Annotated in this window: 44 protein-coding genes and 1 CRISPR repeat array (1 of these 45 running past the window's edge); of the genes, 30 read left to right on the top strand and 14 right to left on the bottom strand. The window is 41.3% G+C overall.

The window, feature by feature from the left end; all coding sequences use genetic code 11:
• From QX565_RS17735 to QX565_RS17685, 11 genes are all read left to right on the top strand, one after another.
• Positions 1 to 136: the end of an O-antigen polymerase gene (locus QX565_RS17735; RefSeq protein ID WP_289293764.1), read on the top strand. The gene continues 1,226 nt to the left of window position 1, outside the view; only the last 136 of its 1,362 coding nucleotides appear in the window; the start codon falls outside the window, past its left edge; it ends in the stop codon at positions 134 to 136.
• 20 nt (positions 137 to 156) lie between these two features.
• Positions 157 to 1,227, top strand: coding sequence for a glycosyltransferase (locus tag QX565_RS17730; protein WP_289293763.1), 1,071 nt, complete (start codon positions 157 to 159; stop codon positions 1,225 to 1,227).
• A gap of 2 nt (positions 1,228 to 1,229) precedes the next feature.
• Positions 1,230 to 2,339 carry an acyltransferase family protein gene (locus QX565_RS17725; protein ID WP_289293762.1) on the top strand — a complete coding sequence of 370 codons (1,110 nt, stop codon included), beginning with the start codon at positions 1,230 to 1,232 and terminating at the stop codon, positions 2,337 to 2,339.
• A gap of 14 nt (positions 2,340 to 2,353) precedes the next feature.
• Positions 2,354 to 3,448 (top strand): glycosyltransferase family 4 protein, encoded by a 1,095-nt coding sequence (locus QX565_RS17720; RefSeq protein WP_289293761.1) that lies wholly within the window; start codon positions 2,354 to 2,356, stop codon positions 3,446 to 3,448.
• A complete protein-coding gene (locus QX565_RS17715; RefSeq protein WP_289293759.1) occupies positions 3,445 to 4,677 on the top strand; it encodes a glycosyltransferase family 4 protein in 1,233 nt (410 codons plus the stop codon). The genes QX565_RS17720 and QX565_RS17715 overlap by 4 nt, the downstream gene beginning before the upstream one ends.
• Entirely contained in the window at positions 4,643 to 5,248 is a 606-nt protein-coding gene (locus QX565_RS17710; RefSeq protein WP_289293757.1) for a GNAT family N-acetyltransferase, read from the top strand. The genes QX565_RS17715 and QX565_RS17710 overlap by 35 nt, the downstream gene beginning before the upstream one ends.
• Positions 5,249 to 5,279: 31 nt before the next feature.
• Positions 5,280 to 6,503 carry a DegT/DnrJ/EryC1/StrS family aminotransferase gene (locus QX565_RS17705; protein WP_122200711.1) on the top strand — a complete coding sequence of 408 codons (1,224 nt, stop codon included), beginning with the start codon at positions 5,280 to 5,282 and terminating at the stop codon, positions 6,501 to 6,503.
• Between the two features lie 31 nt (positions 6,504 to 6,534).
• Positions 6,535 to 7,122 carry a sugar transferase gene (locus QX565_RS17700; RefSeq protein ID WP_025867195.1) on the top strand — a complete coding sequence of 196 codons (588 nt, stop codon included), beginning with the start codon at positions 6,535 to 6,537 and terminating at the stop codon, positions 7,120 to 7,122.
• A 437-nt stretch (positions 7,123 to 7,559) separates the two neighbouring features.
• Positions 7,560 to 8,447, top strand: coding sequence for a histidine decarboxylase, pyruvoyl type (locus QX565_RS17695; protein WP_007486556.1), 888 nt, complete (start codon positions 7,560 to 7,562; stop codon positions 8,445 to 8,447).
• Between the two features lie 45 nt (positions 8,448 to 8,492).
• Positions 8,493 to 9,122, top strand: a complete 630-nt coding sequence (locus QX565_RS17690) for a pyruvoyl-dependent arginine decarboxylase (RefSeq protein WP_007486558.1) — start codon at positions 8,493 to 8,495, stop codon at positions 9,120 to 9,122.
• Between the two features lie 2 nt (positions 9,123 to 9,124).
• Positions 9,125 to 10,558: a basic amino acid/polyamine antiporter gene (locus tag QX565_RS17685; RefSeq protein ID WP_289293755.1), complete on the top strand. Its 1,434-nt coding sequence runs from the start codon at positions 9,125 to 9,127 to the stop codon at positions 10,556 to 10,558.
• Positions 10,559 to 10,686: 128 nt separating this feature from the next.
• Here QX565_RS17685 and nudC read toward each other — a convergent pair whose 3' ends face one another.
• The 3 genes from nudC to abc-f are packed head-to-tail and all read right to left on the bottom strand — an operon-like array spanning position 10,687 to position 13,957.
• Positions 10,687 to 11,466, bottom strand: coding sequence for an NAD(+) diphosphatase (nudC, locus tag QX565_RS17680; protein ID WP_289293753.1), 780 nt, complete (start codon positions 11,464 to 11,466; stop codon positions 10,687 to 10,689).
• Entirely contained in the window at positions 11,463 to 12,308 is an 846-nt protein-coding gene (locus QX565_RS17675; RefSeq protein ID WP_221650409.1) for a hypothetical protein, read from the bottom strand. Before QX565_RS17675 ends, nudC begins: the two co-directional genes overlap by 4 nt.
• A 59-nt stretch (positions 12,309 to 12,367) precedes the next feature.
• Positions 12,368 to 13,957 (bottom strand): ribosomal protection-like ABC-F family protein, encoded by a 1,590-nt coding sequence (gene abc-f, locus QX565_RS17670; RefSeq protein WP_289293750.1) that lies wholly within the window; start codon positions 13,955 to 13,957, stop codon positions 12,368 to 12,370.
• A gap of 702 nt (positions 13,958 to 14,659) precedes the next feature.
• Here abc-f and cas9 point away from each other — a divergent pair.
• From cas9 to QX565_RS17650, 4 genes are all read left to right on the top strand, one after another.
• Positions 14,660 to 19,195, top strand: a complete 4,536-nt coding sequence (gene cas9, locus QX565_RS17665) for a type II CRISPR RNA-guided endonuclease Cas9 (RefSeq protein ID WP_289293748.1) — start codon at positions 14,660 to 14,662, stop codon at positions 19,193 to 19,195.
• A 35-nt stretch (positions 19,196 to 19,230) separates the two neighbouring features.
• A complete protein-coding gene (gene cas1, locus QX565_RS17660) occupies positions 19,231 to 20,163 on the top strand; it encodes a type II CRISPR-associated endonuclease Cas1 (RefSeq protein ID WP_221651400.1) in 933 nt (310 codons plus the stop codon).
• A complete protein-coding gene (gene cas2, locus QX565_RS17655) occupies positions 20,163 to 20,495 on the top strand; it encodes a CRISPR-associated endonuclease Cas2 (RefSeq protein ID WP_221651401.1) in 333 nt (110 codons plus the stop codon). Before cas1 ends, cas2 begins: the two co-directional genes overlap by 1 nt.
• Before the next feature lie 108 nt (positions 20,496 to 20,603).
• A CRISPR array of direct repeats spans positions 20,604 to 21,186; the repeat unit is 47 nt; unit sequence GCTGTTTCCAATGGTTCAAAGATACTAATTTGAAAGCCAATCACAAC.
• A 215-nt stretch (positions 21,187 to 21,401) separates the two neighbouring features.
• The gene (locus QX565_RS17650; protein WP_221651402.1) at positions 21,402 to 21,629 is read left to right on the top strand and encodes a hypothetical protein; all 228 of its coding nucleotides are present in this window, start codon (positions 21,402 to 21,404) and stop codon (positions 21,627 to 21,629) included.
• Positions 21,630 to 21,829: 200 nt separating this feature from the next.
• Here QX565_RS17650 and QX565_RS17645 read toward each other — a convergent pair whose 3' ends face one another.
• From QX565_RS17645 to cdd, 5 genes are all read right to left on the bottom strand, one after another.
• Positions 21,830 to 22,366: a GNAT family N-acetyltransferase gene (locus QX565_RS17645; RefSeq protein ID WP_251236852.1), complete on the bottom strand. Its 537-nt coding sequence runs from the start codon at positions 22,364 to 22,366 to the stop codon at positions 21,830 to 21,832.
• A 143-nt stretch (positions 22,367 to 22,509) separates the two neighbouring features.
• Complete coding sequence (locus QX565_RS17640) at positions 22,510 to 23,886, bottom strand: FAD-dependent oxidoreductase (protein ID WP_289293746.1); 1,377 nt, start codon at positions 23,884 to 23,886, stop codon at positions 22,510 to 22,512.
• 65 nt (positions 23,887 to 23,951) lie between these two features.
• The gene (locus QX565_RS17635; protein WP_289293744.1) at positions 23,952 to 24,539 is read right to left on the bottom strand and encodes a DUF417 family protein; all 588 of its coding nucleotides are present in this window, start codon (positions 24,537 to 24,539) and stop codon (positions 23,952 to 23,954) included.
• Between the two features lie 88 nt (positions 24,540 to 24,627).
• Entirely contained in the window at positions 24,628 to 25,467 is an 840-nt protein-coding gene (locus QX565_RS17630; RefSeq protein ID WP_289293742.1) for an AraC family transcriptional regulator, read from the bottom strand.
• Positions 25,467 to 25,949 carry a cytidine deaminase gene (gene cdd, locus QX565_RS17625; protein WP_122200811.1) on the bottom strand — a complete coding sequence of 161 codons (483 nt, stop codon included), beginning with the start codon at positions 25,947 to 25,949 and terminating at the stop codon, positions 25,467 to 25,469. Before cdd ends, QX565_RS17630 begins: the two co-directional genes overlap by 1 nt.
• 335 nt (positions 25,950 to 26,284) lie before the next feature.
• Between cdd and QX565_RS17620 the strand changes: the two genes are divergently transcribed.
• The 4 genes from QX565_RS17620 (at position 26,285) to QX565_RS17605 (ending at position 33,401) form a co-directional block, all read left to right on the top strand.
• Positions 26,285 to 27,145 carry a glucosaminidase domain-containing protein gene (locus QX565_RS17620; RefSeq protein WP_221651407.1) on the top strand — a complete coding sequence of 287 codons (861 nt, stop codon included), beginning with the start codon at positions 26,285 to 26,287 and terminating at the stop codon, positions 27,143 to 27,145.
• Positions 27,146 to 27,303: 158 nt separating this feature from the next.
• Positions 27,304 to 28,551 (top strand): efflux RND transporter periplasmic adaptor subunit, encoded by a 1,248-nt coding sequence (locus QX565_RS17615; RefSeq protein ID WP_221651408.1) that lies wholly within the window; start codon positions 27,304 to 27,306, stop codon positions 28,549 to 28,551.
• A 270-nt stretch (positions 28,552 to 28,821) separates the two neighbouring features.
• The gene (locus QX565_RS17610) at positions 28,822 to 31,881 is read left to right on the top strand and encodes a SusC/RagA family TonB-linked outer membrane protein (protein ID WP_289293740.1); all 3,060 of its coding nucleotides are present in this window, start codon (positions 28,822 to 28,824) and stop codon (positions 31,879 to 31,881) included.
• A 32-nt stretch (positions 31,882 to 31,913) separates the two neighbouring features.
• On the top strand, positions 31,914 to 33,401 hold the full coding sequence (locus QX565_RS17605) for a RagB/SusD family nutrient uptake outer membrane protein (protein WP_221651410.1): 1,488 nt from the start codon (positions 31,914 to 31,916) through the stop codon (positions 33,399 to 33,401).
• Between the two features lie 201 nt (positions 33,402 to 33,602).
• Here QX565_RS17605 and QX565_RS17600 read toward each other — a convergent pair whose 3' ends face one another.
• The 4 genes from QX565_RS17600 to araJ all read right to left on the bottom strand — a co-directional run bounded on the left by QX565_RS17600 (position 33,603) and on the right by araJ (position 39,180).
• Complete coding sequence (locus QX565_RS17600; protein WP_221651411.1) at positions 33,603 to 33,995, bottom strand: hypothetical protein; 393 nt, start codon at positions 33,993 to 33,995, stop codon at positions 33,603 to 33,605.
• A gap of 57 nt (positions 33,996 to 34,052) precedes the next feature.
• Positions 34,053 to 35,795, bottom strand: coding sequence for a T9SS type A sorting domain-containing protein (locus QX565_RS17590; protein ID WP_354003826.1), 1,743 nt, complete (start codon positions 35,793 to 35,795; stop codon positions 34,053 to 34,055).
• 104 nt (positions 35,796 to 35,899) lie between these two features.
• Positions 35,900 to 37,714 (bottom strand): T9SS type A sorting domain-containing protein, encoded by a 1,815-nt coding sequence (locus QX565_RS17585; RefSeq protein WP_289293737.1) that lies wholly within the window; start codon positions 37,712 to 37,714, stop codon positions 35,900 to 35,902.
• A 320-nt stretch (positions 37,715 to 38,034) separates the two neighbouring features.
• Positions 38,035 to 39,180 carry an MFS transporter AraJ gene (gene araJ, locus QX565_RS17580; protein WP_221651413.1) on the bottom strand — a complete coding sequence of 382 codons (1,146 nt, stop codon included), beginning with the start codon at positions 39,178 to 39,180 and terminating at the stop codon, positions 38,035 to 38,037.
• Positions 39,181 to 39,482: 302 nt separating this feature from the next.
• On the opposite strand from araJ, the gene QX565_RS17575 reads away from it, so the two are divergent.
• The 11 genes from QX565_RS17575 to QX565_RS17525 all read left to right on the top strand — a co-directional run bounded on the left by QX565_RS17575 (position 39,483) and on the right by QX565_RS17525 (position 53,633).
• Positions 39,483 to 40,148 carry an ABC transporter ATP-binding protein gene (locus QX565_RS17575; protein ID WP_256142695.1) on the top strand — a complete coding sequence of 222 codons (666 nt, stop codon included), beginning with the start codon at positions 39,483 to 39,485 and terminating at the stop codon, positions 40,146 to 40,148.
• 77 nt (positions 40,149 to 40,225) lie between these two features.
• Entirely contained in the window at positions 40,226 to 40,834 is a 609-nt protein-coding gene (locus QX565_RS17570) for a GIN domain-containing protein (protein WP_289293735.1), read from the top strand.
• A 55-nt stretch (positions 40,835 to 40,889) separates the two neighbouring features.
• Positions 40,890 to 42,179: an ABC transporter permease gene (locus tag QX565_RS17565; RefSeq protein WP_289293733.1), complete on the top strand. Its 1,290-nt coding sequence runs from the start codon at positions 40,890 to 40,892 to the stop codon at positions 42,177 to 42,179.
• 12 nt (positions 42,180 to 42,191) lie between these two features.
• Complete coding sequence (locus tag QX565_RS17560; protein ID WP_221651425.1) at positions 42,192 to 43,433, top strand: ABC transporter permease; 1,242 nt, start codon at positions 42,192 to 42,194, stop codon at positions 43,431 to 43,433.
• A gap of 136 nt (positions 43,434 to 43,569) precedes the next feature.
• Positions 43,570 to 44,859 carry an ABC transporter permease gene (locus QX565_RS17555; protein WP_289293732.1) on the top strand — a complete coding sequence of 430 codons (1,290 nt, stop codon included), beginning with the start codon at positions 43,570 to 43,572 and terminating at the stop codon, positions 44,857 to 44,859.
• A gap of 5 nt (positions 44,860 to 44,864) precedes the next feature.
• Positions 44,865 to 46,115 carry an ABC transporter permease gene (locus QX565_RS17550; protein WP_289293730.1) on the top strand — a complete coding sequence of 417 codons (1,251 nt, stop codon included), beginning with the start codon at positions 44,865 to 44,867 and terminating at the stop codon, positions 46,113 to 46,115.
• 85 nt (positions 46,116 to 46,200) lie between these two features.
• Positions 46,201 to 48,804, top strand: a complete 2,604-nt coding sequence (locus QX565_RS17545; protein WP_289293729.1) for a sensor histidine kinase — start codon at positions 46,201 to 46,203, stop codon at positions 48,802 to 48,804.
• 138 nt (positions 48,805 to 48,942) lie between these two features.
• On the top strand, positions 48,943 to 50,421 hold the full coding sequence (locus QX565_RS17540; protein ID WP_289293727.1) for a TolC family protein: 1,479 nt from the start codon (positions 48,943 to 48,945) through the stop codon (positions 50,419 to 50,421).
• Positions 50,422 to 50,596: 175 nt separating this feature from the next.
• Positions 50,597 to 50,794: a hypothetical protein gene (locus QX565_RS17535; RefSeq protein ID WP_289293725.1), complete on the top strand. Its 198-nt coding sequence runs from the start codon at positions 50,597 to 50,599 to the stop codon at positions 50,792 to 50,794.
• Between the two features lie 73 nt (positions 50,795 to 50,867).
• Positions 50,868 to 52,214 carry a sigma-54-dependent transcriptional regulator gene (locus QX565_RS17530; RefSeq protein WP_289293724.1) on the top strand — a complete coding sequence of 449 codons (1,347 nt, stop codon included), beginning with the start codon at positions 50,868 to 50,870 and terminating at the stop codon, positions 52,212 to 52,214.
• Between the two features lie 126 nt (positions 52,215 to 52,340).
• Positions 52,341 to 53,633: a sensor histidine kinase gene (locus QX565_RS17525; RefSeq protein WP_289293723.1), complete on the top strand. Its 1,293-nt coding sequence runs from the start codon at positions 52,341 to 52,343 to the stop codon at positions 53,631 to 53,633.
• 132 nt (positions 53,634 to 53,765) lie between these two features.
• On the opposite strand, the gene aspD is transcribed toward QX565_RS17525, so the two are convergent.
• Together aspD and aspT are read right to left on the bottom strand one after the other, a co-directional pair.
• Positions 53,766 to 55,406: an aspartate 4-decarboxylase gene (gene aspD, locus QX565_RS17520; RefSeq protein ID WP_221651422.1), complete on the bottom strand. Its 1,641-nt coding sequence runs from the start codon at positions 55,404 to 55,406 to the stop codon at positions 53,766 to 53,768.
• Positions 55,407 to 55,564: 158 nt separating this feature from the next.
• Positions 55,565 to 57,259, bottom strand: coding sequence for an aspartate-alanine antiporter (aspT, locus tag QX565_RS17515; RefSeq protein WP_221651423.1), 1,695 nt, complete (start codon positions 57,257 to 57,259; stop codon positions 55,565 to 55,567).
• Positions 57,260 to 57,671 lie beyond the last annotated feature (412 nt).

Genomic DNA, 57,671 nt, shown 5'->3' with positions numbered 1-57,671 from the left:
ATACACTGTTTTATTTTCTTTATCAGTTTATATGGTTCGTAGTGAATTTTTTTATGGACTGAATATATGGCTATGGGGATTTTGTATTATTAATATCCATATGCATTATCATAGAAATAATACCACTTTGATTTAAAAATCATTTGATCTCTCAATATGGATTTATATATATTTATTCTGAATATAACACGTCCTGGAGGAACAGAACGTGCAGTTAGCAATTTAGCTAATATGTTGTCTGGTCATTATCATGTATCGGTAGTAAGTCTTTGTTCTACGGAAAAAAATGATTTGTATTTCTATTTAGAGGATTCTGTAGATGTTTTACATTTGGGTATGCCTGAATTAGATACGAATATTTATTCTAAAGTAAAATGGTTTTATTCGGTATATAAGAAAGTTGATCAATTAAAACTGAATAATTCTATATTAATAGGCACAGGGCATAATATAAATCTACTATTACCTTTTTGGAAAAGGAAAAATGTTAAAGTTGTTGGATGTGAGCATATACAATTTGATAGTATATCATGGTTTTATCGTTTAATAATATTGCCTTTTTATCTTCTTTTGAATGCTATTGTGGTGCTATCTCACAGTGCTGAAAAAAAGCTTAAACAGCATATGACAGCATTGAAAAATATATTTGTTATACCAAATTCTTTGTCATTTATTCCATTGAAAACCTCGGACTTAACGATAAAAAGGATTATTATGGTTGGGCGTTTAAGTCCAGAAAAAGGATATGAAAGGGTTGTGAGAATTGCGTCTTTTATGCAAAGAAAGTTTCCTGATTGGAACATTGTAATATTTGGTGATGGATTATTAAAAGAAAAATTGAATTCATTATTTATTAATATGCACTTGTCTAATATAGAGATTTGTCATTCTGTTCCTGATATTATGAAAGAATACATTAATAGTTCAATTTTCATGATGACATCTTATTCTGAGGCTATGCCTATGGTTATTTTAGAGGCTAATGTTTGTGGTCTGCCTGTTGTTGCTTTTGAATGTGAAGGAACCAAAGAACTTATTAAGGACGGGGGGAATGGCTTTTTAATAAAGAATGATGATTATATTGATTTTGAAGAAAAAATATCATTATTAATGAGTGATTATGATACTCGCAAGTATATGTCTGAAGAAGCTTTAAGATATTCTTATAATTTTCAACCAGAACGAATTGTAAAAGCATGGATGTCTTTAATTGATATGATGAATTGATAATGGAAGATCGAAAATATAAAGATTTACTGCTTTCTAAAACGATTGATAATCTTAGATTTCCTCTTATTATAGGAGTCTTATTTATTCATAGTCATAGTTCCATAATGATTACTTCGGAAGAAGTGATAAACTGTGTATCTAATATTTCTGTTTACAATTTTTTTAGTACACTGTTTTCTCAGATAATAGGTCGCGTATCCGTACCCTTGTTTTTTTTTATTTCTGGTTATTTATTTTTCTTTCATCCTCAATATTTTGGTGTGAGGGTGTATCGAACTAAATTGAAGAGTCGGCTTAATTCTTTATTGATTCCTTATTTGTTTTGGAATATTTTGTTTTTATTTATTTACTATATTATATCTTGTTTACCCACTCTGCGACAGTGGTTTGATGGAACCGAGTATAATTTGAATTATATTTTGTCAAATTTGTGGGGAAGAAGTACCACAACAGATGAAATGACTTATCCGGGAGTTTATCAATTTTGGTTTATTCGTGATTTAATGTTTGTGTCTGTTTTATCTCCGCTTATTTATTGGATTGTCACGAAAACGCAGTTGTTTGGAGTTCTTTTAATAGGTTTGGCGTGGTATTTAGGGTATTCTATACCATACATTGGTGTGAGAGGATTGAGCACTGTTTCTGTTTTTTATTTTTTATTTGGTGCTTGGTTTAGTATAAACCGAAAAAATTTATTGGTAGAGTTTGGAAAGTTGCGGAGTATTCCCTTTTTCTGTTATCCTTTATTGGTTATGATTGATTTATATACAAAGAATAATGATTGTAACATATATATACATAAAATTGGAATTATAATAGGGATCGTTTTTTGGTTTGGTATTATTAGTCATTTGTTAGAAAGGAGAAAGGTTAAAATATATCCTTTTTTGTCATCTGCCAGTTTTTTTGTATTTGCAATTCATGAACCTTGGTTGCTTTCACAAGTGAAAAAAATCTTATTTGCATTATTACATCCTGAAAATGATTTCTTATTAACGTTTCTTTATTTTTTTATTGTTGGTATTGTTTTAATTGTTTCTCTTTCTTTATACTACCTGCTCAAATCTATTTCTCCTCGTTTTTTAGCTTTTATTGCAGGTGGAAGATAAATCATGTTTATCATATGAAAATATTGTTAGATAATATAATATTCTCTTTGCAACGTTCAGGAGGTATATCTGTTGTTTGGTATGAGTTTTTAAAGCGTATTCTTTCCACAAAACATAAAGTAGATTTATTTTTCCTCGAATTTGTAGAACATGAGAATATTTTCCGAATACAATTGGATATTCCAAAAGAAAATATTTTTCGAAAAAAAAAGTCTTTTTTGTTTTATGAACGATATTTCCCCTTACAACTCTCATTTGGAGATTCGAGTTCATGTTTTATATTTCATTCTTCTTATTTTAGGGTTTGTTCTAACCCAAATGCGATAAATATCACTACTGTTCATGATTTTACTTATGAATATTTTTATCGTGGTTTACATAAGTGGATTCATTGCTGGCAGAAATATTATGCTATACGCCACTCTCAATATATAGTCTGCATTTCGAACAATACCAAACAAGATCTTTTGAAGTTTTTGCCTGATGTTGATGAAAAAAAGATTAGAGTAATCTATAATGGAGTATCAGATGAATATTATCCTTTATTGAATATAAATAACTATAAACTGCCTTATCCTGTAAATTCATATTTACTTTTTGTTGGTGAGCGTAAAGCATATAAGAATTTTGACTTAGTGGTGAAAAGTTTAAAATATTTAACTTATAAGTTAGTGATTGTTGGCGCAGAATTAGAAAAGGAAGAACAAAAATTATTGGATAAAAATCTTTCCAGTGATAATTACTGTCATGTTGGTCGTATCTCTAATTATGATTTGAATATATTGTATAATGGGGCTGTTGCATTGATATATCCATCCAGTTATGAGGGATTTGGACTACCAGTAATTGAAGCTCAAAAAGCGGGTTGCCCGGTTATTGCTTATAATTCTTCTTCTATATCTGAAATAATAGGAGAAACACCGTTATTGTTGCATCGTTTGGATTTGCAAGAACTGTTGAAAAAGGTGAATATGTTATCTGATTTAGAACTTAGGAAAGATGTTATTGAGAAAGGAATACAAAACGCAAAGAGGTTCAGTTGGGATGATATGTATCGAAAACTTATTGATTTATATTTAGAAGCTTATGATAATAATAAAAAAGCATGAAAGCAATTCTGATTATATCAGCCGTTTTTCCTCCTGAACCTGTTGTTTCTTCTAAGTTATCTTTTGAGATAGTTACTGAATTGTCAAAAGATTGTAGAGTTGTGGTACTTCACCCTGAAGCAACACGTCCTTTGGGATTTGACTTTGGAAATATTTGTATCTTGAATAGTGGTTTTGAAAATGTTACACTTCCTTCTTATGTTTGTCCTCAATCTACGATAATGGGACGATTCCGTGAAAGCTATAGTTTTGGAGTTCAATGCCTGAAATATATAAAAAAAAATTATACTGAACTTGCTTGCATTTACGTAAATTCATGGCCGTTGTTTTCTCAGTTTTTGATTGTAAAAGCTGCCAAGAAATATGGCATACCTTGTCTTATACATGTGCAAGACATCTATCCGGAATCTTTTATTAATAGGATAAAAATAAAAACTTTAAAACAATTATTATATAGAACTTTATTACCTGTTGATAGATATATTCTAACCCATGCTACTCATGTATTGGCAATATCTGCTAATATGAAATTGTGTCTTGCAGAAACTCGAAAAATAGACAGTGGCAAGATTACGATTGTTGAGAACTGGCAAGATGAACGAAGCTTTATTGCGTATCACAAGAAATCAGGTCATAAAGAAAGAATAGAGAATAGATTGACCTTTATGTATTTAGGGAATAATGGACCGGTAGCAGGAGTTGAATTTCTCATTACTTGTTTTGCGAAAGCTCGTTTGCTTAATTCCCGATTAGTTATTGCAGGAAGCGGATCAAGAAAGGAGGCTTGTAGAGAATTGGCTTCGAACTATCCTGAGGTTTGTATTGAATTTTGGGATGTTCCGGATGGAAAAGTGCCTGAAGTACAAGCTCAAGCGGATGTGATGCTATTGCCTGTAAAGAAAGGTGCAGCGATGAGTTCTATTCCATCTAAATTGCCAGCCTATATGTTTTCTCAAAAAGTAATTATCGGGTCATTGGACATGGAAAGTGATACAGCTAAAGCTATTATAGAATCAAATAGCGGTTTAGTAGTAGAACCGGAGGATGTGCAACAGTTGATTGAGGCTTTTCAAGAAGTATCGGAATGGGATGTGCAAATATTGGAACAAAAAGGGAGGAATGGCTTTGATTATGCAATAAAACGCTTTTCTCGTAAACAGAATCTCCCTTTAATTACTGACTTAATACGAAACTATGCCACAGATAATACATCCTGTAGGAAAGCATGAGATAGATGCTCTGGTTGTTATTCACACAAGTGCTTTTCCTGATTTTTTCCTAACACAGTTAGGGACACGTTTTTTGAGGCTTTATTACTCTTCTGTGCTATCACATCCCGAAGGAATTTTATTGGGGTGCTATGAAGAAGGTCGTTTAACAGGCTTCTGTGCGGCAACAATCAACTCCAATGGATTTAATAGACGTTTAATCAAGTTTCATTTTTTTGCTTTTGCAGTCGAAGCTTTTCTTTTATTACTTACCAATATAAAGGCATTAAAAAGGTTGTATTTAAATTTGTCGAAAATTGACAATCCGGATACAGATAAAGGCGAATATGCCGAATTGCTTTCTATTGGAGTAGATAGGGGATATCAAAGAAGAGGTATAGGTAAACAATTATTGGTGGCATTGGAGGCGGAGGTGAGATATAGGGGAGGTAGGAAACTATCATTAACAACGGACTATCATAATAATGAACAGGCGGTAGGTTTTTATCGTTCAATGGGCTATCGAGTGTTTTATGATTTTATAGCTTATCCGGATAGAGAAATGTATCGTTTGATAAAATCGCTATGTTGAACATTTTTATTTTGAATAATATAAAGAACTCATGAAAATACCCTTTTCACCACCTTATATTGACGAGGCGGTCATCAACGAAGTCGTTGATTCGTTACGTTCCGGTTGGATCACATCCGGTCCGAAAGTAAAGGCTTTGGAGGAAGAAATAAAATCTTTCTCGGGAGCAAAAGAAGTACTTTGTGTCAATTCCTGGACATCAGGAGCTATTATGATGTTGCGTTGGCTGGGAGTGAAGGAGGGCGATGAAGTGATCGTTCCTGCCTATACTTATAGTGCAACGGCGTTGGCGGTGCTTCATGCCGGAGCTAAACCTGTAATGGTGGATTCTGGAACGGATTTTAATATTTCGGTGGAGGCTGTTCGTAAAGCTATTACTTCTAAAACAAAGGCAATTATTCCGGTAGATATTGCTGGCTTTCCTTGCGATTATGAAAAGATCATGGCACTGGTGCAGGAATCTGAAATGATAAAATTGTTCCGTGCGGAATCTTCCGTGCAAGAAAAATTGGGACGTATCTTGGTGATGAATGATGCAGCCCACTCTTTGGGAGCACGCTACAGTAGTCGTCAGCGTACCGGTTGTGAAACTGATATAGCTATCTTTTCACTCCATGCCGTGAAAAATGTGACTACTGCTGAAGGTGGAGCCATTTGTTTGAACTTGCCCAATCCGTTTGATAATGCAGAATTATATAAAGAACTACGGATGATGAGCCTAAACTGCCAGACTAAGGATGCTTTTTCAAAATCAAAAGCCGGAGGATGGCGTTATGATATTGTTGGTTTCGGAATGAAAATCAATATGGCTGATGTGAATGCTGCCATCGGACTGGCGCAAATACGGGAATATTCGGAGTTACTAAAAGAGAGAAAACGGGTCTTCGATACTTACAATAATGCTTTTTCGGCTTGTGACTGGGCTATTGTTCCACCTTCTGTGGATGGAGAAAAAGAAAGTTCTTATCATATTTATGCTTTACGCGTTAAAGGTTTTACCGAAGAACAACGCGACCGGATGATTGATGAGATCGCTAAAAGTGAAGTGGCTGTGAATGTACACTTTATACCGATGCCGATGTTGTCGTTCTTTAAATCGATGGGATATGATATTAAGGATTATCCACAGGCTTATCAGAACTTTAAGAGTGAGATATCGTTGCCGATATATCCCCAATTGGATAGTGAAAAATTAAAATTCATTATTGATACTGTAAAGGCGGCCTATACGACCGTGATTGCAAAAAACAGATAGTATATTTACAAACACTAAACAGATAAGCTTCTTGATTCGTTTTTTTGATATCGTTTTTTCCCTTTTGGGAATTTTATTACTTTCTCCTGTCTTTCTTCTTCTTTATATAGCCATTTGTCTCGAAAGTAAAGGAGGCGGTTTCTATAAACAGCTCCGTGTGGGACAATACGGGCGGGATTTTTATGTCTATAAATTCCGTTCAATGCGTATGGGGGCTGATAAGAAGGGGTTGATAACGGTAGGGGGGAGAGATCCCAGAATAACCCGTACCGGATACTTTATTCGGAAGTATAAATTGGATGAATTGCCTCAATTGTTTAATGTACTGAAAGGTGATATGAGTTTGGTGGGACCGCGTCCTGAGGTTCGTAAATATGTGGATTTATATTCCGATGAACAGAAGAAGGTATTGAGTGTACGTCCGGGAATTACGGATTATGCTTCTATTGAATATGTAGATGAAAATACGATTCTTGGAGGGGCTTCAGATCCCGACAAAGCATATATAGAACAGATTATGCCCGATAAAATACGGTATAATATGAAATATATATGTAATCGTTCGGTGAAGGAGTATTTTAAAATTATATTTCAGACATTTTGGAGCATCATACGTTAAATATATTGGGGGTAAAAATAAAAGAGATTATTCTAATTTTGTTTGTCCCTTATTATGTGAGAAGGGGAAAGAAGTAATTCTTCTTGGAGGCAGAGTGTGAAAATAGCCGGGGTCATCTTTAAAGGTGATTTCGGCTATTTTTTTGTTAATTTAGTACAGGTGAAATCATGAATAATTTTATCCAACCAGTATACAAAATTTTGAAAAAAAGATGGAAGATTACTTTTATATAATACTACTTTTATCAGATACAATACCTTGAACGGAGGAATTGATATGTTGGTGAAAACTGATCGGTATATTTCTTTTTTTCCATCGCTTGGCGAACCTTCCCGTGCGGGAAGTACGTTTCGTTTTTTTTTGATTCTTTAGACTATTGGGGCTAATCATTCTGTGTTAAACGTTGTTCTATGAGCAACATCTAAACCAATAGTAATATGAAAGATTTAGTAGCTGACATCAAGTATGATGCCTCAAAAGTGATTAATCAGGCCGTGGGGCCAAGTAAAGAATTTTGCATGGGGTATATGAATCCCGGTGCTGGTGAGGGATACATCTCTACCATGAAGCTCTCCGTCGGTACAGTCGATGTGAAAGACCTCGATGCAGTAACCGAGAACATTGTTTCTTATGACCGTTGCGAGAAGAATGATGCTTATATCGGCCAGATCAACATGCTTACTGTTTCTTCTTTTTGTGGACTGAATGGTGCGGTCTGGGGTTTTGACCTTGCTAAACATGACGACATTGCAAGTGGAGCAGAGAAGCCGATGTACATGCAATCTCAACCCGATGGACCTGATATTCCTGTTTACAATGTTCGTCCGCTACTCGAAGCTACCGAGCGCTTGTTCGGTAAAGAGCAACAACGCCGTTTTCCGCCTATGCCCGGTTCACACATTATCTGTGCTAATAAAGATGTCACTGCCCGTGGTCCGCTATGGGTATGGTCTGCCATTGGTATCGCCATTCTGAAAGACCGTAGCAAAGGTTCTTCTCTTTTTATTGAAGATGCCAATACCTACGGCAATGATTCTACTACAGAGTCTGAGATGATTGGCTATCTTGAAGGTACTCTTCGTAAAGTGACCAATAGTATCGCCTTGTGCGGACAAGATCAGGGAGTGGAATACGAACGTATCTATGTAGGTTACAAATACACATTCGTAGAACCTCATCAGGTAGGTTGTGCTCTTACCTGTGCCCCTTATATTAACCTCGCTCAGAATGCAATTCCTGAGGGTATGCAAGCTTCCGACCTGCGTCAACTCACTATCAGTGAGTGGGAAAAGAAATTGAAACTTGAAGAGTTGACTATCTGGTAATGGAGCCTTCCCTTCTGATTATTAACCATTAAAACCAAAAGAATTATGGATGAAAAAAGAGGAACCCGCTATCCGGTTTTCGGATTTGTAACCGGTGGAACCGGAGCGTTTAATGATGGCATACCACCTCAGCCGTACGAAACATTTGCATATGACCTTGCTTTGCATCAGGCTGGAATTGAAAACTTCAATGTGATACCTTATACTTCTGTGATGCCTCCCGAAATGAGGGGGAATCTGGTGTCTATCACTCCTGAGATGAATGATAAATTTCCTTATTTACCTTTCCGTCCCGACTTGAAAGATCAATTCCATCATGGGGCAATACTCGAAGTAATCATAGCCGGTCATGGTGCCAACTATGCCGAGCATAAGGCTATTGCTACAGGAGTTGGTATTGTGTGGGCAAAGAAGAATGGTAAGTTTATAGGTGGCTTTGCCGCAGAATATGTACAGTTCTACGACTCAAAGATTGATGATGAGATTGCTGGAGCAGAAGCCCGGATGTGGCTAACCAAATCGTTGAATCATGAACTTTCAATGCGTGGATTAGAACAGGATGGCGATAAGGAGCTGTTTCACAACTTCATTAACATTCCGAGTGATAATCCGTTTGCTTACTGCCTTACGGCTATTGGTTTCCTCAACTTCGGATATGCACCTTTAGTTAAATAATCATGGCTGATGGTTCAAAGAAATTAGGATTGGGCGGGCTGGTTGCCATTGTCTTTGGGTCTATGATCGGTGGAGGTATTTTCAATATTTCACAGAACATGGCTCAGGGGGCAGGGCTAGGGGCTACTCTCATCTCCTGGGTTATCTCAGGGGTAGGAGTGTTGTTCCTTGTGCTCAACTTCAAGATACTGGCTGATGCCCGTCCTGATCTCAATGCAGGAATTTATCAGTATGCGAAAGAAGGTTTTGGTAACTATGTAGGTTTCAATGTAGCCTGGGGCTATTGGCTCTGTGCCGCGATGGGAAATGTAGCTTTTGCTGTGATGCTCAATGATTCGTTCGGAGAGTTCTTCCCTGTATTGCTAAAGCATGGCTGGCAGACAGTAGTTTTCGGTTCTTTCTTCATTTGGGCAATGTACCTCATTGTGGCGCGTGGCGTAAAAGCAGCGGCGGCAATGAATACCGTTGTTACTATCGTGAAGTTTGCTGCACTGATTCTTATTGTTGTCATTCTCTTTATCTTTTTTAAGGTAGGAGCGCTGAGTTATGACTTTTGGGGGCATGTTTCTGATTTGGGTTCTCTCGGTACACAAATCAAGAGTACAATGCTTGTAACATTGTGGTGTTTCATTGGTGTAGAAGGTGCAGTTGTAATGTCTGCCCGCGCCCGGAACAGTCAGGATGTGGGTAAAGCCGGTGTCATCGGTTTTTTGCTGGCATTGGTGCTTTATGCGCTTATCAGTATTTTATCCTACGGTATCATGAAGCAACCCGAACTGGCTAAGTTAGATGATCCTTCAGTGGCTTACGTATTGAAAGCTGCGGTGGGAGAATGGGCATACACCTTTGTAGTCCTTAGTGTGATTGTCTCCGTTATCGGAGGATGGATTGCATGGACACTGTTGTGTGCACAAGTACCTTATACAGCGGCACAGGTGAAAATCCTTCCGAAGTCGTTTCTGCGTGAGAACAAACAAGAGACACCGATTCATGCATTGCTCATATCGAGCATTATCATGCAGGTGTTTATGATACTGGTAGCTATGGCCAAGTCGGTTTACGATGCGGCAATAGATATTACCGGCGTAATGATCCTTCCTGCTTACCTTTTCTGCGGCCTTTATCTGGTGAAGGCGAGCTTTACAAAAGGGGAGTTGAAGACTACCGATGCAAAGAAGATTATGCAATACCGGATTATCGGTATCATATCTTCCGTTTTTTGCCTGTGGTTATTGTATGCAGGCAGTCTGTTGTTATTGCTCATTACTTCCATTTTCTATCTGGCGGGATTCTATTTCTATGTAGTGGCTCGCAAGCAGAATATGGAAAAGGGTGAAAAGGTATTCTCCCGTCCCGAATGCTGGTTGGCTATAGCTATTGCGGTTTGTTCTGTAATAGCTGTGGTGCTCATGGCTGAGGGAAAGGCAGGATTATAGAAAGAGAAAATACAGGTTGCGAGGGCACACGGGTTTATTGATACTTTTGAGAGAGGAACGGAGTGTTCGTTTCATTCATAAGTTGTTCGTTTGTAGTTTGTAAGTGCTTCGTAACCTGTATCTCTTTTTTAATTGTTTTTTATCCACCAATCGATCATTTTACGTGCCAGGCTGAGTTTACGTGGCAGTTCCGGTAGGTTCTCACGTGTGTAGAAAGCCCCTGAACTCAACTCTTCGTCTTGTAAACTGATTTCTCCACCGGCATAATCGGCAATGAATCCTACCATTAGTCCGCTGGGATAGGGCCACGGCTCGTTACCAAAATAAGTGATGTTTTTAATATCAAGTCCTGTTTCCTCTTTTACTTCGCGCATTACACATTCTTCCAGTGTTTCTCCGGTTTCCAGAAACCCTGCTACCAGGCTATAGAAAGTTCCTTTAAAATTTCGTGCATGTACCAATAGTAACGAATCTTCTTTACGTACCAACACCAGTATGGCTGCCGAAATAGAAGGATACATTTCGTTTCCGCATGCCGGACACCTTTTCATGATGGCATCTTTCATTTCCGTTTTTGTGCCACATACCGGGCAGAAGCGGCTATGCTGATCCCAATGTAGTATTTCGAAAGCTTTTCCTGCTGTATGGTATTGTTTCAACGGGATAAAATCATAAGAAGCACGTAGCCCGGTCATACAATATTCGTCGGATTCTTCTATGGGATGGTTGATGACGAAGGCTTTGCAGGGGTGCCCCTCCAGAATACATATTTCGTGTACATGGGTATCTGCCGGGATAGGTATAGGAGGTTGTTCGTTACAAGGGATTGTCAACTTATTATTCTGCTTTTTAAGTAGTAGCTGGTCTTTGTAGAATACAATCCACCAGGTAGTAGTTAATTTGCTCATTTCTTTAATAACTTTTTTATATCCGATTCATTAATCCATTGCTGTTGTGACGGGCGTCCGCATCCAATAGTAGTTCCCGTTTCCGGCATTCTCACCTGTCTCATTTGTGCCTTTTCGCAAGCTGTTTGCATGGCTTGCATGGGATCTTTCCGACGGGGTTTGATACTGGAATATTCTTTTGGAAAATCAAGTCCTAATTCTTCCATTAATAATTTTAGCTGCCGGCGTGGTTCTTTAGCATTCGGGTGTTCTTTGATGAGGTACATCAGTTTTCGGCGCTTGTCAAAAGGTTCCTGATATTCCCGCAGCATTTCTTTGTTTACAAAAGTGATGTAAGTAACCGTTCCGTTTCCGGCGTGGTCTATTACACTTAGTCCTTCGTTGTGTGCCAGGTATTTTGTATTGCGATGCCCACACATGACGGTATCTTTCAGAAGAGACAGATAGATGAATCTGATTATGTCATGTTCGTCATTATACCGGATACCTTTGGGCTTCAGATACCTGCTGTTGAGCCTCTTCATATAGTGGGGCGTCACCCGGCTACACCTGTATTCGTCGATGAGGTAGATGCCTCTTTCACCATATTCGTTGGTATAGAAGGTATAAAAGGCGTAATGAATGACCTTTGGATCTTCAAGCATGATCATAATATTCCATACTATTCCTGTGCGGGGAGAGGTGACACTTACATGACTCTCTACCGGAAACGACAGGGAATACTTCATTCCCCGTCCGGTTCTTGCCAGTAGCCCGATATATTCTTCGGATAAAAAATCCCACTCTTTATTCAGTTCTCCTTCTATCTGTATAGGTAGTAGCTTGTTGCTTAATTCTTTCATTCTCTTTATGCTCTCATCAGGAACACCTCTGATTTAATAGAGTTACAAAGATATGAATTTTAAAGGATGATTTTTCTTTCCACTCCTATTTCATTTATAAAATATTTATCATGTGATACTACCAGCACTGTGCCTGTATAATCTCTGATAGTCGATGTGATGATTTCTATACTTTGAATATCCAGGTTGTTGGTCGGTTCATCCAGAATAAACATATCGGGCGTATTGTTGCTGATCATCAGACAACAGAAGGCAAGCCGCATCTTTTCTCCGCCACTTAGTTTCTTACAAGGTTTATCCCATACTGTGGAGGGAAACAGATAGCGGTTGAGCCTGATTTTCACCTCATGTTCGGGTAGATTGCGAATGTTGAAAGCTTCCGCTTGCTGAAGAACACTCCGATCATTCTGAATGATAGAGTATTCTTGATTGAGGTAGACATGCTTGAAATCGGCACGGATTAATGTCCCTTCCTTGGGCATGATATCTCCGGTGATGAGTTTAAGCAAAGTGGTTTTACCACATCCATTTGAACCTTCAATGCAAAGACGGTCACCACTTTTCAATTGAAAGTTGAGTGGAGCTTTCCATAACAGTTCGTCTCCATAGCCAAAATTAATATCGGTTGCCGTAATCAGAATTTTCCCGGTGCGTAATCCTGAAGTATCAAAATCGGTTTTTAATACTGCCGCATCAGAAAGGGAACTTCTGATTTGAGTCATTTCACCGGTTAACTTTTCCGCTTTCTCTGCATGTATATCATTAAGTTTGGTGGTACTCTTTTCTGCTCTGTCTTTCAATACATTCATCATAATGCGGGGAATGCCTTTCCTGGCATTTACTTTCTCGCCACGCACATTCTGTTTTTCTTTTCGTTCGGCCACTTCGCGGGCTATCTTTCTGGCTAATCGTAGTTCTTTCTCTTTTTCTTCGAGTTGTTGTTGCAGGGCATTTAGCATGATACCTTTTTGTTCTTTATAAAACTCATAGTTGCCTCCATAAGTGGTGATGTTGTTTTTTGTAAGTTCACAGGTAGTGTTCAGCAGATTGAGCAGTGTCCGGTCATGGCTGACAACAATAAGTGTGGAAGCTGCTTTCTTTACGAAATCATAAAGCCGTTTTCTTCCCTGAACATCCAGATGGTTGGTCGGTTCATCCAGCAGAATTACGGAGGGAGAATGTATTTCCATACCAGCCAGGAATACTCGGGTTTTCTCACCACCACTGAGTTGGCACAGGGGGAGTGATACTGGTTTATTTCCTAATCCCCAGGACTCTAAAGCTGCTTGTATTCTTTCTTCAATATTCCAATCTTCATCAAGAGTATTAAAGTTTTCTACAGACACATCACCGTTCAGTATGGCGTGTAGCGCTTCTATTTTTTTGTCTACTCGTAAAGCTTGTGCAATGGTCTGTCCGTCATATTGCCCGAAATGTTGGGGAATATAATAGATATCGTCCGGGCGGATCACCGTTCCTGATGAAGGCGACAGCCATCCGGCTATAATCTGTAACAGGGTCGATTTGCCCGAACCATTATTTCCGATTAATGCAATCTTTTGTCCCTTGTTTACAGAGAGGTTAAGGTCTTTAAACAGAATTTCTTTATCTGCATGTATATACGTGATTTGTTGAATGGATATACTCATACTAACTACTGGGTTTGAATGTTAAATACTTGGGATAATTAAAAAAAAGGAGGGGAGGGACAAACACAATAGTGGCTAAACATACACGTTTGTGATGCTTAGCGTCAATAGAAAGATAGCATATAAAAAGTGATGTTTACCGAAATGTGTTGTCTTACTTGGATATTCTCATCGGGGTAGTTTAAATTGATTCGGCGGCAAAGATAGAACAAAAATCGGAATAGACAAAGTAAAGGCTCATTTGATAAATGTGTAGTTGTTAAAAAAGCAATTATAAAAATCCTTTAAGAGAGAATATAAGGTAGAATATAAATACTCACTCTGATGTAATCTGCTGATTGATAATGAATATAAACCTCCAGTTTAAAGATAGGCAAGAGTGTACAATTATGCGAGTGTTAATTGTACACCTTTGTCATACTAAAATGTACACTTATGATATGCTAAAATGTACATTCTTATAAAGCAAAATCAGGGTATTAAAAAATGAATTAACATTATTAACGAACTATGCATTTGTAGGATGAATCAAAATAAAAGCCCCCGTAGAAGGACGAGGGCAACCTAAATGTTTTCACAACGGAATAATCCTTATTGTGATTTGCTTTCAAATTAGTGTGGCAAATATAATGAAAAAATTAATATAAAACTCTTTTTACAATAAATAATTATATATTTGTATATATTTAAATTTAATGCAGTATGAAAAAGATATTAGGACTGGACTTAGGAACAAATAGTATAGGGTGGGCTGTAATAAATAGTGTAGCAGATGAATCAGTTGAAAAGAGAAATATAGAATTGGCCGGGAGTAGGATTATTCCTATGGATGCTGCTGTATTAGGAAATTTTGATAGTGGAGTTACAAAATCTCAGACAGCGGAGCGGACTTCTTATCGAAGTATTCGCCGGTTGCGTGAGCGTCAATTATTGCGTCGTGAACGGTTGCATAAAGTATTACAGATATTAGGCTTTCTTCCCGAACATTATGTCAATGATATAGATTTTGAAAATCATCCTGGTAAAATTAAGAAAAATACAGAGCCGAAGTTACCTTGGAGGAAAAACTCTATGGGACAATTTGAATTTATATTTCAGGATTCGTTTGAAGCTATGTTAGTTGATTTTGCTACTCATCAGCCTGTATTTGTTTCCGAAGGTAAAAAGGTGCCTTATGACTGGACTCTCTATTATCTTCGCAAAAAGGCGTTGACAGAAATGATATCTAAAGAAGAGCTTGCATGGATTATTTTAAATTTTAATCAAAAGCGTGGATACTATCAGTTACGTGGAGAAGAAGAGGAAGAACAATCCAATAAGCTTGTGGAGTTTTATGCTTTGAGGGTTGTTAAGGTGGAGGCTACTGATGACAAGAAAGGAAAAGACACCTGGTATAATGTTCATTTGGAGAACGGGTGGATTTATCGTAGAACCAGTAACATCCCTTTGGATTGGGAAGGGAAAGTGAAAGAATTCATTGTGACAACAGATCTTAATGAAGATGGGACGCCCAAACTGGATAAATATGGAGAGGTGAAGCGTTCTTTCCGTGCACCGAAAGAAGATGACTGGACGTTGATAAAGAAAAAGACGGAGTCTGATATTGCAAATAGCCATAAAACGGTGGGATGTTATATCTATGATGCCTTGTTACAAAATCCGCATCAAAAAATAAAAGGTAGACTGGTGCGGACGGTCGAACGTAAATTTTATAAGGAAGAGTTGCGTTTGATTTTAGAAAAGCAGCTATCCTTCCATCCGGAGTTACAGGACCGGGATTTATACAGAGCATGTATCGACGCCTTATATGTCAGTAATGAGGCACATAAGAATAATATCTCCGGTAGAGATTTTGTTTATTTATTCATAGATGATATTATCTTTTATCAACGTCCTCTGAAAACTAAAAAGTCATTGATAGATAATTGTCCTTATGAGGAGAATCAGTATATGGATCGGGAAACAGGAGAGGTGAAGCAAGCACCCATTAAATGTATTGCAAAATCCCATCCTCTTTTTCAGGAGTTTCGTTTGTGGCAGTTTATCTCTAATATACGGATTTATCAGAGAGAAAGGGTTATGGATGATGGCAAGTTGGAAATGGATGTGGATGTGACGCCTGATTTTTTTAAAACAGAAGACGATTATACTACTTTATTTGAATGGCTCAATGATCGGAAAGAGGTAGACCAGAAAGCTTTTCTGAAAAATCCGCAATTCGGTTTGAAAAAGACTTTTACTGAATATCGCTGGAATTACGTAGAAGATAAATCATATCCGTGCAATGAAACAAGAAATGCTATATTGAATGGTTTGCAAAAAGTGGGTGTTGCTGCTGATTTCTTATCCCGGGAGGTGGAAGAAGCTTTGTGGCATATACTCTATTCGGTAGAAGATAAAATTGAGATTGAAAGTGCTTTACGGAAGTTTGCTTCTAAACATAATTTGGATGATCGTTTTGCGGATGTATTTAAGAAACTGCTTCCTTTCAAAAAAGAATATGGTGCATACTCTGCTAAAGCAATCAAGAAGCTTTTGCCACTGATGAGGATGGGGAAGTATTGGGAACTATCGAATATCGATGATAAAACGAAGGAACGGATTGATAAGATTATTACAGGTGAATGGGATGAGAATATCCATGACAGAGTGAGGGAAAAAGCTATAAAACTGTCGGATATAACAGATTTTAAGGGACTTCCGTTGTGGTTGTCTTGTTATGTTGTGTATAACAGGCATTCTGAAGCCAGGGCTATTGCTAAGTGGGAGAGTCCTGAGGATATTGACTCATATCTCCGGTTGTTCAGACAACATTCATTGCGAAACCCTATTGTAGAGCAGGTTATTACAGAAACATTGCGTACTGTCCGTGATATTTGGAAACGTGTAGGGCAGATTGATGAAATACATGTTGAACTGGGGCGTGAGATAAAGAATCCGGTTGATAAGCGGGCAAAGATGACTGCTCAAATAGTAGAAAATGAAAACACCAATTTACGTATTAAAGCTTTATTAGCGGAGTTTATCAACTCTGAGTACGAAATAGAGAACGTACGTCCATATTCGCCGGGTCAGCAGGAAATACTTAGAATCTATGAGGATACGGTGCTCAATAGTGTTGAAGAAATTCCGGAGGATATTAGTGCTGTTTTAAAGAAGTTTAGAGAGAGTGATTTAAAGAAACGTCCCACGAAATCGGAGTTTCTGCGTTATAAATTATGGCTGGAACAGAAATATCGTTCTCCTTATACTGGTGACATTATTCCATTAGGGAAGCTCTTTACGTCGGCCTATGAGATAGAGCATATTATCCCCCAATCCCGTTATTTTGATGATTCTTTTAGTAACAAGGTTATTTGCGAGGCTGAAGTGAATAAGCTGAAGAGTAATGAGCTTGGATATGAGTTTATTAAGAATCATCATGGACAATATGTAGAGATAGGTTTTGGTAAAGTAGTCCAGATTTTTTCTATAGAAGCTTATGAAAAATTTGTGAAGGCCAATTATTCTGGTATAGGCAGTAAAATGAAGAGATTATTAATGGATGATATACCAGAGACGTTTATAGAACGCCAACTGAATGATAGTCGTTACATTAGTAAGGTAGTGAAAAGCTTGTTATCAAATATTGTACGTGAGAAGGACTCGAACGGAGAGTATGAGCCGGAAGCTATTTCTAAGAACGTAATAGTATGTACAGGCAGCGTTACAGATCGGCTAAAGAGGGATTGGGGAGTAAATGATGTTTGGAATTCGATTATCTATCCCCGGTTTGAACGACTAAATGAATTAACCGGAAGTCAACAATTCGGGTGTTGGGAAAATAAGGAAGGAAAGCGTGTTTTTCAAACGGCAGTACCTCTTGAAATGCAGAAAGGGTTCAGTAAAAAGCGTATTGATCATCGGCATCATGCAATGGATGCAATTGTAATTGCGTGTGCTACACGGAATCATATTAACTATTTGAGTAATGAGTCTGCAAGTAAGAAAGCAAAAATATCTCGTACTGATTTGCAACGTTTGCTGTGTATCAAATGTCGGACTGATGATAATGGCAATTATAAGTGGATTGTAAAAAAGCCCTGGCCGGCATTTACTCAGGATATACGAAGAGCATTGGAGAATATCACTGTAAGTTTTAAGCAGAATTTGAGAGTGATAAATAAAACCACTAATTATTATGTACATTTTGATGAAAGTGGGAAGAAGGTATTGGAGAAACAGATAAATGGCGATAGTTGGGCTATACGTAAGCCGATGCATAAAGATACGGTCTTTGGCAAAGTGAATCTTCAGAAGGTGAAAGAAGTCAGGCTTAGCCTTGCTTTGGATACTCCGAAAATGATTGTTGATAAAAAATTAAAGGAAAAAGTACTTCAGCTGTATTCATATAAATATGATAAGAAAAGAATAGATAAGTACTTCAAGGAAAACGCATCTCTTTGGAAGGATTTGAACTTGTCAAAAGTGGCTGTTTATTATTTTACGAATGATTCTACTGAACCTTTAGTAGCGGTTCGCAAACCATTGGATACAAGTTTTAATGCGAAGAAGATAAAGGAGTCTGTTACGGATACGGGTATACAAAAGATACTTCTTAATCATTTGAGTAATAATCAGGATGATCCTAACCTGGCATTTTCGCCCGATGGTATAGATGAGATGAACAAGAATCTTACTACTTTAAATGATGGTAAATATCATCAACCTATATATAAGGTACGCGTATGTGAGCCACAAGGAAACAAATTTAGTGTTGGGACATCAGGAAATAAGACTTCTAAATATGTTGAAGCTGCCAAAGGTACAAATTTGTTCTTTGCTGTTTATCAAACAGAAGATGGTAAACGGAACTATGAGACTATCCCGTTGAATGTTGTTATTGAAAGAGAGAAGTTGGGGTGGACTCCTGTTCCCGAAAATAATAATAACGGTGATAAGTTATTGTTTTGGTTGTCACCTAATGACTTGGTTTATGTGCCTACTGCAGATGAATTGAATAATGGTATGAAGTTGGATAATATAGATAAGGGTAGAATCTATAAGATGATTTCCTGTTCCGGGCCCCAGTGTTTCTTCATTCCTCAGAATGTGTCTAATGCTATAATTCCTGTTATTGAATTGGGAGCAAATAATAAGGCGGAGAAATCATGGAATAATGAGATGATTAAGGCTGTTTGTGTACCGATTAGGGTTGATAGGTTGGGTTGTATAACAGAAATAAACAATCAAAAATAAGAAAAAGATAATGTTGGATTATAATAGATTGAGTTATGATTAAAAAAACATTATATTTTGGGAATCCTGTTTATCTTTCATTACGCAATGCCCAGCTTGTAATTAAACTTCCTGAGATTGTTAAAAATGAATCCTTACCGGACACTTTTAAGCAACAATCGGAGATAATGAAGCCTATTGAAGATATTGGAGTTGTAGTGTTGGATAATAAACAAATAACTATAACATCCGGAGTTTTGGAGGCGTTGCTTGAAAATAATAGTGCTGTGATAACGTGCGATAGTAGAAGTATGCCTGTTGGTTTGATGCTTCCATTGTATGGCAACACTACTCAGAATGAACGCTTTCGCTATCAATTGGATACTTCGGTTCCGTTGAAAAAACAACTTTGGCAACAAACCATAAAAATGAAGATTAATAATCAAGCTTCAGTATTGCAGGCATGTAAAAGTGTAGAGGTAAAGTGTATGCATGTGTGGGCAGATAATGTGAAAAGTGGAGATCCAGAGAATCTTGAAGCACGTGCTGCAGCATACTATTGGAAAGGTATGTTTGCAGATATTGATGGTTTTACAAGAGAGCGTGAAGGAGTCCCACCTAATAATTTACTGAATTATGGTTATGCTATTCTGCGGGCAGTTGTTGCACGTGCATTGGTTATAAGTGGGCTTTTACCAACTTTAGGCATTCATCATCATAATCGTTATAATGCCTATTGTTTGGCCGATGATATAATGGAGCCTTATCGTCCTTATGTGGATGAGTTGGTTTTTGGTATTGTACATAATGGAGCTAATTATGGTGAGTTAAGTAAAGAATTGAAGGTTCAGTTGTTGGAAATTCCAACGTTGGAGGTAAAAATAGGTGGTAAAAGAAGCCCGTTAATGGTAGCTGTTTCGCAGACTACTGCCTCACTTTATAAATGTTTTAGTGGGGAGCTTCGCCATATCATCTATCCGGAGAGGTAATGGATCGTTTTAGTGAATATCGCATTATGTGGGTACTGGTACTTTTTGATTTACCGACTGAAACAAAGAAAGATAAAAGGGCCTATGCGGATTTCAGAAAAAATCTGCAAAAGGACGGGTTTACTATGTTTCAGTTTTCTATTTATGTGCGTCATTGTGCCAGTAGTGAAAATGCTGATGTTCACATAAAAAGGGTTAAGTCTTTTCTTCCGGAACATGGTCAGGTGGGAATATTATGTATAACCGATAAACAATTTGGAAATATAGAACTGTTTTATGGAAAGAAGATACAGGGAGTTAATACTCCCGGACAGCAGTTGGAACTATTTTAAAATAAAAAATCCCATAGAAATATGGGATTTTCTTTTGGAAACAGTCTCTTTTTTTATTTTCTGTGATCAGATGTAACTAATTGGTATTCAGTGAATAGTAGAGATTGTGCTGTTTCCAATGGTTCAAAGATACTAATTTGAAAGCCAATCACAACTTGTTATCGCCCAATGTGTTTTTTCCGATGCTGTTTCCAATGGTTCAAAGATACTAATTTGAAAGCCAATCACAACGTTAAAATCCTAACATAGCAGCCGGAGGTAGCTGTTTCCAATGGTTCAAAGATACTAATTTGAAAGCCAATCACAACCAATCAATGCAGCAAAGGTTTTATTATCTTGCTGTTTCCAATGGTTCAAAGATACTAATTTGAAAGCCAATCACAACTTCATAAGAAGTAGGATTGAAAGTATCAAGCTGTTTCCAATGGTTCAAAGATACTAATTTGAAAGCCAATCACAACAAACATCTGTGAATCGTTTAAAGAACGTATGCTGTTTCCAATGGTTCAAAGATACTAATTTGAAAGCCAATCACAACCTGGTACGATAAATACTCCTGGAATGTTAGCTGTTTCCAATGGTTCAAAGATACTAATTTGAAAGCCAATCACAACCGACTCAAAGCGTTAGATTCAAATGCTTTTGCTGTTTCCAATGGTTCAAAGATGCTAATTTGAAAGCCAATCACAACCATATATATCAACTCGTCCAACATTCCGCAGCTGTTTCCAATGCTTCAAAGATACTAATTAAAAATAAACCTATGGCCGAATGGTATATTATTGATTGTTTTTTGTAGTGATAATGTTAATATTGATTGAGTTTACAATGATAGATCAATTATACCTCTATTAATTTCTATTATTCCTATTATCATGTTATATTTGTAAATCAAATAAGAAACGCATGCTAATACCTATCATTATAATTTTTATTGCTGTTGCCATTATTTATCCATTTGTAAGATGGAATCATAAGTATGGTGGTTCTTCAGATTGTGCACCTTATCAGTTGGTGGACGAAGAGGAAGACGTAAAAATTACTATTAATGGGACTATTACTTTTAAAATAGAAGAGAAACCTTTAACGCCCTCACAGAAAAAGAAGAGAAGAATGAACTCTTCAAAGAAGTAGTTTTTACTCTTAGCCTTTAGAATATCAGCTAATTATATCTATTATTATGAAGAGTATGGATAGCACAAATAATGCAGCTAACATCTTGTAAATCAATGCTTATAAAAGTACGTACTTTTAGAGTATAAGAGTACGTATTTAAGTCGCTGTTAATTACCTATTTAACTCATATTTAAATACGTACTTTTGCGAGGTAAGGATTATAAGAGCTTTTCGTATGCCATCCTAACTCCCCTGCCATATATTATTTCCCCACAATATACAAAGCCAAGCCGTTCTAACATCTTATGCATGTAGAAGTTATCAAAATTGGTATCTACCTTGAAACTATAGATTCCTTTCCCGCGACTAAATTCTTCTACTTTTTGCATGAACAGAGTAGCTATGCCCTTTTGCTTCATTTCATTGGCCACAGCCAGGCGATGAACTACTACATAAGGCTGTTCACTTAACCATTTACCTTCGATGGCTTCATAGGCCGGTTCGCCATCAAAAGAGACTGCACCATAGGCTATTATGACACCCTCGTTACATAATACGCAGGCATAACCGTTCCGAATGTCACTGGCTATATTTTCGGGTAGGGGATAGGTTTCGTCCCATTGTTGCTTTTGTTGCCGAAGCATTTGTTCTTTGGCTTGCAGGATGATTTCCCATATTCTGGCTGCATCATCGGTGGTGGCTTTTCGAAAAGTAAATGGCATAATCTTTGATTGATAAGTTTGATTTTCTTTCATTTTGAGTTTTACTCTTTATGGGCAATGTTGTTACAAAAGTAAGAAAAATATAGCACTCCCCTGGTTGTTAAGATAAAAATAACGCCTGTTTTACTTTAATTTCTAACAGGCGTTACTTGAAATAAAAATCAGAACTATCTATTTCAATCAAATGTGAATAACTGGTTTAATACTTCACTCATACTTGGGTGTGTGAAAATAAAGTCTCGTAAGAAGCTGTAATGCTGTCCGGTTTTCATTGCCATATTGACAATGTTTATAATTTCTGATGCTTCGGCACAGAACAGGGTACATCCCATGATTCTTCCGGTATGTGTATCAATAATAGCTTTCAGCATGCCGTCTGTTTGTTGCAAAGTACGGGCACGTGCTACAGCTGTGGCCGGTAAGCGGGATACTTTGAAGGAATATCCTCTCTTGATAGCTTCATCTTCCGTCAAACCGACATGGGCAAGTGGCGGGTCAATAAATACGGAGTAAGCTATCGGATCACGGTCTTCGGTGGTACGCTCTTTATCACCAAACAGTTTATTGCGGATAATCCTGAAATCATCCAGAGATACATAAGTAAACTGCGGTCCTCCCTTTACATCGCCCATTGCCCAGATGTGTGGAGTAGTAGTGTGCAGGTGTACATCCGTAATAATAGCACCGTGTGCATCTACTTTTACGCCTGCTGCTTGTAAGTTCAGGCCCTCTATCATTGGTTTTCGGCCTGTAGCCAGTAGGATAGCATCGCCTTCAACAAAGCAAGGGACGTCATCAGCGGTGTTTGTATATGTCAGAGTCACCCCATCTGCTGTATCATGTATGGACTGTGCACGGGCATTCAGACGAATTTCTACTCCCTTCTTTTCAAGCACCTTACGTACACTGTCTGCTATATCACGGTCTTCACGCGGAATGAACGCACTTCCTCCTTCAAGTATGGTTACCTTACTTCCGAACTCTGCATACATGGAAGCAAATTCCAGTCCGATGTATCCGCCGCCTACAATAATAAGGTGGCGTGGGAGTATGTCCAGATCCAGTAGGTTGGTACTGGTATACACGTGCTTGCTTTCTTTAACTCCATCGATGGCAGGGATAATGCTTGTAGCTCCGGTGTTAATGAAAATTTCTTTACCCTGAAGTTCTATCTCTTCGTCGGGAAGAACAACTTTCACCGTGTTGGGTGAAGTGAATGAAGCCATTCCCGTATAGATTGTAACATTGGGCCGACCATCCAGATCGCTGAAGTTCTTTTCTCGGAGAAAAGAGGTCAGTTCATTTTTACGGGCAATAGCCTGTTTATAAAAGTTACTTTGTTGCTTATAGTCTTCCTTGTACATCAGTCCGGATATCCCGGCCTCATGTACCAATGCTTTGGTAGGGATACAGGCAATGTTGATACATGTACCTCCATACATCTTATCAGACCGTTCGATGAGGGCGACTTTCCAGCCACGATTGGATAATTCGGCAGCCAATGTTTTTCCACCTTTGCCGAAACCTATGATAATAGCATCATATTGTTTCATATCTATATTCTTTTAAAGGGTTATTCTGTAGGTTTATAACATCCGAAGCGGGAGATTTGTTTCAGTTACCGGGTAGTAGCTGTCAAAGATTTCAATACCCGTTGTGAGGAGTCGGAAAGTAATACTACTGCGCCTGCCAGGATTACGATGTCTTTAATAACCAGTCTTCCGGCACCCGAGAGCAAGGGGAACCCATATTCGCCACTTCCCAAGTTGGGTACCCATACTTCGGGGGTAGTGACAAGAAAAGATAATGTGCCGAGTGTCATGATGATGGCGAGTGCATCTCCTATGATACCAACTTTAGGGAAGAAGATACCGAGAAAAACCAGGATACCGATACTCATAATGAGCGCACCCAGTCCGTAAGAGAATGTGTATGTATTATTGGCTTCGTGCCATTCGCGGTTTTCGGGAACATATGCACCTTCGGCATTTTTATGTTCCTTGTATTCCGGAGCTCCCTTAGCGTAGAAGAAACTCATAAACGGACTGTTTGCCACGAAAGGTACGATGCCATCTGCCTCGTAGTAAAAATATTTCAATCCGCCAATCCAGACGAATACAACCAAAATGGCTACACGGATAAATTTGATACCGAAACTTTTAAGACCGGAGGTGAAGGTCAGAAGAGTGATTAATTTTTCTTTCATTGCTATAACTTTTTATGGGTTTAACTTATAGACGCAAAGGTCGGGGTTTTCCCATTTGCCGGAAATAGCAATTTAGCTTTATCGCTTGTCAATTTTTCCCTTCGGATGAATTTCGGAATTGTACAGTACTTTGTCCGGTCATGTTCTTGAAAAAACGGCTGAAAGAGGACTGGTCTTCAAATCCCAACAGGTCGGCTATTTCTTTAGAACTTTTATTGCTGTATAGTAATAATCGCTTGGCTTCGGCTTCCACACGCTCATGAATGACGCGCAATGGGGAGGGGAGTTTGCAGGCTGAAAAAATATTTGATAATGTTTTAGGAGATTTATGCAGCATATCGGCATAGTCCTGTACTTGTTTTTTCTCCCGGTAATGTGTATCTACCAGAATAAAGAACTGACGAATAATTTCAAAACTGTATTCCTTTTCCTGTGTGATGTTCAGGCGCCGGCGTGCGATACGGGTAGACTGGATTATGAAGCGTTTGAGCTGGATGCGGAGCATCTCTTCCTGTAAATTGTCCGATACGGAGAATTCTTTGCTGAGTGTATCGGCAATGTCGTTCAACAGTTTCTGTTCGGCATCATCCAATACGAACCGGATCACATGTGATGAACCATTGAAGAGGAAACCGCTGCACGATACTTCGTGGTCGTTGCCATAAATACAATAGAAATTACTATTGAACAGTAGTGTCAGGTAGTCTCCGTCAATGGATTTGAATTCCAGATGTTGCAGGTTGGACAGAGAGATAACTTCATTCGGCACAAGTATTACCTCCTGATGATCTATTTCCAGCGTAATACTGCCATTTCGTACCCAGATAAATTTATAAAGGCTCTTTTCCTTTAGCAAGGCTTTGTCTGTATGGTAAGAATCGGTAAGGACGAGCTTTCCTTTTAGTTTGGTATTATATTGTTGTATCATTATTCTTTCATGGCTGAGGCGTCAAATGAGAGCGGTAACAGATCGCAAATACTTTTCACCTCATAAATTTCTTTCTTTCCGTAGAGCAGAATGCGGATGGGCTGTTTGTAGCGTTTCTCCGTTTCGAGTATTACCTGGCGACAAGCACCGCAAGGGGGAATAGGGAGATCGATGAAGTCCTTTTCCGTACGGGCAGCGATGGCAAGGGTCAGCACCGGTTGATCGGGATACTGAGAGTTGGCATAGAACAAGGTAGTGCGTTCTGCACATAAACCAGACGGATAAGCGGCATTTTCCTGATTGGTTCCGGTTACCACAATTCCGTTGGCAAGCAAGGCGGCAGCTCCTACTGAGAATTTCGAATAGGGAGCGTAACTACGCGTAGTTGCCTCCATTGCACTTGTCATCAGATCCTGGTCCGTTTTATTAAGTTCATCAAATGTGTATACTTTGATAATGCTGGTAATCGTCAGGTCTTTCATCTTTATCAAGGGTTTTTGTTCTACAATTAATGTTACAAAGTTAGGAAAGAGATTGATAATCCCAATTATTTTTATGATTTTTGTGGCATTTAACTCACATTTGGACAATAATGAATCAAACTCACCACAGAGTACCACTGAGTCTCACAGAGCTTTCTTTATCAGATGAAACGCGGATAAACGCAGATAAACGCAGATTAAAATACTGTTGTTCTTTATCTTATCCTTGTTTTTCTTTGCGAAAATCTGCGTTCATCTGCGTTTCAATTAATCATCTCTTGGTGCACCTCCCTGTGCGGGAAACACTTAGACTTGTCGTAATAACCCTTGCACTTATGCTTTCTGTGGGTGCACAGGCTCAGCGCAAAAATTCCCGTTATGTAGATTATATTGATAAGTATAAAGATCTTGCTATAGAGCAGATGAAAGAGCATAAGATTCCCGCCAGTATTACGCTGGCACAAGGATTGCTTGAAAGTGGTGCCGGAATGAGTGAACTGGCCCGTAAGAGTAACAATCATTTTGGTATCAAGTGCGGGGGAAGCTGGAAGGGACGTACGGTGCGGCATGATGATGATGCCCGTCAGGAGTGTTTCCGGGCTTATAAAAATCCAAGAGACTCTTATGAGGATCATTCTACGTTTCTGACTCGTGGGGCACGCTATGCTTTTCTGTTCAAGCTCAATATTACCGATTATAAAGGATGGGCACGCGGTTTGAAAAAGGCAGGGTATGCCACAGATCCTTCCTATGCCAACCGTTTGATTACTATTATAGAGGATTATGATTTGTATAAGTACGATTCCAAAGGTATTTATTCGGAACGTAAGTTGCGTAAACATCCGTGGTTGTTGAACCCGCATCCGGTGTATATAGCCAATGACATTGCTTATGTGGTTGCCCGTAACGGAGATACTTTCAAAGAACTGGGTGATGAGTTCGATATCAGTTGGAAGAAGTTGGTGAAGTATAATGACCTGCAACGCGACTATACACTGACGCAGGGTGACATCATCTATCTGAAAGCAAAGAAGAAGAAAGCTCCCAAACAATATAACGTGTATATTGTGAAAGATGGTGATTCTATGCATACCATTTCTCAGAAATATGGTATCCGACTGAAGAATCTTTATAAGATGAACCGTAAAGACGGTGATTATATCCCGGAAGTGGGAGATCGTTTACGGTTGAGATAATCTGAGTGTTTGTAACATTTCATTTGCTAAATTCGTACAGGGTGTTCGTTTTCGGACACCCTTCTTTTTTGTCTTGTTCCTTGTTTTCAGCACTTTAGTACTTTGGCACAGATTTAGTATCTCCAATCGTAAATCGCTAAATCGTAAATAGAAATAAGATGGACAGAGAAATTCCGAAAGAAGTACGTAACAAAGAACGTAATAAAAAGATTATTCGCTATTCAGCCATTGGGGTTACGGCCGTTGTGGTTATCAGTGTACTTGTTTCCCTGATGCGTACAGGGGTTCAGAAAAAGGATCTTGTACTTTCTACTGTTGACAAAGGTACAATTGAGGTCAGCGTCAGTGCATCGGGAAAGGTGGCACCGGCTTTTGAAGAAATTATAACTTCTCCTATCAATAGTCGCATTGTAGAGGTTTATCGCCGGGGGGGAGACAGTGTGGATGTCGGTACTCCTATTTTGAAACTGGACCTTCAAAGTACTGAGACGGAATACAAGAAATTGCTCGACGAAGAGCAAATGCGCCGTTACAAACTGGATCAGCTTCGTGTGAACAACCAGACCAAACTTTCTGACATGGCCATGCAGATAAAGGTGTCGGCTATGAAGCTGAACCGTATGAAGGTGGAGCTTCGCAACGAACATTACCTGGATAGCCTTGGTGCAGGTACTACCGATAAAGTACGCCAGGCGGAACTGAGCTATAATGTAGCCCAGTTAGAGTATGAACAACTCAAACAACAATATAATAATGAGAAACAGGTTGCTGCTGCCGAACTACAGGTACAGGAGCTCGATTTCAACATTTTCCGTAAGAACCTTGCCGAGATGAAGCGTACATTGGACGATGCACAGATTCGTTCTCCGCGCAAGGCTATTCTTACTTATATTAATAATCAGGTGGGTGCGCAGGTACCGCAAGGCGGGCAATTGGCTATTATTTCCGATTTGAGTCACTTCAAAGTGGAAGGTGAAATTGCCGATACTTACGGTGACCGTGTTGCCGCCGGCGGAAAAGCAATTGTGAAGATTGGTACGGAAAAGCTGGAAGGAGTGGTTAGCAGTGTGACACCGCTGTCAAAGAACGGGGTTATCTCTTTCTCCGTACAATTGGTGGATGATAACAACCGTCGTTTGCGTTCAGGTCTGAAAACAGATGTGTATGTGATGAATGCTGTGAAAGAAGATGTGATGCGGATTGCCAATGCTTCTTATTATGTGGGGCGTGGCGAGTATGAATTATTTGTAATGACTGCAGAGGATGAGATTGTGAAACGGAAAGTACAGTTGGGCGATTCCAACTTTGAATATGCAGAAGTAATAAGTGGTTTGCAACCGGGCGACAGGGTAGTGGTGAGCGATATGAGCCAATATAAGAACAAAACAAAACTAAAACTAAAATAGTGCTTCCCGCACGGGGAAGTACGGCAGGCGATGTTCGCTATCTTTAGATAGTATTGAATTATTAGCCTTTTGCAGAACAGGCTGTAGAATTATTCCACAAATATGTGGACCAATTCTACAGCCCTTTTTTCATTTCTTAGCTTTCCTTGGATAATTAATGTTTTTATTTACTGCTGTTTAGAATTAATTTGTTTCCTCGGCATCTTTAAGGTACAGTTATTGGGGTATATAAGTACAAATAGGTATTTGTAGATTTAAAATAATTAACCAATGAGAAACTTTAAAGTAGTATTGTTTGTGTTGGGTTGCCTGTGTGCAATACATGTTCAGGCACAGCAATTGGAAATAAAAGGTGTAGTGACATCATCAGACGACAAACAGCCACTTATCGGAGCTACCGTTTCTGTAAAAGGAGCACCGGGCCGGGGAGTAGTGACAGATATGGATGGTCGTTATACCTTGCATGTGGAGGCATCGGATAAATTCCTGGTTGTTTCCTATGTCGGGATGAAAACGGTTGAGGTGAAAGTGCCGAAGAACGGCGTTTTAAATGTGATGTTGCGCCCCGAATCACTGAGCTTGGATGAGGTAGTAGTGACCGGATACGGAAACTTTTCAAAGTCATCCTTTACCGGATCGGCCAATACGCTTCGGGCCGATATGCTGAAAAACGTGCCGGTACTCTCTGTTGAACAGAAGTTGCAGGGTATGACAACGGGGGTGAACATCACTTCCGGTTCCGGTCAGCCAGGAGCCAACCAGAGTATCCGTATCCGTGGTATGGGTTCGTTCAATGCATCCAATGAACCTCTTTTTGTCATTGATGGCGTACCGGTTACTTCCGGTAGTATGGGAGCCGGTACGGGTGCCGACGCTGCTTATATGAACAATGCTAAAACCAATGTGATGAGTACGCTTAATCCTGCTGATATTGAGAATATCACAGTGATAAAAGATGCCGCCGCCGCTTCTCTTTATGGTTCGCGTGCTGCCAATGGAGTAATCCTGATTACTACCAAGAAAGGGGCAGTAGGACGTACTAAAGTTACTTTGAGTGCCAGCGGAGGTTTTTCGAATGCAACTGTCAACTTCCGTCCTACATTGAACGGGGATCAGCGCCGCGAAATGATTTACGAAGGTCTGTACAACTCTGCCGTAGACAAAGGACTGGAATCTCCCGTGGAGTATGCCAACGCCAATATTGATACGTATGCAGGGATACCGGAACTGGAATATACCGACTGGCGGAAAGAACTGATGCGTACCGCTCATAATCAGAATTATGAAGTATCTGCTTCGGGAGGTAACGAGCGTACTACTTTCTACGCTTCCCTCGGTTTTAACCGTCAGGAAGGATTGGTAGAGAACTCCAGCCTGGACCGTTATTCTGCCCGTCTGAACATGACACAGAAAATAGGTAGCCGTGCCGAAATAGGGGGGAATATGATGTTCACCCAGATGAGTCAGGAGATGAATGAAGAACGTGGTTCTAACATTAATCCATTTCTTTGTGTGGCTGTGTCTGCCACGCCTTCTATGCCGGTGCGCGATGCTTCGGGCAATTATGTGGGCTCTTATGCCGGCACCAATGTGAATCCGCTTCGCGACATCCGTACCGATTATAACCGTAGCCGTATGACGCGTATGTTCTCTACCGGATATGCTTCCGTAGATATTATCAAGGGATTGAAGCTGAAAGAGACGCTGAGTTATGATTATACCGTGCAGAAAGATTCACGTTATCTGAATCCTCTTAGCGGAGCAGGCCCCAAGAGCGGAAGCGATGCCCAGACTTCAAAGGGATTTACCGAATATGGTAAGCTATTGTCATCTACTTCGCTCAACTATGCCCGTACATTTGCCGCCAAGCACCATCTTGATGTATTGGTAGCTTATGAACTGGAAAGTTATCAGAGTGATAAGGCGATGGGAGAGAAAGCCAAGCTCCCTTCGGATGTGTTGCTCGAACCGGATAATGCGGCTGTGCTGAAAAGTTTCGCTTCTTCTACGCAGGCATACAGGATGATTTCTTACCTTTCCCGTCTGAATTATGATTATGACGACCGTTACTACATTGCAGGCAGTTACCGTCGTGACGGTAGTTCCCGTCTTGCTCCCGAAAGCCGGTGGGGTGATTTCTGGTCTGTTTCCGGTATGTGGCATCTGAGCAACGAGTCTTTTATGGACGCTGTGAAGCCGGTATTGAATGATGTGAAAATCCGTGCTTCCTATGGTGTCAACGGTAATCAGCCGGGAGCTTTTTACGGATATATGGGGTTGTACAGTTACGGACAGAACTATATGGGAGCCGCAGGTTCGTATGAATCTGCTCAGGCCAATCCCGGTTTGAAGTGGGAAAAGAATTACAATCTCAATATCGGTCTCGACTTAGCTTTTATCAACCGTATCTTTGTGAGCCTCGAATATTACAACCGCGATACCAAAGATCTGCTTTACAATCGACCTATCAGTGCTACTACCGGTTTCCTGAATTACCTGGCAAATATCGGGCAGCTCAACAACAAGGGAGTGGAATTTGAACTGCGTACCATCAACTTTGCCAGTCCGGACTTTAACTGGACGTCGGTGTTGAACCTGACGCACAACCGTAATAAGATTGTAACGCTGGATGGAGATATGACGCAGTCTATCGAAGGTTCCTGGTTTATCCATAAGATCGGCCTTCCTTACAATAGTTTCTACGTGAAAGAGTTTGCCGGAGTAGATCCGATGACCGGAAAAGCCCTCTACTATCTCAATACGCAGGATGAACAGGGGATTTACAGTAAAGAAAAGACCGATGATGCTTCTAAGGCACAAGCCATTCCGTATAAGTCTGCCGATCCGAAGATTTCGGGAGGTTTTACTAACATCATCTCTTACAAATGGTTCGACCTGGGACTTACCTTTACCTATTCATTAGGTGGTTATTCCTTTGACAAAGCAGGTACGATGATAGAGACTGACGGTAGCAAAGAAAAGTCATACAATCTGCCTGTATATGCCTTAGACCGCTGGCAGAAACCGGGAGATGTAACCGACGTACCCCGTTTTGTATTGGAACAAGGTGCCGGTCCGCAAAACTCTTCCCGCTATATTCACAGTACCGATCATATCCGCCTCAAGAACCTGACAATCGGTTTCACACTACCGGGACAGTGGACACAGAAAGCGCTGATAGAGAATGCACGTATCTACTTCTCGGGCAGCAACCTGCTGACGTGGGCCAAATGGAAACAATATGATCCGGAAGTACCGGTCAACGGTGAGGTGTTCTGTGAAGCTCCCGCCATGCGTACCTTCAATTTTGGGGTTGAGATAACTTTTTGATTTTACTCATTTATATTATAATACTCAGATATATGAAACGTACATTGATATATATATTTGCTGCCACATCGCTTCTTTGTTCTTCCTGCTCAGGTGACTGGCTGAACCTGAATCCGTCTACTTCTGTGACTACTCCGGAGGCTATCCGTACACTCGAAGAGGCACAAATAGCCCTGAACGGTATCTATCGTATTGCTGCTTCGCACAGTTACTATGGTGATAATTACCTCTATTATGCCGATTGTCGTGGCGAAGATGTTCAGGCACGTATCAGCAAAGGAGCCGGAAAGCGTGTATCGCCTTATTATGAATTTAACGTTACGGCAGATGATGCCTTGAACATCACGCGTGTATGGAATCAGCCTTACAGTGTGATTCACCAGGTAAATAGTCTGTTGGAAAGAATTGAATCCGGTGCAGTGGCGACGGATGATGTTACTGCCCTCAACTGTATCAAAGCCGAGGCGCTTGCCTTGCGCGGACTGGCTTTGTTCGATCTTACCCGCCTGTTTGCTATGCCCTATACATTGGACAACGGTGCTTCTTTAGGAGTACCTATCGAGATTAAAACGACACTGCCTACCCATCAGCCTGCCCGCAACACCGTAGCCGAGTGCTATCAGCAGGTGATAGACGATATGACGGGGGCACTGGATCTTTCGGCCCTCTCTACTGACAAGAAGGACGGGTATCTCAATGTGTGGAGTGTCAAAGCATTGCTTTCGCGCGTGTATCTTTATATGAATAATAATGAGCAGGCACTCGCACTGGCCAAAGAAGTGATAGATAACGGAGGGCTTTATAAACTGTTCACACACGAAGAATATCCCACCGTGTGGGGAAAAGACTTCAGTTCTGAGTCGCTGTTTGAGTTTTACTATACCCTTTCCGAACCGGATGGCGGAACGGGAGGTGAGGGTGCTCCGATGGTGTATGCCGATAATGTGAAGGATTGGAATAACCTTGTACTCACCAAAGCCTTCCTCGATCTGTTGGGAGAAGACCCGGATGATGTGCGCCACGTGTTGAATCGCTTGCCCGAAAAACCGGCGGAAGATATACTGCCCGAAGGTTCTGCCGGCTATCCTAAGTATCTGAATAAGTATCCCGGCAAGACGGGGGATAATCCGCAGGACAATGACATCTGCATTGTCCGTCTCTCCGAAGTGTATCTGAATGCTGCCGAAGCTGCCTTTAAGCTGGGTGGGGCAGAAAACCTGAAATTCTCTTTGGATTGCCTCAATGCCATTGTGAGCCGTGCCAATCCGGTGAAGTCGGTGAAAGAATCAGAACTTAGCCTGGAACGTATCCTGAAAGAGCGTCGCAAGGAATTGGTAGGAGAGGGGCATGCTTTCTTTGATGCCATGCGAAATGGTTTGCCGGTGAATCGTACCGGTGGCTGGCATTTACCTTCCGTATCCGGGGCTGCGGTTATTACTCCGTCTGATCTGCGGGTGGCATTGCCTATTCCGCAAGCAGAGATAGATGCCAATCCGAATATGGTACAGAACCCACGTTAAGTGCTTTCTGCATGGGGAGGTAGATGGTTATGGAGTTAGATGGTTATAGAGTTGTAAGGTTATAAAGTGGTGGGGGAGAAGGTTATCTGGTGGAAGTAAAAAGAGAAAGATAGAGATGAAGACTTTTTGGAAGCAAAAGGATAGGAATATCTGAAATCGGCTAACTAAACTTTTTGTTGAAACCCTCCATCTGAGAATACTTTACATGAAAACGCTGCATGAATATGCAGATAAATGGGCTTTTCCGGTAGAATATACGCATATTCTTACCGGAAAAGCCTGCTTTTGTTGGTGAGAAATGATCTGTCCGGCACCGGGGAGCAGTGTGCGCGGCTCCGGGGAGCAACATGTTCGGCTCCGGGGAGTGATTTGCCCGGCTCCGGGGAGGGCTTCGGAAGCTCCTTTGATGTGCTTATTTGACTTATTAGGCAGCTGGAAATGACCGTGGAGAAAATAGCATAATGAACTATTCTTTATCTGCTTTTGATCATAAGGATCGTTGCGGAGAAGATTGTGTTTTGTGCTGATGCAAAAAATAATCAAATGCAAACTCTTTGCATTCTCCTGATGCGCCTGTAATGTCTTTAATTCCACCAACCGGGAGTTGGTTCCGCTATGGCGTTATAAAAAGGGTATAGAAAATACAATTTGTCAATCTGTCAGAATCAGAATCTTCTTCACGCTTGTAGTATGGGCAGTTGCCGTCCGGACAATGTAATTTCCCGAAGGCAGACTGAATGACGTTTCCGCAGTATTTACCGCTATTTGGCGGATCTTTACACCGCTATATGTATATACTTCTATACTGCTCTTTCCTGAAAGTCCGTTTACAATTACAGTATTGCCCGATGCATATACTGTAATTGCATCTTCAGACTCCTTTCCGATACCGGTTCCACTTCCATCAGAGTTTTGCTTCTCTGTGATATCGGCTACAAGGCTGTTGAGGTATACCTCCAAATTGGTGTATCCTTCCTGACTCAAAGTCGTTGCTTTTCCGTCGGTGGCATTGTTCGGGTTGAGACCGTTGGCTATCTCCCATACATCGGGGATACCGTCACCATCCGTATCTTTCAGTTGGTCGGTGGTAACTCCCCCCTTACTTAGCTCCGGCCAGGGACTGGAAGCTCCTGTGGGCATTACATCGGTGGGCAGATCGATAAGACCGGGCTTTTTGGCAGCATCATCGGATACGCTGCCTTGATAAGTCGCCGTTCCGGTTTCTGTTTCTTTCACGATGCGTTCGTCTATAATATCTCTTTCTTTGGAGCAACCGGCATAGAGCAATACTTGTTTGAATGCCTGTCCGGCGGTATGGGTAGTGATGACATCGGTTTCAAGCGGAGTATCCAGTTTCATTTCGGCCTTTACCTGATCATTGAAGGTGTTGTCGCACTCTTTATTATTGATCTGTTCATAGATACCTTTTGTCCAGTTGTCGGCAGTGACGGCCGCATTGCCCTCTATCACATTGCCGTCTACGTAGAACTGTCCCCATACATGTTCCATTGGCTTCCATGCATTAGGAGTGCCGTCGGCATTGGTACAGTATGCCGTAGTTCTTACGCCGATCTTGGCAATACGGTAACGTACTGCACTCTGAGGGGTTGCGGGACCTGGTTTGTAGTAGTTGTTTACGATGTTTACTTTCATACCTTCGCCACCATAACATCCATTGCCTGCCCAGTTGTAGAATACATTGTTGCGCAGGTCCATATACTCCCGTTCCTGTGTTCCCGGACGCGGGCCAAGGCGGGGTACGCGGCTTTCGTGGTGAGCCATCAGGTTGTGATGATAAGATGCATGGGCACCTCCCCAGTTACCGCCATACCCGTGTTTCCCTTTGCTGTGTCCGGAAGTGCGCAGGCTTTCGGAGATAAGACACCATTGTACCGTTGTGTTTTCAGAACCATATACGGACAGGCATTCGTCAATAGACCAGCTGACCGAACAGTGGTCTACAATGATATTCTTTTTATCCATACCTCCCAGACCATCCGGTTCTCCACCGGTAGCTATGCTTGCTGTTCCTACCCGGAAACGCAGGTAACGGAGAATGACATCGTTGGCCGAGATGATAACCGGATAATCCGCCAGGCAGATTCCTTGTCCCGGAGCACTCTGTCCGGCAATGGTAATATTGTCATTGGAGATTTTCAGATCACTCTTCAGGTAGATGGTTCCGGCTACATCGAAGACAATGGTGCGTGCCCCTTTCTGCTTTACAGCGTAGCGCAAGGTACCTTTGGCCTCACTGTCCTCAAGAGTGGTTACATGATAGACGTTTCCTCCCCGTCCGCCTGTTGTGTAGCGGCCATGCCCTTCGGCACCGGGAAAAGCAGGAAGCTGTTGTGCAACCAGCCGGGTAGAGACTGGCAGGCATGTTAACAGCATCAGAAGATAGATTACTTTACAGGTTTTCATTTTAATATCTATTGAGTAAGCAAGAGTCTGTTTCAACTTTAGTCCATAATAAAGTTGAAACAGGCTCTTAGGCGTTAGTTTGTAACTATGATTTTCTCGTTTTCTCTGTTTCCGTCGGCCAGGATATAAGTGATAATGTATACACCTGGTTGTAATGCCGGCAGATTGATTTCATTTTTCTTAGCCTGTGGATGTGAAGAGTATACCTGTGTACCCGTTAGGCTGGTGATATACAGTGCAGTCACTTCACTGTTGGTTGCGTAAGGACGTTCGATAGAAGTGCCGCCGCCTCCTGCCAGGTTGTTCAGGTAGTTTTCCAGATTGGAATAACCGTTCGCACTGATTGCTCCTCCGTCTGCGGGATTGTTCTTATCCAGCCCGTTAGCATCTTCCCAACTGTCGGGGATACCATCGCCATCTGTATCTATAGGGGCAGATTCACCGTTCTTTGGAGTAAGATCAGGCCAGGGAGTCCAGTTTTCATTGGCATCGGCAGGTTTCAGATCGTCCTGAGAGTTGATCATACCAACAAATTTTACGGTAGGAGATGCCGGTTCTGTCTTGTTCCATTTGATAGCACCTCTGTCTACGGGTACCGATTCTCCTGCTGCTTCGGCCAGGATGCGTGTGTCTACTTCGTCGAGCTTCGGCAGTTGTGCTCCGGCTTGCCTGATGACTTTATAGTAGGCTTCTTCTGCCGTTTCTACATTGAGGTCGCTGCTGGCCGAGGGGATAGTCAGCTTTATATCGTTGATAAGGTTTGTACCCGCACGCAGATTGACTGCTTTCTTAGAGTTGCTTCCGTCTGCATAGATCCAGTTGTCGGCATTCACCAGCGAGTGGTCTCCTTTGTTCTTATCGTTTTTGTATTCATTGGTTTCAAATAAGTTTCCGTCAATAAACCATTCTCCCAGTCCGGTAGCACTGGCGGCATCATGAGAACAGTCGGCAAACCAGCGTTCCTGGAATGTATTGGTGGCAGGCCCCGGCTTATAGTAATTGTTGATGAGATTGGTGCGTGAATAAGCCCCTTCGATAATTGAATGCAGTTGTCCACCGTATAAAGCGCCTTTGTTTCCCCAGTTGAAGTGCACGTTGTTGATAATCTCCGTGTCTACAAAAGCATCGTGTCCGCTGGCAGCTTTGTCACGGGCACCATTCACCAGCGGAGTACGGCCTACACAATGTGCAAACAGGTTGTGATGAAATGTAGAATGCTCGCCACCCCATTGTGCACCGTAACCGCGTGCGCCTTTATCATGTTTGGATACATAGAGCGGTTCGCTCAGGATACACCATTGCATGGTGGTGTACTTGTTATCGTACATCGTCACGTTTTCTTCCATTGACCAGCTAAAGGAACAGTGGTCGATGATAACATTCTCCGTATTTTCAATTCCTAATGAAGAGTAGTTTTTACCCGACAAGTCACCGGCACGGAAGCGTATGTAGCGTACAATAAAGTTTTTGCTGTGAATGTAGATATTGGCTCCCGAGATACAGATACCACCACCCGGAGCAGATTGACCTGCAATGGTTACATTGGGTCTGGGACATTTCAACCGTTCTTTCAGGACGATAGTACCACCTACTTTGAAAAGAATGGTTCGTGGGGTATCGTCTCCTGTACTCAGTGCCCAACGGAGGGTTCCTTCAATGGGCTCTTCCGTCGAAAGATAGTCCTCCAAACTTGTCACATAATACACTTTACTGCCTATGGCAGGATCTGTGGCACGTCCGCCGGTCGCGAAGCGTCCCCAGCCTTCGGCACCCGGAAAAGCAATTTGTTGTGCACTTGCCTGTGAACATACAGACGAAAGAGGAAGTAGCATAAGGCATCCGAGCAAGGCATGCTGCCGGAGGTTTTTCCTGAGAATAATGTTCTTCATTCTATATTTTATTAATGATTTAATATTGGCTTTCAATGATAGCGCACACTCCTCTAATCAGTGGGCGTTTGCGCTAATATGCATCTCAATTATAGCTTATCCGAATTTCTTTGCAATATTACGTGCTTTACAATGAACGCGTGTGTAATATCTGTTGTAAATGGAGGATGACCAATATTTTCCATTCACAATCAATTATTCCACATTCCTTTGTCAGCATATTTGTCGGAAATGCAGTGATAGGACTGGCCGGTTACTATCTGTTGCCATGAGCCGGAAGATTCTTGCCGGAATATTGATTCTCAGGTTGTGCAGGAGTGTTAAATATATTTCGGTTGATACTTTTTATAGAAGATGAAGAATAACGTGAAGCCGATAAGGGCGAACGGTACGCCGGCCAATGCCGGATAACGGTAGCCATTGCTTACAACCAGTCCCCCTGCATAAGCACCGATGGCATTACCGAGATTGAAGGCTATTTGTACGCTGGCTGCTCCCAGCATCTCTCCACCTTTGGCTACGCGGATTATCAATACCTGTTCCGGACTGGAAACTGCAAATAATCCCGCTGTGCAAAGGCACATCAGGATGACGGCCAGCCAATTGTACGGGGAGAAGAAGAAGATTAAAAGCAACATGATACAGATAAGCGCCTGTGCAGCCATTCCCACTTTTCCAGGTGTGTAGCGGTCGGAAAGACGCCCGCTAATCAGATTACCCATTACCATACCGAATCCGGCAAGGATCATTAATGGGGTGATACTTTCTGCGGAGAATCCGGAAACATTGGTCAGCATAGGATTGATGTAGCTATACCAGCAGAATACTCCACCGTTTCCTAAAGCCGTAGCACCAAGTATCAGCCAGGGGGCAGGAGTTTTGAGAAAACGGAATTGCCCTTTGAAACCGGTATCTTTCAGTCCTTCTACATTGGGCACCCAACGCCATATGTAATAAAGGATAACAACTCCCCATACACCTACTAAAAGAAAGGTGAAACGCCATGAGAGCATCGTACTCAGAGAAGTTCCCAAAGGAACGCCGAATAGGTTGGCAATGGTCATTCCGGCAATCATAATAGATACGGCTTCCGAACCTTTTCCTTTGTCGGCAACTTTCTCGGCTACGATGGAGCCTACTCCGAAATACGCCCCGTGTGGCAGTCCGGAGATGAAGCGGGCCAACAATAATACCCAATAATTAGGAGCCATTGCTGCACAAATATTGCCAAGCATAATTAGTGCAACGAGTACAAGCAGAATACGTTTCAAGGGATGTTTCCGGGCAAGAGTCAGGATAGGGGCACCCACGCAGACTCCCAATGCATAAGCAGAAATGAAATGTCCCGCCGCAGGAATACTGATATTTAAATCCTTTGCCACATCGGGCAGAATACCCATCATTACAAACTCGGCGATACCCAATCCTAAGGTACCGAACGCCAAAGCAATCAGACTCTTCTTCATACAAAACCTTACCTAATACCTTAATTTTCTTTTACCGGCTGCAAAGGTAAAACAAAAAATGTCAGGGTATAGTTCCGCCTGAACGTTTTTGATTTGGATCAATTTTATGACAGACACCCCGTCTGTTTTTATGTTCACTTTTGTATCTCCTGATAGTTCGTCTTTGGGCAAAGTGTTCATTTTCGGACAATAGAGTTTTTGTTTAATCATCAGGAAATAAGTGATTTACTTCTTTGGCACACGATTTGACTATATTTCACCGATAAAATGCGAAATAATTAATACCATTAAATACTTAAGTTATGATAACATTGACTTCTCTTTCCAAAATCTATCGTACGAATGAGATTGAAACGGTAGCCCTTGAAAACGTGAATCTGACCGTGGCCCGTGGTGAGTTTCTTAGCATTATGGGACCTTCCGGATGTGGAAAATCTACACTGCTGAACATTATGGGGTTACTTGATACGCCTTCTACCGGTACGATTGAAATTAACGGTACTCATACAGAAGGGATGAAGGATAAAGAGCTGGCGGCATTTCGTAACAAGACCCTTGGGTTTGTTTTTCAGTCTTTCCATTTGATAAACTCGTTGAATGTACTGGATAATGTGGAGCTTCCGTTGCTTTATCGCCGCGTCAACGGTAGCGAGCGTAAACGCTTGGCAAAGGAAGTGCTCGAGAAAGTGGGGCTGAGTCATCGTATGAACCATTTTCCTACGCAACTTTCCGGCGGTCAGTGTCAGCGGGTAGCTGTAGCCCGTGCTATAATCGGCAATCCAGAGATTATTCTTGCGGATGAGCCTACCGGTAACCTGGACTCAAAGATGGGAGCTGAAGTCATGGAACTTCTTCATCGTCTCAACAAAGAAGATGGACGCACTATTGTGATGGTTACTCATAATGAAGAACAGGCTAAACAGACTTCCCGTACGGTTCGCTTCTTTGACGGCAGACAAGTGCAATAGACATTATAATGATATTGAGACCTAACTAAATATTCTGCATTCTTACTTTTTATAACTTAAAGAAATCATATACGACAATGAAAACAAGTCTATCCATATTTACTATCGCACTCATGCTGGGGATTCTTTTTTCTCCTTTACGGGCACAGTCTAATAAAAAAGTGATCCGCAATGAAGCGGTTGCCGACTTCTCTTCCATCCGCCTGCAGGCAGTGGGCGATATCTTTTTTACCCAGTCGGATGATTACTCTCTACGCGTTGAAGGCCCCGAGGAGTATGTGAAGAAGGTTACTGTTACAGCAAAGGATGGTAAGCTCGTCCTCAGTTATAAGCAAAAAAATAACGATTCAAAGAAGTTAAAGTATTATATCTCTGCTCCGGACTTGTCTCGCGTTGACGTTGAGGGTGTTGGCTCTTTCCGCTGCGAGAAGAAACTAAAACTGAAGAATCTGGAGTTGAATATGACTGGTGTTGGTTCTATAAATATAGCCGATCTGGAATGCAAAACTCTTCGTGCCCGTCTTGAAGGAGTAGGAAAGGTGAATGTGCATGTAAACTGCGTTAACCTCATAGCCAATGCTGATGGTGTAGGGCATATGACTTTGTCCGGATATGCCAAAACTGCTAAAATTACGAAAGACGGTATTGGTGGGGTAAATACCCGGAATCTGGAAACAGGAGAGTAAAAGATAAGGAGATTTAGTAAATATTCTAATTTGTCTAATCGTAAATATCTTCAAGATGATTAAACTATATTTCAAACAAGCGTTGGCACAATTGCGCCAGCAACCTATTATAAGTCTGGTCAGTGTACTGGGTACGGCGCTTGCTATTTTCCTCATAATGCTGGTGGTGATGATTCAGCAGGTGAAGGTAGCTCCTTTTTCTCCGGAAAGCAACAGAGATCGTTTCCTGCACTTTGCTTTTATGAGTATCGGTAACAAGGAGTGGGGAGACGGTACCAGCAACGGGCCTATGAGCGAACAAACTGCAAAAGCTTGCTTTAAGTCACTTACCACCCCTGAGGCAGTTACTGTTTATTGTTGTGCGGCAATAACTACTCCCGCTTCTGTGCCGGGTAGTCCTGCCGTTAGTATTGACTTACGACAGACTGACAATACTTTCTGGCAGGTGTTCGATTTTGCATTTGTTGCCGGTAAGCCTTATGACCAGGCTACTTTTGATTCCGGCCGGCCTGTGGCTGTGTTGACAGAGAGTGTTTCCCGTGCTCTGTTTGGTACAACTGAATCCGTTGGATATGAATTTCTTTTAAATCATGCTCCCTATAAAGTAGTGGGGATAGTGAAAGATGTTTCTACTTTGGCAAGTTCTTCATACGGACAAGTGTGGATCCCTTATACTTCGACAGATTTGGCCAAAGATACATGGAGTGATAGTCATATGGGAATGATGAGTGTAACGATTCTGGCACAAAGCCGGGACGACTTTGAGCGCATTCGTGAAGAGGTTAAGAAAATGCAGCAGCAGTATAATCATTTGTTGGCCGAAAGTGGTTATGAGTTAATTTATCGCAATCGTCCGTACGATCAGGAGAAGCAGGCTATAGCTTTTGCTGCCAACTGGGAGCCTGATGTAAAGGCTGCCCGCCGACAGCGGATTACTATTTTCGTTATCCTGCTGTTGGTGCCTGCCATTAACCTGAGTAGTATGACTCAGAGCCGTTTGCGTCAGCGTGTTTCTGAGATTGGTGTACGTCGTGCTTTTGGAAGTACACGTACGGAGATGATGGGGCAGATTGTAATGGAGAACTTGATAGTAACCCTGTTTGCCGGTCTGGTAGGTTTACTTTTCAGTGTATTGTTTGCCTATCTGGGAAACAGTTTTCTGTTTCAGGACTATAGTGCTACGCTCAATCCACCCGAAGTAAATGCCTCTATCCTGCTACAACCTTCTACATTTATGTATGCATTGCTTTTCTGCTTTATACTTAACTTCCTGAGTACCGGCCTGCCGGCATGGAAAGCGTCGCGTACCAGTATTGTAAATGCTTTGGGAGGTAGAACTCATTAAACCGAATGAATGATGAATAAAAAACTATTTACACAGATAAAAAATGAGTGGCATTCCAATCTTTGGATAGCTACAGAGTTACTATTGGTAAGTGTGGTGATGTGGTATGTTGTGGATTATATCTATGTTCAGTATCGTGTGTACAACGAGCCGCATGGGTTCGACATCTCTCATTGCTATCTCGTAAGCATGGGCGGACTTACAGATAAAAGTCCTGACTTTATTCCGAATGACACATTGATTGCCGATGAAATAGAAGAGTTGGTGAACCGTATCGCCCGTCGTCCGGAGGTAGAAGCTGTAAGTTTGTCCCAGAATTCTTATCCTTATAATGGAAGCAATAGCGGCAGTGATATAAGGTATGATACACTTCAATCCTATGGATATGTAGTGCGTCGTCTGGTAACTCCGGATTTCCTGCGGGTATTCCGCTATGAGGGGACACGCGGAGAAACACCGGAGCAATTGGCAGAAATGCTGACTAAAGAGAACTTTCTGGCATCTGATAATCTGTATGAGAGAAAATATAATATTAAATTAACCTCATTGGTAGGTAAACAGTTTTATTTGTGGGGTGATACTACGAAAACTTACAATCTGGCTGCTTCTTTGAAACCGATACGCTACTCGGATCACGATCAGGCTTTGTTCTCCTACTGTATGCTTTATCAGTTATCGAGGAGTTGGTATGATACTCATTTAGAAGTATGTATACGTGTGAAGGAAAATCAGGATGTAGACTTTATCAATCGCCTTAAAGCTGACAGTGAGAAACAGTTACGTGTGGGAAATGTTTTCATTGCCGATATTCGCTCTTTTGCAGACATTCGCCGCAATTTTGAACAGAACTCTATGAATGAGTTGCGTAATTATGTTTTCGGCATGGTTTTTCTGCTACTGAATATCTTTCTGGGATTGTTGGGTACCTTCTGGTTCCGTACACAACAACGCCGGAGTGAGATTGCTCTGCACAAGGCATTGGGAGGAACAAACCGTACCATCTTTAATCGTTTGCTGACAGAAGGATTGCTGTTGCTTGTGATAGCTACTGTACCTGCCATTGTTATCGACTGGAATTTAGCACATGCCGAACTGAACTCATGGATGAATGGTACTACCCTTGAAACCGGGCGTTTCATAATTACCACAGTTCTTACATTTGTTCTCATTACCTTAATGATTGTGACAGGTATTGGTATTCCGGCACGTAAAGCGATGAAGATACAGCCGGCAGAGGCACTGAGGGAAGAATAAAGGGATTTACGATTAGACAATTTACGATTTACGATTGAAGTTACTGAATAAATTGATTAATCGTCTGATTCCCATATTTATAACTGAAAGTAATCCCAATTGTTTAATCGTAAATCGTCTAATCGTAAATTATTTCATGTTTAAACAACATTTCAAACAAGCCTTTCATTTGCTGCTGGAGAATAAGCTGCTCTCTGCAATCAGTATTGCCGGTACGGCACTTGCTATTTCAGTGGTGATGGTGATTATCATTTTGTTGTACGCTAAGACAACAAATTATGAACCGGAAACAAACCGTGATCGTACGTTGTATGTGAAATGGTCCAGTGTTTATGAAAAAGAGAATAAAGATGCACGTAATTATAGCCGGGTATCTCTCTATGATATACAACAACTATTTTATCCGCTGACAACTGCAGAAGCAGTAACAGCTATTTGTGAATATGGACGTATGTTGGCTGCTGTTCCGGGTGGAGGAGAGGAGATTAATTGTCAGTCACTTTATACCGATGCTGCCTTCTGGCGTGTATTTGAATTTGGTTTTCTTGCCGGAAAACCCTATGATGAGGCTGCTTTTAAGTCCGGATTGAAACAAGCCGTAATATGCGAAAGTGTAGCCCGCCGTTTGTTTGGTGGAGTAGAAGAAGCTGTGGGACGTCGTTTGGAACTAAACTTTGTAGAGTTCACCATTTGCGGGGTAGTACGCGATGTGAGCAAGTTTGCTGAGCAGAGCTACTCTGAAATATGGGTACCTTATACTACTAATAGTGATATTAGCCGTATTGATCTTTCGGGATGGACAAAAGGGCATACAGGCGGTTTTCAGTGTTTTATTCTGGCACATTCCTCTGCCGATTTTCCTGAGATACTCAAGGAAGTAGACGTGAACCTGGCTAAGCTGAACAGCAATGATCAGGAAATGCAACTGGATTTATTGGGACAACCTGATACTTTTTTCGTTCAGATGCTTCATAAGTATGCAAATGGTGGTGTTCCGGGGCAGGAGGTCATAATCCGCTATATTATTATTGTGATTGTCATTCTGCTTGTTCCCGCCATTAATTTGTCAGGACTGACACAGAGCCGGATGCGTAAACGTCTTTCGGAGATTGGAGTACGTAAAGCTTTCGGGGCTACCCGTTCGGGATTGCTCTGGCAAGTTCTTACCGAGAATTTGCTACTTACGCTGATCGGAGGATTAGTAGGATTGTTGTTCTCTTATTTTGCTCTTTGGCTACTGGCAGACTGGTTGTTGGCATCTGAGTTGTCGGATGGTGGAACGGCAACAATGAATGCTTCCATGATAAGTCCGTGGATATTCTTTGTGGCACTTCTTTTCTGTCTGGTTCTCAACTTACTTTCTGCAGGGATTCCGGCAGAGCGTGTGGCTCGTACAACCATTGTCAATGCATTAAATGAAAGGTAATCAATATGTTCAAGCACATCTTTACAATAATATGGAACAACCGGCGGCATAATGGATGGTTGATAGCCGGGTTGTTTGTTATTTCCACTTGCATGTGGTATGCGGTAGATTACGTTTATGTTATTACCGTTAATCAAACCCGTCCTTTGGGATTCAACTGGCACAATGTATATGCTCTCAATATTGGTGTACTTACTCCTGAAAGTGCAAAATTTCTTCCGGACAGTCTTCATACAAAGAATGCTACAGATGATTTCTATGCATTCATAGACCGCTTGGAACATCATCCGGCGGTGGAATCTGTTTGCTATACAAACATGCATAAACACTATGTCTGGATGAACCAAACAGCTTCACTTGTGCATGATACAATTACCTGTAATAGTTACATGCGTGGCGTTAGTTCGGATTATTTCCGGGTATTTGGAGTGAAAGGAGCAGATGGGAGTTCTCCGGAGCAACTGTCGGGTAAGGCAAATTTTACGGATATTATTATAACGGATAATCTGGCCCGGAGACTTTTTCCGGATCGTCCTGCTGTGGGCGAATGGGTAAAGAATAACTTAAACGGAGACAGTGTACGTATAGCGGCTGTATGTGAAAGCCAAAAGTACAATGAGTTTACCGCTCATCAGTCGGCTACTTATATTCCGTTGATTTACACAAAAAAATATCCTTTCTATTATCTGGATGCTCCTTATTTAGGTGTTTACATCCGGGTACGTCCTGATTCCGACGGAGAAGATTTTATTCGTAAGTTTCGTAAAGAGATGCGTGAACAATTGATGATAGGAAATTTCTATCTTGGAGATATGCGCCCGATGAGTGATTATAGAAATATACAATTGAAAGAGCCTCGCAATGATTTGTATACCTATTTTTCAGTGGCTGTATTCTTCTTAATGAATGCTTTTCTTGCTGTGTTGGGTACTTTTTGGTTCCGTACCCAACAACGTCATTCGGAGCTTGGATTACGTGTTGCATTAGGTGCCACCAGGGTGAGTCTGCGTAAACTTCTTCTGGGTGAAGGACTGATTTTGTTGACTCTGGCATTTATTCCGGCAATAATAGTGGGAGCTAATTTGGGCTTTGCGGAAGTTGTTTCCAACTATCCTGTAGAGTTTACGTTACTTCGCTTTCTGGCAGGTACATTTGTTACCTATATCTTGTTGGCTATTACCGTATTTATTGCTGTCTGGCTCCCTGCCCGGCAAGCAATGGGTATTCAACCGGCAGAAGCTTTGCATGAAGAGTGAAAATTAAATTATATATCTGCGTTGCTTTCAAGATAATAGCGTATATTTGTGCGCACAATCGTGAAACAACGCAGTATTTAATTCTATGACTCAACGATTTTATAACACACTTTTGTTCCTGTTATTTACAGTATTTCTACCGATAACTGCTGCTGAACAGATTTATAATGTCCTTTTTATACAGTCTTATACTAATCAGACTCCCTGGCATAGTGAACTGACCCGTGGACTTCGTGATGGCTTTGGTGAAGAGAAACTGAAGATTAATATTATCACCGAATATCTGGATGCCGATTACTGGGCATATAGTTCAGAAAAAGTTATTATGAGCCGTATTTGCGAACGGGCAAGAGGACGTGGTGTAGACTTAATTGTGACGTCTGGTGATGAGGCTTTTCATACATTGTTTGCTTGTGGTGATTCTTTGCCACGTCAGATTCCGGTTGTTTTTTACGGTATCAAATATCCGGATGAAGCTCTTATGGCTACTTTACCTAATATTTGCGGTTTCACTTCCAATCCCGATTTTTTTCTTTTACTGGAACAGGCCAATAAGGTATTTCCCGAACGTAAAGAGGTTGTTTGTGTGAATGATAACAGCTTTTTAAGTTTGAAAGGGAAAGAAGATTTTATGAATGAGTGGGGACAGTTTGTAAAGCGTCATCCTGATTATAAATTGCAGACTTACAATGTACAAACCGGAACTACAAATAGTATTATCTCTTCTGTATGTTACCCGCGTAATAGCCACGGGCGTATTGTGGTAGTACCTAAATGGTCTCCTTTTATGGCATTTATCGGCAAGAACTCTAAAGCGCCTTTTTTTTCCTGCCAGAGCCTGGCGTTGACTAACGGAGTTTTTTGTGCTTATGATGCTGATCCGTATGCTTCTTCGCGGATGGTAGGTGTGAGGGCAGCTAAAGTGCTGAAAGGAACTTCTCCGACAGATTTAGGGATTACTGAAAGTCCGATTGATTTTTACTATGATTATAAGCAGCTCGATTTTTTTCATGTGGCAAAAGATCGGGTGAAACCCGGGATTATACTTAATGAGCCTCATTGGGAGAAGTATAAATTCTTTTTCATTTTGCTTTATGCTTCCATACTTGGGCTATTGGTATTTATTGTTGTTTGGCTGATACGTGCTAATCGACGGGAGGCACGCCGGAGAATGCATGCACAAACCCGTCTTTTGGTACAAAACCGTTTGGTGGCCCAGCGTGATGAGTTTGATAATATTTTCCATTCTATTCGCGAGGGAGTAATAACGTATGATACTGATTTTCGTATTCATTTCACTAATCTCTCTTTGCTACGTATGTTGCATCTTCCGGTCGATGTTACTGTCCGGCCTTACGAGGGATTGCCTGCCGGTTCTATCTTCAAAATATATTCTAAGGGTAAAGATGTATTGCATGACATGCTGAAAGAGGTAATTAAAGAAGGCAAAAGCTGCATAATTCCTTCCAACTCTTTTATGCAGGAAGTACATAGTGGCAATTACTTTCCGATTTCCGGAGAGATGGTTCCTATTCATTCACGTGGAGAGATTACCGGCGTTGCCCTTTCCTGCCACAATGTATCTGATGAAGAGATGCGGAAACGCTTTTTTGACCTGGCAATAGAGGATAGTTCTATCTATCCGTGGCAATTTAATATTCGTACTAACATTTTTACTTTTCCGTTAGGATTCCTCCGGCAATTTGGTTTTGATGAATCGGCAACTACTATTACGCGTGAGAATATGGAAAAGATGGTGCATCCGGAAGAGTTGGAACACATACGTTCTCTATTTGATGCTGCCCTTACAGGAGTACATCAGAATACCCGGATGAGTTTCCGTCAGCGTAATGCAGATGGGCATTACGAGTGGTGGGAATATCGTACTTCCGTGCTTAGTGGACTGACATCAGATGAGCCTTATAGTATTCTTGGTGTTTGTCAGAGTATTCAACGTTATAAAAGTACAGAGGAAGAGTTGACCATAGCCCGCGATAAGGCATTGCAGGCTGATAAGTTAAAGTCTGCCTTCCTAGCCAATATGAGTCACGAAATTCGTACGCCTTTGAATGCTATTGTCGGTTTCTCCGACTTGTTGAGTGATACAAGTGCTTTCACAGAAGAAGAGGTTTCCCAGTTTATTACTACAATTAATAAGAACTGTAGTCTGTTGTTGGCATTAATTAATGATATTCTTGACTTGTCTCGTATTGAGTCGGGGACGATGGACTTCCAGTTTGCCCGTCATAGTCTTCCTTTGCTGTTGAAGAACGTACATGACTCCCAGCAGTTGAACATGCCATCGGGGGTAGAACTTAAACTTGATATCCCGACAGGTAGTAAGAAGTATATGGTGACAGATAATGTACGCTTGCAGCAGGTAGTGAATAATCTTATAAACAATGCTGCTAAGTTCACAACAAGTGGATCTATTACAGTGGGATATACTGAAGATGAACTCGGCTATACCTCTTTATTTGTGGAAGACACCGGTAAGGGAATTTCTCAGGATGGATTGGATCATATTTTCGAACGTTTCTATAAAGTGGATAATTTCACGCAGGGAGCCGGATTAGGGCTTAGTATTTGTCAGACAATCGTGATGCGGCTTAATGGAACGATCCGTGTTACGTCTGAAGTAGGAAAGGGAACACGTTTTACTGTACGCATCCCGGATGTTTGTGAGTAAACGATGTTAAAGACGTTCATTTGTGTACAAAGTGTTCGTTTTCGGACACTTACCGAATGTATTAATTATCGGAGAATTAGTTACTTATCTTTTTGGCACGCCGTTTGGACTTCTTAAATTGTAGAAAATAATACTTTTATGAAAAAGAAGAATATACTGCTTGTTTTAGCGACTTTTGCCTTTTCGCAAATACTTACGGCACAGAATGAACGGGAAATAACTCTTAATGAGGCTATTGCCTTGGCACGTACTCAATCCGTAGATGCGGCGGTGGCCTTGAATGAACTGAAAACAGCTTATTGGGAATATCGTACTTTTCGTGCTGATCTTCTACCCGAAGTGAATCTAACAGGGACATTGCCAAACTATAAAAAATCGTACAGCTCTTATCAAAATTCGGATGGTACTTACGGGTTTGTCCGTAACAACTACCTGGAACTATCCGGAGACTTGTCTATTGATCAGAATATATGGCTGACAGGTGGTAAACTTTCTCTCTCAACTTCATTGGATTATATCAGGCAGTTCGGAGGAAACGGGAAAGAACAGTTCATGTCCGTACCGATCAACCTGGAACTGACCCAACCTGTTTTTGGCGTGAATAAGCTGAAGTGGGACCGTCGTATAGAACCCGTACGCTATGAAGAGGCAAAGGCTGCTTTTATCTCTGCCACGGAAGATGTGACGCGTAAAACCATTACTTACTTTTTTCAGTTGCTGTTGGCAAAGGAAACGTTGGCTACTGCCCGGCAGAATGAGCTGAATGCCGAACATTTATATAAGGTAGCCGGAGCTAAGCGTGAGATGGGGCAGATATCAGAAAATGAGTTGTTACAACTGAAACTTTCTGCTCTGAATGCCAAGGCTGCTACTACAGAAGCAGTGAGTAATCTGAATGCCAATATGTTCCAGCTTCGCGCTTTTCTGGGAATGGATGAGGATGAAAAGCTGGAACCAGTGGTTCCAGAATCGGCACCGGACATACGAATGGAATATAACGAAGTGCTTAGCAAAGCTTTGGAACGTAACTCTTTTGCACAGAATATTCGTCGTCGGCAGCTTGAATCGGACTATGCGGTAGCTACCGCACGTGGCGATCTGCGTAGTGTAGACCTTTTTGCCAGTGTAGGCTATACAGGGCTTGACAAAGAGTTTGCCTCTGCCTACAATCATCTGCTCGATAACCAGATAGTGAAAGTGGGTGTCAAGATTCCTATTCTGGATTGGGGAAAGCGTCGTGGTAAGGTACGTGTGGCAAAGAGTAATCGTGAAGTGGTACTTTCCAAAATTCGTCAGGAACAGATGAACTTTAATCAGGATATCTTCTTGCTTGTGGAGCATTTCAATAATCAGGCACAACAGCTAAGCATAGCCAAAGAGGCCGATATTATTGCTCAGCAGCGTTATAAAACCAGTATTGAGACTTTTCTGATAGGTAAGATCAATATACTCGACTTGAATGATGCGCAGAATTCAAAGGATCAGGCACGGCAGAAACATATATCAGAACTGTATAATTATTGGTCTTATTTCTATCAGATTCGTAGCCTTACCCTTTGGGATTTCGAGAGAGATACGGAACTGGAAGTAGACTTTGAGGAAGTGATTAATGATTAATCGTGCGAATCAATAGTCGAAACTCCATTCTAAACTTAATCAGTTTCTATCTGAATAACGTCTGTCGTTACCATCTATCTCTTTCTCCGGTATTGATAAAGCTCCCTCTCGTAGAGTAATGTATGGTGCCTCGGTGCGTAACGTTATTTTAGATGTACATGTAAAACAGTACGACATGTACATGTGGAGCAGTACGACATGTGCATCTCATACAGCTTTACATGTACATGTAAAACAAGACTCTGCACCGGGAAAAGGGGCATTCCTTTCTGAGATAGACAAAGCACAATACCGGGCAAGGGCAGTAATATTGCCAGGGACACTTCCGGTACTCAAAGATACGTCCGGCAAACTTCATTATTTTCAGGTTTGAACTAAATATCCAACGACTGATTCGTACTAATCATTATTTATTCTTATTTTTGCGATCATAAAAACACACGCTTATGATATTGATCATTGACGACGACAGTGCTGTCCGTTCTTCTCTCAGTTTTATGTTAAAACGTGCCGGCTATCAGGTGCAAACAGTTCCCGGACCTCGTGAGGCTATGGAGGTAGTACGCTCTGAAGCTCCTGCCCTTATCCTGATGGATATGAATTTTACGCTTTCCACAACAGGCGAAGAGGGGTTGACTTTGCTCAGACAAGTGAAAATATTCCGTCCTGATGTTCCGGTTATTCTGATGACCGCATGGGGAAGTATTCAATTGGCAGTGCAGGGAATGCAGGCAGGAGCTTTTGATTTTATAACAAAGCCCTGGAATAATGCTGCCTTGTTGCAACGCATTGAAACAGCTTTGGAACTGACTGCTACACCTGCAGAAGTACCACAAGAACAGAGTGATGCTTTGAAACGCGACCATATCATCGGTAAGAGTCAGGAGTTAACAGATGTTTTGAATACTATTGCCCGTATTGCCCGTACCAATGCTTCTGTTCTGATTACCGGAGAAAGTGGAACGGGGAAAGAATTAATAGCCGAAGCTATTCATATAAATAGCCAACGTGCCAAACAGCCATTTATCAAGGTAAATTTGGGTGGAATTTCTCAAAGCTTGTTTGAAAGTGAGATGTTTGGGCATAAGAAAGGCGCATTTACTGATGCCAGTGCTGATCGTATCGGGCGTTTTGAAATGGCAAACAAAGGTACTATATTTTTGGATGAAATAGGAGATCTGGACCCTTCTTGCCAGGTGAAGTTGCTTCGTGTCCTGCAAGACCAGACGTTTGAAGTTTTGGGTGACAGCCGTCCCCGTAAGACTGATATCCGGGTGGTATCTGCCACCAATGCCGATTTGCGTAAGATGGTAAGTGAACATACTTTCCGTGAAGATTTATTCTATCGTATCAATCTTATAACAGTTAAACTTCCGGCTTTGCGTGAAAGGAGGGGAGATATTCCGTTACTTGCCCGTCATTTTGCCGATCGCCAGGCCGAAGTTAATAATTTGCCCCGTACTGAATTTTCTGCTGATGCACTTCAGTTTCTCAGCCGTTTGCCCTTTCCGGGGAACATCCGTGAACTAAAAAATCTGGTGGAACGAACCATACTGGTCAGTGGAAAAGCTATTCTTGATGCTTCGGATTTTGATGCACAATATCTTCGTCAGGATGATCCGAAGGCAACGGGTGCTTCGCTTTCCGGAATGACACTGGATGAAATAGAACGTCAGACTATTTTGCAGACTCTGGAACGTTGTAAAGGGAACCTCAGTCAGGTAGCTACCGCCTTAGGTATTAGCCGGGCTGCCCTCTACCGGAGGTTGGAAAAATATGGAATCAATTATTAGTAATGAGTAATTAGTGATGAGTGGTTAGTGATAAGTGATTAGTGCCATGCGGATTATAGCGCAGCCCACTAACCACTCATCACTCATCACTAATCACTCATCGTTAATCACTAATCACTATTTATCGTGCGTCTAAAAGGATATTTTTTTATACTGGCTTTGTTTCTGGCTGCTCTTGGTGGAGTGATACTCTACTTTGGTGGATGGGTGTATAAGCCTTTGTTATATATTTCGGAAGTTCTGATCGTTTTTCTGTTGGTATATTTGATTTTATTTTATCGCAAGATTATAAAACCGTTGGATACGATTGGTAGTGGTATGGAGCTATTACGCGAACAGGATTTCAGCAGTCGTTTGACTCTTGTTGGGCAGTATGAGGCCGATCGCGTGGTCAATGTTTTCAATAGAATGATGGAGCAGTTGAAGAATGAGCGTCTCCGGCTTCGGGAACAGAATCATTTCCTCGATCTGATGATTAATGCTTCTCCAATGGGAGTGATTATTACTACCCTTGATGATGAAATATCTCAATTAAATCCGATGGCTATTAAAATGCTGGGTGTTCGTCCCGAAGAGGTTCAGGGGAAAAAACTGATTGCTATTGATTCTCCGTTGGCTGCGGAATTGGGGCGTGTTGCTAAGGGAGAGACAGTAACTGTCCGTTTGAATGATTCGAATATTTATAAATGTACGCACTCTTCATTCATCGACCGGGGATTCCAGCATCCTTTCTTCCTGATAGAAAGCCTGACGGATGAAGTGATGAAAGCTGAGAAAAAGGCGTATGAGAAAGTGATTCGTATGATTGCGCATGAAGTGAATAATACAACAGCAGGTATAACTTCTACGTTGGATACCGTAGAACAGGCACTTTCCGAGTCGGAAGGGATGGAAGATATCTGTGAGGTGATGCGTGTATGTACAGACCGTTGTTTCTCTATGAGCCGCTTTATTACCCGTTTTGCAGATGTGGTAAAAATACCTGAACCTCACTTGGTTCCGGTTAATCTCAATGATCTTGTATTCTCCTGTAAACGTTTTATGGAAGGTATGTGTGCCGACCGTAATATTACCATAACACTGGATATTGATGAGGAATTGGGAGAAGTGAAACTTGACGTTGCTTTATTCGAACAGGTACTGGTGAATATCATAAAGAATGCGGCTGAGAGTATTGAGCAGAATGGAGAAATCAAGATACGTACTTATTCCCCGGGCGGGATTGAGGTGGCAGATAATGGTAAAGGTATAACAAAAGAGACTGAAGCTAAACTCTTCAGTCCCTTCTTTTCTACCAAGCCGAACGGGCAGGGAATCGGCCTGATATTTATCCGTGAAGTCCTGATGCGTCACGGATGTTCGTTCTCACTCCGTACGTATGCGGACGGGTGGACGAGATTTAGAATGTTATTTAATTGACAGTTGACAATTGACAATTGACAGTTAGCTGCGCTGTAATACTGTATAGTAACTGTCAATTGTCAACTATCCACTGTCAACTGTCCACTGTCAATTGTCCACTGTCAATTGTCCACTGTCCACTGTCAATTGTCAATTGTCCACTGTCCACTGCTTATAGTATTCATCCAGTATTCTCTTAATACCTTTTCCGATTGTTACATAATCGGTTTCGTTAAGATTGGCAAGAGAAACGCGGACACTCCATTTCGGACCGGCAAACCCGCCGCCATTCAGTAAAACGAGTGAGGTTTCGTTAGCCAGGCGGAATACTATATCCAACGGGTTGTAGGTCTTTTTCAGATAGTCTACAAACTCGTCTCCGTAAAATTTATGTGCCCATACGAGCATATCTATTTCTGAATAATATCCGGCACGTAAAGGATCTTCTACCAATGAGAAACCGGTATTGTCCCACAATGCATTCAGGCGGCGGCGAATGATATTCTGCATTTTTGTTTTATAATAATCACCTTTATCGAGCAGAGAAAAGGCGGAAAACAAACTCATCTGCATCTGTTGCGGCAATGAGAGTCCGGCGGTATGGTTCAATGCTACCTGACGGCTGTCTGCTACCATACGGTCGATAAACTTCATCTTCTCCGGATGAAGATCAAGGCTGGAATAACGTTTATTTAATATCGCTTTCTGCTCTTCCGGGAGGCGGGCTATCATTTTATCATAGATATTATCCTCATGCAGGGCTATGACAGCAAGTCGCCATCCGGTTGCTCCAAAGTATTTTGAGAAGGAGTATACACATAGGGTATTGTGTGGCAACTCCGCCATAAGTGAACGGAAATGAGGGATGAACGTTCCGTATACATCATCGGTGATGATCATTAGATTCGGATTGTCATTCTTTACTATATTGACAATACGTGCAGCTGTCTCCGGACTCAGTGAGTAGCTGGGGGGATTGCTCGGATTGGTAATAAAGAGTGCTTTTATTTTCGGATCTTTCAGTTTGTCAATGTCTTCATCTTTATATTGCCAGGTATGCAATCCGTCTTCCGTCATCTTATCGGCTGAGATTTCGGTGACATTGAATTGGTATCGGCGTAGTTCCGGGATTTCTAAATAAGGTGTGAATACCGGAACCAGGAGGGCAATGTTATCTCCCTGATTCAGCAAAAAGTTCTCTTGCAGAGAGTCAAAAAGGTAACACATACCCGCTGTTCCGCCTTCGGTAGCAAAAAGATCAAAAGTTCCTTTCGGAGGGCGACGGTCACATAATTCCTGTGCCAGGTAATCTTGTACAAGGAGTTCGGTGAAATGTAGGATACGGTCGGGGACAGGGTATTGATCACCGATGACGGCTTCTGCCCATTCGTGAACAAGTGTATCCGGGTCTGCGGCATGCTCCATGAGGAGATAGTTATAACTGTCTTTTAATAATCTGGAGCCCGGTTCTTTGATATTGTCTTTCAGAAAGGCTTCAAAACGTGCGGCAATTCCTTCTTTTTGGGGGATGCCGGCTATTCCTTCGGGAAGAGAGGAAACACGGGTACATTCACTGAGCCCGAATTTTCCTAATAGGAAGAATGCTTCGCGAGGTTCTGTAGCAATCCAGTTCGGGTTACCACGTCCGGCGTTTAGCATTGTGTGGGCCATTCTCTTTACGCTTTCGTCCGCCATGTCGATCAGGCGGTTTTTTAATTCAAAGGGACTGATGCCCTCCATCTTTTTTGCAAAACTTTTGGTTATGGCTGTGCCATTTGATTTCTTTTCCATAATTAAATAATTTAGATAATATGCCAATGAATAATGTGCCAATTAATAATGTGCTAATGTGCTAATATGCCAATGTGCCAATTACCATGCGGGCGATAGCGCAGCCAATTGGCACATTAGCACATTGGCATATTGGCACATTATTAATTAGCACATTATTACATCATTAATACAATAAATACCCCCCAAATAATAAGTAGTGTATTACCTACAGCATAGGTTACAGTATATCCCAGTGCGGGTGTTTCACTTTCAACCGCATCTTGTACAGCTCCCAGTGCTGCAGTGGTAGTTCTTGCTCCGGCGGTACATCCTAATGTTAATGCGGGATGGAATTTAAACAGATATCTTCCCATCAATAATCCACTGATAAGTGGAATAGCCGTAGCCAGTGCACCGACGATAAACAGGCTGGCACCTACTTCTTTGAATCCGGTGACAAAACTTGGTCCGGCAGCGATACCCACAACGGCAATAAACATATTCAGACCTACATTATTCAATACCCATAGAGAGGGCTCGGGTATGCCTCCGAAAGTAGGGTGCTTGCTGCGAAGCCATCCGAAGAATAATCCTGCAATAAGTGCCCCTCCACTGGTAGAGAGACTTATTGGGATACCTCCCAAATGGATGGTTAATGCACCTACTAAACCTCCGACGAGAATGCCCAGACCAACGAATATCATATCCGTTTGATTGGTTGGACGATCTACGTATCCCATTTGTTTGGCAGCAAGTTCTACTTCACGTTTCATTCCGGTGAGTTCGAGCATGTCACCTGCATCTACTACGGTCTGTGCCAGTACGGGGACGTTGATGCCTGCACGTTTGATACTGCGAATACTCACTCCGTGCATACATTTCTGTGCCCGGATGGTACTTATTGTTTCTCCGGCAAATGTTTTTCGTGTGATCATTACCGGTAGTGTCTCGGCTGGAAAGTCGAGTAGTTGCGCGTCTATTACTTCAGGGCCTATCCAGTCTTCTTCACCTATCACGAATTCTCGGCGACCGCTGAGTACTACTTCGTCCTTTTCTTTCAGAATGAGATTTGGAGTAACTTCTTTTATAATACCCTCCTGGCGAACACGTTCTACGAAGAGCCGTTTTCCTTGTTCGTACAAGTAGCTTTCAAGGTCAGTTACACGTTTTCCTTTTCCGAACCATTCATTGGTTATCTGATAGGCGCGGAATGCGACGGGACGCAAAGCAGGAGCGAAGCCCGGTTCGTCAGCTTCCGAACTTCCCATTTTAGATTCCAGTTCTTTACAGTCAGCTTTTACCTTTTCCAATCCGCCAAGAAATTTCGGTCCAAGTGAAGCCAGAATCCAGGCAGAGCCAGCGGTACCGAAAATGTAAGTTACGGCATAGGCTACAGGAATAGCATTAATGAAAGTTGCTTTTTGTGCATCGCTGATGCTCAGCCCGTTGATAGTATCTTCAGCTACACCGATAACAGCAGAGATAGTTTGTGAACCGGCGAGTAATCCGGCAGCTTCACCTACGTGATAACCCATTATTTTGGCGAGTGCCCAGGCAGATACAAGGCTGACAATACACATTAATACGGCAAATCCCACTTGCGGTAGACCGTCTTTCTTCAATCCGCGAAAAAATTGTGGTCCTACTTTATAGCCTACAGCAAAAAGAAAGAGCAGAAAGAACACAGCTTTCATCGGACCGTCTACCGTGATGTTCAATTGTCCAACCAGCACACCCACCAGCAGTACACTTGTCACTGTTCCAAGGGAGAATTTGCCTATTTTTAGCCGACCTATCCAGAAGCCCGCGAAAAGTGTCAGGAAGATAGCTAGTTCGGGGTGCTCTCTTAGTTGATTTATAATCCATTCCATAATTAAGTTGTTTAGGTTTATATCTCTATTTTGTTCGTTTATTGTTTAATACAACAGCATTCAATGGAAAGTGTTTTGTTAAAAACCTATTTTGGCATGTTAAACTTTCTGTCATCATTTTCAATTTAACAAGAGTATATGTTGTTGTATCATCTGAAATTATTTCTCTTTCGCTTGTTGTAAATGTAATTATTTTGGATTAGCAGTCCTTACTTGGTAATAAGAAAATACGATATATTTTTTTATAAAAAAAGTAACAAATTTGACGTTTTCTAATCTGTTAATTGTCAGCGTGTTACAGATGAGTGTTTTTGCTCGTATACTCTATTAAAACCAAATGTTTCCGCAGAATATTGCTTTAATAAATGTTAACTACGAAAGATATGTCCTTTCTTCACTATGTTTTCTTTTT

The organism is Bacteroides sp. 41_26 (assembly GCF_949740115.1).
In the GTDB taxonomy this organism is placed as follows: Bacteria; Bacteroidota; Bacteroidia; order Bacteroidales; family Bacteroidaceae; genus Bacteroides; species Bacteroides nordii.
Note: the sequence above shows the minus strand (reverse complement) of the source record. Positions and strands in the feature narration are given on the sequence as shown.

What these genes read in the sequence shown, in the direction of transcription:
- abc-f (WP_289293750.1), bottom strand. Translation starts at nt 13,957, where the DNA reads ATGAGTATATCCATTCAACAAATCACGTATATACATGCAGATAAAGAA.
- QX565_RS17725 (WP_289293762.1), top strand. Translation starts at nt 1,230, where the DNA reads ATGGAAGATCGAAAATATAAAGATTTACTGCTTTCTAAAACGATTGAT.
- QX565_RS17645 (WP_251236852.1), bottom strand. Translation starts at nt 22,366, where the DNA reads ATGAAAGAAAATCAAACTTATCAATCAAAGATTATGCCATTTACTTTT.
- QX565_RS17630 (WP_289293742.1), bottom strand. Translation starts at nt 25,467, where the DNA reads ATGATACAACAATATAATACCAAACTAAAAGGAAAGCTCGTCCTTACC.
- QX565_RS17675 (WP_221650409.1), bottom strand. Translation starts at nt 12,308, where the DNA reads ATGAAAGAATTAAGCAACAAGCTACTACCTATACAGATAGAAGGAGAA.
- QX565_RS17685 (WP_289293755.1), top strand. Translation starts at nt 9,125, where the DNA reads ATGGCTGATGGTTCAAAGAAATTAGGATTGGGCGGGCTGGTTGCCATT.
- QX565_RS17550 (WP_289293730.1), top strand. Translation starts at nt 44,865, where the DNA reads ATGTTCAAGCACATCTTTACAATAATATGGAACAACCGGCGGCATAAT.
- QX565_RS17585 (WP_289293737.1), bottom strand. Translation starts at nt 37,714, where the DNA reads ATGAAGAACATTATTCTCAGGAAAAACCTCCGGCAGCATGCCTTGCTC.
- QX565_RS17695 (WP_007486556.1), top strand. Translation starts at nt 7,560, where the DNA reads ATGAAAGATTTAGTAGCTGACATCAAGTATGATGCCTCAAAAGTGATT.
- QX565_RS17710 (WP_289293757.1), top strand. Translation starts at nt 4,643, where the DNA reads ATGCCACAGATAATACATCCTGTAGGAAAGCATGAGATAGATGCTCTG.
- QX565_RS17560 (WP_221651425.1), top strand. Translation starts at nt 42,192, where the DNA reads ATGAATAAAAAACTATTTACACAGATAAAAAATGAGTGGCATTCCAAT.
- QX565_RS17705 (WP_122200711.1), top strand. Translation starts at nt 5,280, where the DNA reads ATGAAAATACCCTTTTCACCACCTTATATTGACGAGGCGGTCATCAAC.
- QX565_RS17635 (WP_289293744.1), bottom strand. Translation starts at nt 24,539, where the DNA reads ATGAAAGAAAAATTAATCACTCTTCTGACCTTCACCTCCGGTCTTAAA.
- QX565_RS17570 (WP_289293735.1), top strand. Translation starts at nt 40,226, where the DNA reads ATGAAAACAAGTCTATCCATATTTACTATCGCACTCATGCTGGGGATT.
- QX565_RS17690 (WP_007486558.1), top strand. Translation starts at nt 8,493, where the DNA reads ATGGATGAAAAAAGAGGAACCCGCTATCCGGTTTTCGGATTTGTAACC.
- cas2 (WP_221651401.1), top strand. Translation starts at nt 20,163, where the DNA reads ATGGATCGTTTTAGTGAATATCGCATTATGTGGGTACTGGTACTTTTT.
- QX565_RS17610 (WP_289293740.1), top strand. Translation starts at nt 28,822, where the DNA reads ATGAGAAACTTTAAAGTAGTATTGTTTGTGTTGGGTTGCCTGTGTGCA.
- QX565_RS17535 (WP_289293725.1), top strand. Translation starts at nt 50,597, where the DNA reads ATGTACATGTGGAGCAGTACGACATGTGCATCTCATACAGCTTTACAT.
- QX565_RS17620 (WP_221651407.1), top strand. Translation starts at nt 26,285, where the DNA reads ATGCTTTCTGTGGGTGCACAGGCTCAGCGCAAAAATTCCCGTTATGTA.
- QX565_RS17720 (WP_289293761.1), top strand. Translation starts at nt 2,354, where the DNA reads ATGAAAATATTGTTAGATAATATAATATTCTCTTTGCAACGTTCAGGA.
- cas1 (WP_221651400.1), top strand. Translation starts at nt 19,231, where the DNA reads ATGATTAAAAAAACATTATATTTTGGGAATCCTGTTTATCTTTCATTA.
- QX565_RS17575 (WP_256142695.1), top strand. Translation starts at nt 39,483, where the DNA reads ATGATAACATTGACTTCTCTTTCCAAAATCTATCGTACGAATGAGATT.
- QX565_RS17530 (WP_289293724.1), top strand. Translation starts at nt 50,868, where the DNA reads ATGATATTGATCATTGACGACGACAGTGCTGTCCGTTCTTCTCTCAGT.
- QX565_RS17615 (WP_221651408.1), top strand. Translation starts at nt 27,304, where the DNA reads ATGGACAGAGAAATTCCGAAAGAAGTACGTAACAAAGAACGTAATAAA.
- aspD (WP_221651422.1), bottom strand. Translation starts at nt 55,406, where the DNA reads ATGGAAAAGAAATCAAATGGCACAGCCATAACCAAAAGTTTTGCAAAA.
- aspT (WP_221651423.1), bottom strand. Translation starts at nt 57,259, where the DNA reads ATGGAATGGATTATAAATCAACTAAGAGAGCACCCCGAACTAGCTATC.
- QX565_RS17565 (WP_289293733.1), top strand. Translation starts at nt 40,890, where the DNA reads ATGATTAAACTATATTTCAAACAAGCGTTGGCACAATTGCGCCAGCAA.
- araJ (WP_221651413.1), bottom strand. Translation starts at nt 39,180, where the DNA reads ATGAAGAAGAGTCTGATTGCTTTGGCGTTCGGTACCTTAGGATTGGGT.
- QX565_RS17555 (WP_289293732.1), top strand. Translation starts at nt 43,570, where the DNA reads ATGTTTAAACAACATTTCAAACAAGCCTTTCATTTGCTGCTGGAGAAT.
- QX565_RS17650 (WP_221651402.1), top strand. Translation starts at nt 21,402, where the DNA reads ATGCTAATACCTATCATTATAATTTTTATTGCTGTTGCCATTATTTAT.
- cdd (WP_122200811.1), bottom strand. Translation starts at nt 25,949, where the DNA reads ATGAAAGACCTGACGATTACCAGCATTATCAAAGTATACACATTTGAT.
- QX565_RS17730 (WP_289293763.1), top strand. Translation starts at nt 157, where the DNA reads ATGGATTTATATATATTTATTCTGAATATAACACGTCCTGGAGGAACA.
- QX565_RS17605 (WP_221651410.1), top strand. Translation starts at nt 31,914, where the DNA reads ATGAAACGTACATTGATATATATATTTGCTGCCACATCGCTTCTTTGT.
- QX565_RS17540 (WP_289293727.1), top strand. Translation starts at nt 48,943, where the DNA reads ATGAAAAAGAAGAATATACTGCTTGTTTTAGCGACTTTTGCCTTTTCG.
- QX565_RS17640 (WP_289293746.1), bottom strand. Translation starts at nt 23,886, where the DNA reads ATGAAACAATATGATGCTATTATCATAGGTTTCGGCAAAGGTGGAAAA.
- QX565_RS17545 (WP_289293729.1), top strand. Translation starts at nt 46,201, where the DNA reads ATGACTCAACGATTTTATAACACACTTTTGTTCCTGTTATTTACAGTA.
- QX565_RS17590 (WP_354003826.1), bottom strand. Translation starts at nt 35,795, where the DNA reads ATGCTGTTAACATGCCTGCCAGTCTCTACCCGGCTGGTTGCACAACAG.
- nudC (WP_289293753.1), bottom strand. Translation starts at nt 11,466, where the DNA reads ATGAGCAAATTAACTACTACCTGGTGGATTGTATTCTACAAAGACCAG.
- QX565_RS17715 (WP_289293759.1), top strand. Translation starts at nt 3,445, where the DNA reads ATGAAAGCAATTCTGATTATATCAGCCGTTTTTCCTCCTGAACCTGTT.
- cas9 (WP_289293748.1), top strand. Translation starts at nt 14,660, where the DNA reads ATGAAAAAGATATTAGGACTGGACTTAGGAACAAATAGTATAGGGTGG.